Here is a 55,894-nt window from a genome sequence, read left to right as displayed (position 1 = left end):
GTCTTGCCACATTTCCTACTATTTTTACGTTTTCTGGTATGCCAAGTTCCTTTCTCAGTTTTCCTTTAGGTGCAGGTGGTTGAGGAATTAAAGCGTTTGGGATGATGACGTATTGAGAATCTTTCCCTATTTTCCATTTTTTTGCTTTCAGAAGATCTCTGTGGCAAAGCAAAACAATTTTGTCAAAAAAAATTGCAGCGAACCTTTCGGCAAGGATGAGAAAGCTTCTTTTTAAACCGCTGTACTGTTCGATATGCCACCAACCATGGACTGTTGCGTATATTCCTTTAACCCCAGAAAGTTTTGCGGCCAGTCCTCCAAGGACCCGAACCTTCGACATGTGCAGGTGAACCACATCATATTTGCCTTCTTTTATTATTTTCAGCAGCTCAAAGAATGCCTTTAGGTCTTTTATTGGAGAAATTTCTCTCACAAGATCTGGAACAATATGGACAACTACTCCCAGTCTCTTCAATTCGTTAATTAGAAGACCATTTTCTTTTCCACAAGCAACTTCTACTTCTATGATATCACTGTATTTTTCTTTGATACCGTATATGAGATTATATACAACCTTTTGAGCACCAGCCCAATCCGAACGAGTTAAAACCTGAAGGCACCTTATCTTGCGATTTTTGCTCATGAAAGTCTCTCCTTATCTGAAAAGTTTCCTCAGGTTCTCTTTCGAAAACAATCCCAAAATATAATGAAGAACAGAGATTACCAGTAATCCATAATCTTTTGTGTCGAGTGCATAATAAGTCATGCGTTCGTCGAAGAACTTGAAAAAACTTGGCTGCAGTTTAAAACGATTCCTTGCTCTTATGAAATACAGTATATCGGCTGGAAAGAACCATCTCATGTATTTTCCTGTTTCATAAGAAAAATCGCACATTTCAATTTTTTCCCCTACAAGGCTTTCACAGAACCAGAGAGGAAAATTGACACCGCAGAATATCGGTAACGTGATCGATCCCCAGGTTCTCGGGTTTATTTCCAGAACTTTGTAATCACCTGTAGAAGGGTTGTACTTGTATTCAACCATCGCAAAACCTTCCCAGCCTATGGTATCCAGTATGGTTTTCCCAACTTTTCTCAGTCTTTCATTTCTCACGCTCTCACAAACCACACTTGGTCCACCCTCTGGGGGATACTCTCTGATTCTCCTATGTACAAACGAGGCTATGCACTTATTCTCCTCATTGTAAAGATAAGAAGCACCGTATCCGGAGTAACCTTCTGGAACAAATTCCTGAACAATGTAGTTCTCAGTGTTGTTCTCCTTTTTGATTTCTTCAATAACCTGTTCGAGTTCTAATTTTGATTTTACCCTTTTCAACCCTTCTGATCCTCTACCTTTCCTAGGTTTGATGACAAGTGGAGTAGGGAGTTCTTTCCAAGCTTTGTTTTCACAAACTTCTGAAAGCAGCCAGGTTCTTGGTACAGAAACGTTAATCTTCGTTAGAAATTGATACGTTTGATATTTGTCCCTGAAGATTTTGAATTTCTCATAATCAGGTATCAACGTTTTGACTTCCTCTTTTACGAGATCTTTTTTCGAACTCAAAATTTCTACACTTTCATCTTCTAGGGGAATTATTATCTCGATATTTTCCTTCTTCACAATTTCAAGAATTTTTGTGAGATAGTGATCAGATTCGTAAGGATCCATCTGGAAATATCCTGAGACGTATTTTGAATATCTAACTGGTATAAACTTTTTATGAGACGCAACAAATACCTCGTATTTACCATTCATACCGAGGGATTGAACAAACGGTATAGCTTTTCTACTGTGTGCATCGAGTATCAAAACTCTGACACCACTCATGCAAACACCTTCTTGATGACTGCTTTTACAAATCCTCTACTCTTACCGTGTAAACGATACTTCTTGTTGAACAGATCCAGCAAGTCCTTTTTGTTTCGTAGAAAGACTTTCGTTTTCACGTCAAATTCGACAAAACAGTTACCTACTTCTCCTGGTCTGTGTGCGTCTGATCCTGCGGCTTTCGGTTTTTTATATTTATCTGCGATTTTTGAAACCAGAAATCTTTCCATTTGGAAGAGGGATTTGTAATTCAGCACTTCCAACACATCTATCTGATCGATTATTTTTATTGTTTTCCTAAGGCCAATTGCTTTCCTGTAGACATCTAATGGATGAGGGATGTAAATTACTCCGTCCTGCTTTTTTATGGCCGTTATCGTCTCTTCCAACGATAGTCCAGGAGTCACCTTCTCTTTGAGAAAAAATCCTACGATCTCCCCTTCGGATGTTGCTATCTCTTCTCCTGGAATTATAAGAACACCACCAACTACCTCGGGTTTCGAAGAAAGAAGTTCGTTGTGATCACATAGAAACACGATATCTATTTGCTTTTGCCTGGCAGAGTAAGCAATATCTTCTAATTTTGAATCGCAGTCGTACGAGAGAAAACTATGGACATGGAAATCTATTTTCAAGTATTCGTCACCCCATCTGAGATATAATCCCTGAATCTAAGAAATTTCCAACCGTTTTTTTGACTCTCCTGGAGAAATTTCTCTAGTTTCAGATGAGTTCTTCTCAGACCCACGTAATGTCTGAATTTATTGAACCATGGAATGTTATTCACTTTCGGTTGGTCGGGATCAAATTCCCACGGGTGAAAATACATAACTAGAAGATCATGATCCTTCATGTATGATAAGACAAGTTTTCTGTAGAGACTGAACGGATAAAGTCGGAAATATCCTCCCCCTGCAATTGAGAGTTCTATCTTTCCTCTTTTCCAAACACTCAGGGGAATCTCAAGAAGTTTTTCCTTTAAAACAAATGGTTTTTGTGAGTTGATTCCCAATTGACCATATCTTTTGTTTTTCGAGAAAGGATGGTAACTTGAATCGTACAGGAATCCATTTTCGTTCAATGCATCTATTACTTCTTCTGTTATGGAAAAATTTGGTGCTCGATAACCAAGTATTTTTTCATCGATTATGCTCTCAAGAATCTCCTTGCTCTTTCTTATATCTTCAAAAATTTCTTCATGTGTAAGGTTATAGTTCAGAATGTGGCCGTATCCGTGCGAAGCGATCTCGTGCCCATCTGAGTGAATCATTTTGACAAGACCTGGAAATCTCTCTGCTATCCATCCAAGAACGAAGAAAGTCGCTTTTACTTTATACTTGTTGAGCAAGTTCAAAATTTTTTCTGTATTTTCCACCACCCTTGATTCACATTCTTCCCATTTTGAGGGTGGAAAGATAGCTCTCAAATTTTCAACTTGAAACCAGTCTTCAACATCGAAGGACAAAAGCACAACCTTTTTTGAGTGAGACACTACTTCGCCCCTCTCCTCCACAGCACAGCCTCCAGTGTTTGAAGGATTATTCTCAGGTCAAGAAAGATGTTTCTGTTTTTCACGTACCAGAGGTCGTAGCTGAGTTTCTTTTTGACTTCATCCAAACTGGAGGAATACTTGTACATGAGCTGAGCCCATCCTGTGATACCGGGTTTCACCTTGTGTCTCAGGTGGTAGAAAGGGATTTGTTTTTCGAATATTTGGACAAATTCCACCTGTTCCGGTCTTGGTCCTACAACGCTCATTTCTCCCCTGAGCACGTTCACAAATTGAAGCACCTCATCGAGTCTGAAGGGTCTGATGAACTTCCCGACTTTCAGTATCCTGTCTTTTTCCTGATCCACGAATTTTGGTGAGTCTTTTTTCTCGTTTCTCATGCTTCGAAACTTTATCATCGTGAAGATCTTTCCGTCTTTCCCCACCCTCTCCTGCTTGAAAACCACCGGCAGCCCATCTTCCAGATATATTATTATAGCAACGATCAGCATGATCGGTGAGAAGACAGCGAGAGCGACAAGCGAGACAACTACATCGAGGATTCTCTTCGCCGGTGAGTCGTCTTTCACACTGCTGAACGCGACTTCGTAGTACTCTCTGAACTTTTCCATGACCACGAGGGGGATTCTCTTGAGGGTCTTTTCCACCAGGTTTGGAAGGTATTCCAGGTTCTCAACGCGGACTTTCTCCAGGATGTGTTCGAACCGGGGGTCTGCGAGGAGAACTGCGTCGTAGAGTTTTTGCTTTGTTTTCAACGTCTCGACGGAGGGATTGATGTACTCAACGAACCTGTATCTTCCAAGAGATTTCTCCTCGACTTCTTTCAGAACGGGTTCGATCTCTTCTCTTCTTCCCAGAACGAGATATCTCTTCACGGGTAGTTTCTTTGTGAACAGTCTGTGCACCAGAACGTTCAAAACGGGAACCCCTGCCACGGAGAACAGGAAGTTCCCGAAGAAATGGTATCTGTTTATTTCGTTTTCGAACAAGGGGTAGAATATCAAAACGATGATGAAGCCCGCTGTTGTTCCCACTACGGTTCTTATCAGCTGTTCGTTGTAACTTTGAAGGCTTTCCGCGTCGTATAGCCTGAAGGCAAAAAAAGAGAGGGTCAAACTTGCGGTGAACAGAAGTCCCAGGTACCAGTTAAAAAAGAGGAGGTTGAATGAGAAAACCACCAGAAAATCTATGAGGATTAACCCGTTCAATCTGCCCCCTCCTCAGTTCGTTTTTAGAGACACCTGTACACTCCTATGCACTTTTCCGCGTACAATGGATCTGTCGCGTACCCATGTCTTTGAAGAAGCCTGAAGTATTTCTCTGGCTCTTTTCTACACTCCCAGGCCTTATTATAACACTCTTTTATAAGAATCAGGTAAGCGATCATACTGTTTTCTGGACTGACAAAAGTTTGAAACATATCGATCGTTTTCACTCCGTCGAACTCTTTCGTTTCCGCTTCAACTCCTCCCTCGAGCCAGGAAAGTTTCTTTATACCAAAAAGGTTGTTTCCCACCGTGTGTCTTCCCCAGCCGGTTTCGAGGGCGGACTGGGCAAGGAGTATCTTCGGATCCATCCCGGTGAGCTTTCCAAGAAGAAAGGCAGTTTCGCCGAATCTTTCGAGAAACTTCTCTTTCATTTTATCACCTCCAGAAAAGAGAAAGCGGGGATGACCCCGCTTTCAGTTTTCGATCTTTTCATCGTCGAGATCTTCTGGATGATACGGCTCTTTGAGGTACTCAGGCTTGAGCACGTTGAAGGGATAATCACAACAGCGAGGAGGTGTTTTCCCTGCTACGATGTCGTTCATCTTTCTGTTTACGATGCACTTGAAGTAGGGTTCGAACTCCCCTTTGTCTTTGTTCCACAGTTTGTGGGCGTAGCAAAACAGGTAACAGATCGTCTGGTAGAGGTCTTCGTAGGAGAGGAACTTGTAGCCGTGTTTCTTGAAGAAATGTCCTGCTTTCTTCTTCAAAGCTGGTTCGTACTTTTGAAGGAGCAAATCGATGGAAAGGTCTTCGTCCTTTATGTTCTCGAGTTTTCTCCTGGTGTGATTAAGCATTGTTCCACACCCGATCGTTGAAGAAGTTCACCACGAAGTCTATGGCGTAGTCCAGGATGTGATCCAGAATATCGTCGTCGAAGGGAAGGTCGATTCCGAAGCTGTCGAAGAGGCTGAAAACGATCTCTTTCACTTCCTCCTTCTTGGACTCACCGTCCCCCGGTCTTTCAACCAGGGAGACGGCGAGCGGGAGGACGTCCTTGAGAAATGGAAGTATTGTCATCATACAGACGCCCTCCCTTCGTTACTGAATGAGATCAAAGAATTCGTTTGAGTTCGTTTCGACTATCACTGCTCTGTCGATCGCGTAGCCTTCCAGGACTTTTGAGTCCAGAAGCGTCTGCATGGCTGTCTGAACCTGATCCGCTGTGAGTCCGTCAGCTGGGCTGTTGACTATGATTCTTCTTCTCTTCCCCTCTGCCTCGTTGTAAAAATCCATGTACAGTCTCTTCATACCACTTCACCTCCTCATATGGTTTCGTACGTGACGAGCTGGGCGGAAACGTAGGTGTAGCTCGAGAGAGAGTCGAGGGTGTTCACCGCGTTCGCAAGATCCTGTGCTGTCGCATTTGGACTGACGGAGATGGTCTGTCTTCTCGTCACGGGGTTTCCGTTTTCGTCCACTTCACCTGTTGCCCACACGATCCTGAGGGCCTTTTCCATGGTAACACCTCCTGTGAAATTTTTTGTGGACTGCGCAGTCCCTCCATTTATTATAGTCCGTGTTTTTGATCCAGATTGTGTAACGGTTGTGTTAGAATGAAAAATCTATTTGATGTATTCAACATATTAGTGAATAAAAATCGCTAAGCGAATTATTTCTGGTTCGGTCTTTTTTCAGACATAAGGTATAATCTTCAACAGAAAAGATGAAGAGGAGGGTTCGAGATGAAAAGAGTGCTGATCTTTCTGTTTCTTCTGGTAGCGGTGTTTTCTCTGCCCTACACCATAAGAAAGGGAGATGTTCTGAGAATCGAAGTGGTGGGATACCCGGATCTGACGAGGGATTGCGCGGTGGACATAGAAGGTGCGATCACGTTTCCGTACGTGGGACGTGTGAAGGTGGAAGGCCTCAGCGTGGATCAGGTAACAGAGCTTCTCAAAGAGAGGCTCTCCAGGAGTTTTTCTGAGCCCGAGGTGATCGTGTCGCTTCAGCAGATCGCACCGAGGAACGTCTACGTCTCCGGCGTTGTGAACAGAGTGGTGGACATGGGAATGGAGGATCTCACAGTTTCAAAGCTTCTTTCTCTTCTTTCGGGGGATATTGACACTTCTCTTGATCTCTCCTCCGTTGATCTTTCGAAGGTGAAGGTTTTGAGAGATGGAAGGGTCTTTGAACTGGATCTCTCTTCGCTTCTCTGGGGTGAGGCTCCCGAGAAAGACGTGGTGCTCCAGGAAAACGATCAGGTGATACTCCCGGAAAAGAGCTACACGGAGTTCGTGAAGGTCGTTGGAGCCGTGGCAAAGCCGGGCATCTATCCCTACAGAAAGGAGATGACTCTGCTCGACGCCATCGCGGAAGCGGGCGGCACCACGCAGGAGAGCTCAGGAAAGATAATCGTCCTCTCGAAAGACAAAACGGTTGAGATATCAGAGAAGGATCTCTATCAAAAGAACCTCCTTTTGAAACCAGGAGACACGGTCCACGTTCAAAAAATCGACGAAAGGTTCGCCTACGTTGTGGGAGCGGTGGCAAGACCCGGAATGTACACCTTCTCCAGAGAAGAGTCTCTCACGCTCAAGAACCTCGTGGCGAAGGCCGGCGGGATCTCTGTTGAGAACAGATATGTAGAGAAGGTTCTGATCACAAGAGATGGAAAGACCACAGAGTACACACCGGAAGTGCTGGACGAGAACGTTCAGCTGAATGTCGGAGATGTCGTTGAGATAAAGAAGTACGAAGAGACAAGAGTATATGTATCAGGATACGTGACACGACCCGGTGTTTACGAGATCTCCCCGAAGGAATCGGTGACCCTGGAAAAGCTCCTCTCGATGGCAGGAGGGTTCAGAGGAAGTGTTGAAGAAATCGATTCGATCGTCATCACAAGAGACGGAAGCGTTGTGGAGATCTCACCAGACAAGCTGGACTTTCCTGTGAAACCCGGCGACATAGTGAACGTGAAGGAGTTCATCCCGAAGAAGGCTTACATCCTCGGGTACGTGAGAAGTCCCGGGCTCTACGCCTTTGGAAAGAGCGAAGCGTTCACGCTGAGAAACCTCATAGCGAAGGCCGGTGGGTTCATCGATGAAAGCCAGGTTGTCTCCGTGAAACTGTCTGGAAAGGAATACTCCCCGGAGGAGATAGTGGAAAAAGACATTCCCCTCGAAGACGGTGTGTTTGTCTACGTGGAGAAGTACACGGACAGGTTCGTTTACATAGTGGGAGACAACGCTGTCAGGAACGGAAGGATGAGCTTTGCTAAGGACGAACCGTTCACACTCTCGACGGCACTGAAGAAGTACGGGGTCGAGGATTTCTCTCTTGTGAAAAGCCTTTCACTCTTGAGAGACGGTGAAGAAAAGAGCTTCGATCCAGAGAAGATATTGACGGAGGATGTTCCTCTCAGGACCGGTGACACGATTCTTGTGAAGACGATACAGACGAAGAGGGTCTATTTCACCGGAGACGTGTACGGATACGTCGATTTTGCGAAAGACGAAGACATCACACTCGAGAAAGCCCTCGCGAGGTTCGGAAAAATACAGAAGAAGTACATAGCGGGATTGAAAGTTCACTCAAACGGAAAGGTGCAGGAGCTGGCGGAAATTACCGATCTTCCGCTCGAAGACGGCGCAGTTGTCGAGGTGGATGTGAAAGAAGCCGTCAGAGTGTACGTGGACGGCTTTGTGAAAGTACCTCAGATGGTTGTCTTCGAGCCCGATGAGTCGGCTCTCTTAGACAGAGCCATTGTGAAGGCGGGAGGGTACAAAGAAGACGCTCTCTTCGAAGCGGGCAATGTGGTCGTTCTGAGAAACGGCAGTGAGATCACCGTTTCTCAAAACCAGCTCAGCTTTTTCGAGCTGAAGGACGGCGACCTTGTGTACGTGAAATACACCGAAAGACCTCACGTTTACGTCTTCGGAGAAGGCATCACGAACACGCTCGTGACCTTCAAAGACGAGGAAACACCAACGCTCAGGAACGTCCTGGGCAAGGTGGGCGGTATAAAGAGCACGGGATCGAGCAGAATCGTTGTTGTGAGTCCAGACGGAGAAAAGAAAGAAGTGGATTATGAAGACGTGATCAACACGGGTGGGCCTGTTCTTGAGAGCGGAAGCGTGGTCTTCGTGCCTCTTGAGACGGAGAACTTCGCCTACGTCGTGGGAGAGGTGGTGAGACCCGGTGCGTACGAACTCAAAGGAGACGTGACACTTCTGAAACTCATCGCACAGGCCGGTGGTCTGAGCAACTGGGCACTAAAGACGAAGGTGATCCTGAGAAGGGGAGAAAACGAGATAGCCTACGACTTCACGAACATAGACGAGGTGCAGAAAGTGAAGATAGAGCCGGGAGACGTGGTGTATGTGCCACCTGTTGAGACGAACTATGTGTACGTGCTCGGTAACGTGAAGACACCGGGTATCGTGAAGGTGGACAGGTATTCAACGGTGTTCGATGTGGTGATGAGGGCCGGTGGGTTCACGGATAGAGCTGCCACGAACAGGATATTCCTCTTCAAAGGAGGACCTCAGGGAGAGGTCACCGTTTGCGATCTCTCGGGAGTTCTTTCTGGAAAGGGTGGAGGTGTGAATCCGAATGTTGCACCGGGTGATGTGGTCTTCGTTCCCGACAACCCGCTTATACAGGTGACAGAGGCGCTCTCCATAGTAAACACCGTGATAAACACGATCAGCAACGTCAAAGACTTCATGGGGTGGTAGTGTGAGGAAAGCCGTTTTATTTTTGAGTGTTCTGCCGTTTTTTGTTTTTGCTGGTACGAATATATCTTTTGATCTCTTCTATGAGAGCAGTTTCAAATGGATGGGGGAGCTGTCTGGGAGTGTCTGGCTCGACGAGAACTGGCAGTTTAACTACAGAGCCGGTGTGGGCAAGGGATTCGATATAGTTCACACTGGGATCATCGATGAACTGAAAAAATTCGTGGAGTTCTACTACTTCCCGGAAGCGAACCTTTCTGGAAAGATAGGCCCCTTCGGACTGAAGGCAGGGATCCTGAACGAAGAGAGAGGTCCAGGGATCGACAAGCTCTTTCTGGACGACAACTCACGTTTTTACGGCTTTCCCGGGTTTTCTCTGAACTACTCCCAAAACAACTGGCACGTTGAATCCCTCTGGCTTCGCATAAACGACGAGAAGAGCTTCAACTACAGAACGGTGGTGTTCGATCTTGGGCTTTTGAAGATCGCATACGAAGACGCTGTGGTTTATCTGAACGAGGTGTTCAACCCTTACTACTTCCTTGTTCCCATACCGACAATCGCCATACAGGAGATCTGGCAGTATCAGGAGGGGTCTCCCTGGAGAGATCCTTCAGAGAACGCAAACGCTCTTATGGGTGGATGGGTTGAGTGGAACTTCGGGGTGGGAAGGGTCTATTTCGAAGCGTTGATAGACGACATGAGCCTGAACAGACTTCTCGGGACGGGAGGTTATCTGAACCCGGACAAGATAGCGCTCCTCCTCGGCGGTGAGTACAGAATGGGTCCCTGGAAGTTCTACGGGGAAGTCTCCGGTGCGAGCGCGTACACCTTCGAAAGGACAAGCTCAAACGTTCCCTACGAGTACACTTACTTTTCCGAAGGAGCTATCGAAGATAGGATGATCGGATACAAATACGGCGAAAATTCCTTCTCTTTGAAGCTCGGCCTTGAACGCACCTTTGGCTGGTACTCTCTCGGTGTGATGTACCACTACCTCGTCTATGGAGACAGAACTCCGGAGGAGCCCTGGCACGGTGAGGAGATGCCGCCGGACACGAAGTGGCTCATCGGCGATCTCACAAAAGAGCACACGGTGAAGGTGTCCCTGAACGCCTTCTTTGGAGAGTACGGAGGAAACGTGGGTGTCTGGTGGAACAGTCTCGACGGACTCGGTCTGGAGGTGAAGCTCGAAGTTGGCTTTTGAAGTGAAGAACATCGTTTTCGATCTTGGAGGGGTCCTGATCGACTGGAGACCGTGTGAGTACCTGATCGAGTCTTTCCCAAAAGAGGTGGCGAGGGTTCTCGAGAAAGAGATCTTCAAGCACGAGGACTGGAAGTTGATGGACAGAGGTGTTCTTCCTGAGAACAAGATGTGGGAAAAGAAGAAGAGAGAGCTTTCTGGGTTCAGAGAGTACGTGGAAAGACTCGAAAGGGAAGTTCCAGAACTTTTGAGACCCATCGAAGAGAACGTGAAACTTCTTCCAGTGCTGAAAAAAAGCTTCAAGCTCTACGCTCTTTCCAACTACGGAAGGATCTACTTCGAGATGGTGAGGAAGAATTACGATTTCTTCGAACTCTTCGACGGCATGGTGATTTCCTCTCATGTGGGCTACCTGAAGCCTGAGAAAGAAATATACCTCGAGCTGATCAGAAGATACAAGATTGTACCTGAAGAGAGCCTCTTCATAGACGACACACCGGAAAACGTCGAGGCCGCAAGAGAACTTGGCTTTCGGGCTGTTCATCTCGAAGAGCCGTTGAGATTGAAAGAGATTCTGATCAGAGAGCTGAAGATTGAACTGTGAGGAGATGATCATGAAAAAGTGGTGGGTTTTCTTTGCTGTGATTGTCTCTTCTGTTTTGTTTTCAGAGCCGATGATCACAGAGCTTGCACCTCAGATGGTTTACGAGTACGTTCTCGAAGGAAAAGCGCTTCCCGGTGTTCTTCCCATGCCTTCTGGTGAGAGAGAAAATAGAGTTTCTCTTGAGGTCTCACCGTTTTTTTATTTCGGGAATTTCGGGGGAAAGACAAAAACGGGATGGTTCGTCCTCTCTGATCCTCCCTGGGAGAACTTCTACCTGTACGAGAACACTCCTTACTTTTTGAACGTTTCTTTCGAGGGCTTTGTGGGAAGGATTTCGTTTTACACAGAGATTCCCTTCACAAACAACTACAGCGACTTTTATCTGGACCTCCACAGCAATGTTCCACCACTGTGGAAAGAACTTTCGAGCGCCGATTCGACTTTTCCGTACACCGCTTACGGTGTTTACGATGGTGAGAATTTCTACGTAGCCGTTGGAAGATCGAAGATCAGATGGGGAAGCGCCGAGTTTCCCACTGCGATCTCGGATGTGAGTCCTTACTTCAGTCATTTCACGTTCTCGACGAAGGCCCAGGTACAGTACACGTTTCACCTGATCTCGATAAATCCCGTTTTGACAACTGAAGAGTGGGAAAAACAGAGCACTCTCAGGCCTGTGAACGCAGATCCTCTCTCTCCGTACACCGAGAAGGTGAAAACCTTGGTAGCCCACAGGTTCGATTTTCACCTTCTTGAGAACTTCAGGTTTGGTGTGGGAGAGCTCACGATGATCGGCGGAAAGTACCCCGACCTTTTCTCAGCGAGTCCCTTCGCAATCTGGCACAACAACTACAACGAGGGCTACACGAACTCTATGGCGGTGTTCGATTTCTCTTACGTTCCTGTGAAGGGCTGGGAGATCCACGGAGAGTTCGCTCTCGACGATCTTGTGGGAACAACTGAGAACGAATCGAAACCAACAGCCTACGCTTTCAACGTGGGAGCAAGAAAGGTGTTTTCTGTGGGAGACTTGAAAGGAGTTCTGGGTGTCGAGTACGCTCTGGCGACGAAGTTCGTCTACAACACGTTCCTACCTTACTTGAAGTTCAACAACAGATTCGTCTACCTTACAAACTTTCCTTCTTCCAGAACGATCGTTGACTATCCGGTGGGGTTTGCCTTCGGACCGGACGCAAGGATCTTCAACGCCTCGCTCGATCTGTTCGGAAAAGATCTGAACCTTGGAGTGGATGCTTTCTACCTGGTGAAAGGGCCGAACACGCTGCAGTCGGAATATCCAAAGGAAGAGGAGGGAGAAACAAAAAAAGTACCCGGTTTGAGCATAAGAGGGAGTGTGAAGAATTTTCTCTTTTCTTTAGAGCTGTTTGAAGGAAGTGCGAGTGTGGGACTCGGCATGAAATGGAAATTCTGAAGGAGGCGAAGAGATGAGGTGGTTTCTTCTTGTGGCAGGTGTGGTAATTCTTGCTGTTGGATGTACGCCACTTGATTTGACAAGTGGTTTGCAGACCCCCGATTCTCTTGTGGTGAAAACGAGAGGGGAACCCGTTGCGGGAAGGTACGCGCTGATCGATGTTCAGGTGCTCGATAAGAGTGGAAATCCTGTTTCTGGCGTGACGGTGGAACTCTACAGGAAGATAAAAAATTCCTACGGTTCTTACTACGTGAAAGAAGATGAAGCGAAAACGGATTCCTTCGGATGGGCTGAACTTTCGTTCTTTTCTCCGAAAGAAGGTAAGTACGATCTTTACGTTCAGGTGAAGGGAAATCCTTTCATCATGGAGAGCTTTTCCCTCGATTTCACCTCTCCTGAATGGCTCTTTGTGGTGTGGATGTGCGGAGACAACAATCTGTGGGGATACGGTGATCAAGACCTTGAAGAGATGGAGAACACCAACAAAAGCGTCTCTGTGGTGGTGTTTTACGATGGAGGAGGTACGAGCGATGGAATTCTGGTTCTCGACGATGATGGTAACTGGAAGGCGATCATGGGAATAACGGGGGTAGACTTCAACAGCGGTTCTTACGAAGATCTCGAGTACTGGTTGAAATATGTCTTTGAAAACTTCTCTTCAACCTACAGAGCTCTGATCATGTGGGATCACGGAAGCGCGTGGATATACGATTCGATATATGCTTCTTCGAAAGCGATCAGTTTTGATGAGACTTCTGAGAGCGCAATAGCGGTGAGAGATCTGAGAGTGGCGCTTGAAAACGTGATCAACAGCGTTCCTGGTGGTCAGACGCTCGACATCCTCGGGTTCGACGCGTGCCTCATGGGTTCTCTGGAGGTGATATACGAGCTCAGAAACACGGCTCAGTACATCGTGGCTTCCAGTTTCAACGAACCAGCGGATGGATGGGACTACTCTTTTCTTGGTAAGATAGCACCAGATAGCACTCCACTGGATGTCTCAAAGATGATAGTTGACAGCTACAGAGAGTACTATTCCTCCTATGATACTTATCAGAACGGGCTGAGTCTTGCGGTGTACGACACTTCACAAGTGGAGAAGTTTGTTCATGATTTAGATTCATTCACTTATGATCTGAAAGCAAACCTAAACGAAGTTAATTCGATCTACAGCGACGTCGTGAAGAGTTACGTTGTTGGTTATTACAATAAAAAAACTGTTCTTGTTGATCTTGGGGATCTTATAGATAAGTTGAGGACAAAACTCTCTACAGTTCCCGATCCATCCTCGTTTGTTGTTTATTCCTACGGTAAAAAAGGTGATCAAGAACTCTCCGCTCCTGTCAGTATCTTTATGCCTGAGAATCTAGCTATTTATCAAACTTATGAGGATGACTACATGACTCTCTCCTTTCCCAGCGACACATGGTGGGATGAGTTTTTAGAATACTGGCTATCGCAATCGTGAGAAAAACAAGAGGAGGGGATTCCCCTCCTCATTTTTCTTCCACGTACGCTGAGTTTCTCTTCGTCAGACCGTTCAGAATGAAGCCGTCTATCTTCTTCAGAGAGTGAAGCATCTTCAAATCCTCCGAGTAGGTGTGTTCGAGCCTGATCACGATGTAGACAGTATCGCTTTTTTCAGCTACCGGAAGGAACTCCGGTGTTCTCTTCAGCGAGGGCGCATCGATGATGATTCTGTCGTAGCTTTGTTTGAGATTCTCTAAGATCTCTGGATCCTTCAAGAGTTCGAACACGTCCCTTTTATCGAAAGAGCCTTCCACATCTTCTTCGGTAAAGAGAAGCACTCTTTCTTTCTTCGAAACAAGATCTGCCATGTGTTTTGCTGTGGTGCTCACACCCGATCCGTCTTCGATAGCGGTGATGAACACCACCTTTCCGGCTTTCACCGCGGGAATTCCGAGGGCTTTTTCTATCACTTCTCTTTTGTTTGTCAGAGGAACTCTTGACACGATCTTTTCCACACCGAGGAGGTACTCCGCCTCACTTTCTGATTTGATTCTTCTGTCTGAGAACTCCGCAAGGAAGACGGCGAGGATGCCAAGAAAGATTCCAAGCACTCCCCCGACCGCGAGGGTGAGCTTTTTGTTCGGCTTCGACGGTGAGAGCGGCGGAACTGCCCAGTCTATGACGTTGACGTTTGCCGTGATCGCCGCTTCAGATATGAGCGACTCGTACTTTGCCTGAAGAAGCGTGGTGTAAATTGTTTCTTTCACTTTGTAATCCCTTTCGAGTTCGATGAGCTGTTGTTCGAGTTCTGGAAGCTTTGAGAGTTCCTTTTCGAGGTCTTCGTAGATCCTTTTGAAGGCTTCGTACTGCGTCTGGTAGAGGATTCTCTCGGACTCGGCTTTTATGAGACTGCTGAGCGCCTCTCCGTAGATGGTGTACCCTGTTTTCTTCACCTGGGATGTGAGGAGTCTTTCGAGTTCCGCTTTGAGCTGTTTCTGGGTTTCTTCGAGTTCCGCTTTCTTCTGGACTACAGCGGGGTTCGATTCGGTGTAGCGCTCCATGAGGCCTGCGAGTTCTATCTGGATGTTGATCAATCTGCTTTTGAGCTGGGAGATGATCGGGTCGAATGTGATGCTGTCTCTGATCTGTTCTATCTCAACATCGAGATCTTTGAGTTCGTTTGAGAAGAATTCAGATTGCTTCTGAGCCGCTTCCATGGCGATTTGAGATTCTTCCATCTTTTGAAGAAGAGAAGCGTAACGTTCTATAAGTGTTTGATACTGTGCTTCAACGGAGTAGATTTTGTTCTGCTCTTTGAATACCTTGAGTTTGTTCTCCGCTTCTTTGAGCTCCTGCTCCACCTTCGGTATCTGTTCTTCGAGGAACTCTTTTTTCGCTCCAAGCTGGGTTTTGGCGATGCTCTCGCTGATCTTCACGTAGTTTTCTACGATCTTGTTTGCCACCTCGGCGGCGAGTTTTGGATCCCGCCAGGTGAATTTAACTTCCAGTATGTTCGAATTTTTCACCGGTTCAACGGTTATGAGCTTTTCTACCATGTAGCTGTAAAGGGAGAGTTTCAAATCGTCTTCTGTGAGACCGTTTTCCATAGCTTTTTTTATATCTTTCTCGTCGAGGAGTTTGTGAACGAGATCGAGCTCGTCTATCACAGCTATGATGTTTCTTCGAGAGAGCATGATCTGTATTTCGTCCTCGAGACTTCCTCCCCCAAAAAGTCCGGAAAGACCTCCGAGAAGACCTTCAACCGAAAGTCCAAGACTCATGCCTTTTTGTGTGGAGACCTTCACTTTTGCAGAGGCTTCGTATTTTGGCGTGGCGAGAAGAAGATAGATCCCTGTCACAAAGACCGTCAGAACAAGAACGAGCCAGAAAAGTTTGGACCTTCTCTTGAACATCAAAAAGATGTCACCGAGTGTTAGTTCTCTTTCTTCCACGTCTTTCCCTCCCTGGTGTGTTCTGTATCATATTCTATCAAAAGTGATGGGAATTCCACGGCGGTGCTTTTCCGCGAGTTCGAGGATCTTCTTCACCCTCTCGACTTTTTTCGGGTCCTCGTCTTCCAGGCTTTCTCCTTTGTCGATCTTCATTAGTATGCGGTCGAGTTCCATGTAGCTCATGCCGAAGGCCATCTCATCCGTGACACCGGGAATGAGATCAGGAGACGGTGGCTTCTTCTGGAACTTTTCCGGGATGTTCAGCTCTCTTGCGAGTTCAAAAACCTGCGTCTTATAGAGGTGCATGATGGGTTCTATGTCGACTGCCTCGTCGCCCCACTTCACATAAAGGCCCGTCAGATACTCCGTTCTGTTTGTTGTTCCCACGACGGCGTATCCTCTCTTTTCTGCCTCGAAGTAGAGAAGGCACATTCTGATTCTGTGCTTTATCCTGTAGTACGCAAGACCTTTCAGGAACTCTTCAGGGCCGGTGTTTCTGAGATCGTCCAGGAAAGGATCCTTCGAAAGGGAGTTCCATTTGTTGAGGACGTATCTTTTCACGACCGATTCTGGAAGAAAGAGCCTTGGTGGAAAAAGTTTGTAGACACCTATCTTTCTCAATACGGAAGTGATAGATCTTACTCTGTACTCCACGTTCAGGCTTTCACAGAGTTCAACGGCGTCTTTCACCGAATCTTTTGAAGAGTCGCGCTCTGGAAGAATGAGACCAAACACCCGATCTTTTCCAAGCGCCTGAACACACAGAGAAAGAACTACGGCGGAGTCGATTCCACCGCTCACTCCAACGACCGCTCCTCTGTAGCCGTATTCTTCTATCTTTTCTTTTATGAAACTGATGAGACTTTCTTTCATTGTGATCACCCCGATGAATTTTACCATGGTAGAATTCTGGCGAGGGAAGAAAAGGAGAGTGATCTCATGTTCATCGGCTTTGGATACGACAGACACCCGCTCGTTGGGGGAAGAAAGCTTGTTCTGGCAGGTGTGGAGATAGAATCTTCTGTAGGAAGTCTCGGCCATTCGGATGGAGACGTTCTCTCACATGCGATCATAGACGCCCTGCTCGGAGCCGTTGGTCTTGGCGACATAGGAACGTGGTTTCCGGAGACGGAAGAGTACAGAAACGCGAACAGTCTTGAGCTTCTGAAAGAAACGGTGAAGATGTTGGAGGAAAAGGGATTCAGTGTGGTCAATGTGGATGCAACGGTTGTGACCTCCATTGTGAAACTTTTCCCCTACAGGGAAAGGATCGTGGAAAATCTCAAGAGTGCACTTAAAACATCCCGTGTGAACGTGAAGTTCAAGAGCGGAAACACGTTGGGGTTCGAAGGGGAGGGTAGAGGCATTTCAGCTTATGCGGTGTGTCTTGTGGAGAAGAAAAAATGTACGAAGAGTACATAAGGGCCTGGGTAGAGAGAAAAAAGAAATGAAGAAGAAAAGATGAAATTACTAGCTCAGAAGGTTCTCAAAGAGGCAAAAAGGGTCGCAGAAGTGTTGAGGGAAAGGTACAGTGTGAGGAGAGTAGTTCTTTTTGATTCACTCGCAAAGTACCTGAGAAGAACAGGTAAGTTCACAAAAAGGTCCGACATCGATCTCGCGGTGGAAGGGCTTCCGAAAGAAGAATATTTCAAGGTGCTCTCTGAGATCAACAGACTTTCCGAGTTCGAGATAGATCTGATCGATCTTGAAGGATGTCCCGAGTTTCTCAAAAGATTGATCGAAAGAGAGGGGATAGAGATTTGAACTATGGTGCCCTTCCTGTGGGAGCCCTCTTTCCGTCGAGTACGTCCTGTGCGATCTTCAAAAGCCACTCTTCGTTCGAGAAAACGAGCACCCCACCGCTCCACGGATCGTTCACACTGATTTTTTTGACGTTTCTATCCAGAAGAACGATGGAATTTTCCAGTACTTCCCTTCTGAGAGATTCGAGGTCTATCTCCTTTTCATAGGCCCAGGAGAATCTCAAGGGTTTTCCAACAAGTACGTTTCCTTCCGTGTCGATGACGAGCGTTGTTGTGTAGCCGAGTCTTTTCAGCCGTTCGTACTTTTCCGCGCTTTCCACCATCACTGGATAGGTGGCTTTTCTCATCACAAGAGCGCTGATCACCTGCTCGTTCACCTCTCCAGCTGCGTTGAACACGGGCACAACTCCCGCTGTGGAGAGCCCCTCCGCGAGAAGAGATAGCACCTGAGCGGTGATGTATGGAGAAGTTGAAACCTTCGCGAGGGGATCTGTGTCGGTTGTTCTCAAAACGTCGAAACTGCCGAAGATGTAGTAGGTCACACCCTTTTCTTTCAGGATCTTTCCCACAGCGATTCCAACGTCTTTTGCGAGGGTCAAATTTCCAGAACTTCCAAGGCACAGAAGAGAGACGTCTTTCAAAACGTTCTGAAGAGGAACTTTCACCGCCACCAGACCCGTGGAGTTCTCCGGTATCTCACTCATCAAGACAATCTGTGGAAATGCGCTCAAGAACATAAGACACACCAGAATCGTTGTTAGTGAGCGTGACAATGTCCGATGCCTCCTTCACCTTCTCTATGGCGTTTCCCATTGCCACGCGAAGGCCTGCCTCTTCGAACATGAACAGGTCGTTCTCGTTGTCGCCGAAGACGACGATCTCTTCTTTCTTCCATCCCATTCTTTCCCTGAGAAATCTCAGTGCCTTCCCCTTGTCCACGCTCTTCGGGACGATCTCTAAGTACGTTGGAAAAGATTTGAAGACCTTCACCACATTGTTGAACTTCTCCGAGAGGATCTTCTTCAGTTCGTCGAGTTTTTCCGGAGTATCGATGAGAAGGATCTTGGTCGTCCCCACCTTTGAGACGAGTTCCAGAAGGTTCGGTTCAACGCGGTATTCCACACTCGAGTGTTTCGCGTAGCCCCTTATCTCTTCGTTGTCTCTCTCGGAATACAACACATCGTCGATGTATGCCTGCCAGTGAACGTTGAAAGGTTTTATGTATTCCACGATGTCTTTTGCGACTTCGGGTGAAATTTTTTCGTTCAAAATCACACCTTCTTCTGGAATGTACACCATCGCGCCGTTGTATGCGATTGTGGGAAAAGTCCTGCCGAAGTACTTTTTCTCCACGTTCAACGTCGAGACGAGCATCCTGCCGCTTGCAAAAACGACGTGGCACTTTCTCGAGAGCCTTTCGATCACTTTTCTGTCCTTTTCTGATATCTCCAGGTTGTCGTTGAGGAGCGTTCCGTCCAGATCAAAAACGAACACCCTGTACAAAGTATCCCCTCCAGATCCTTTCGAACTCTTCCACGAAAGATTCTACGTACTCTCTGTTACTCGTTTTGAACACAACCTCCACATTTCTGTGAAACCCGCTCTCTGTGAAATTGGCAGATCCCGTGATCAGAACCTTCCCATCAACGATCAGAAACTTGTGGTGCATGAGGGGCTCTTTCACCTCGAGAACGTGAAAGGTTCCAAGTGGAAGTTCTCTGAGCCTTGAAGACTCGAACCATTCGTCCGTGATGATGTACACCTCCACACCCTGAGATGAGAGGAATTTCAGCGTGGCAAAGACGTCTTCATCTGTGAAAGCGTAGCTGCAGAGAAGAACGTACCTTTTCGCTTTCCAGAGCGAATCCAAGACGATCTCTTCGACATCCACCGCGGGAATCAAAAAGAACTCACCTTCTTCGGTCTTGAGCCGAACCTGTGGCCTTTTCCCGTGAACGAGCCAGTCGTAAATTCCCTCGAAAAAGTCCGCTATCTCTCTGGAGTGAAAGACGATGAGGTTGTTCAGATGTTCTTCTAAGCTGGAGCGGTTGAAGTTCGCAGAGCCGAAGATCACCGTTTCGCGGTCGAGAACGATGAATTTCGAGTGAAGAAGACCCTCTGAAACGTGAACGAAAGCGCCCTGAACGGGCACCTCGGAAGCCATTTTCGCTGTTTTCAATCCGAGATACTCCGGGTCGATCGAGTAGGCAACGACGGTGATGTCGCTTGCGGAGTTTAGGTGTGAGAGAACCAGCTGGGAAAGATCGTCCACCGTGCTGAAATAGACCTGCGAGAAAATTATCTCATTTATCAGTAGAAACAGGAGAAGGAGTTTCTTCAACCCATACCACCTTTCCATAGAGCGGACCGGCCGTGATCTTTTCGATCTTCACGTCGGCGAATCGGCCGATCATCCACTCCTCACCCTCGAAGGCGATGATCTTGTTTCTGATGTCCCTGCCGTAGAAGAGGCCGTTCTTTGCCTGAGCCTCCACGATGACGCGCACCGTCTTTCCTCTGTAGCGCTCATTCAGCTTTCTGTTGATCCTCTTCTGGAGGTTCATGAGAAACTGCATGCGCCTCACTTTCTCTTCGTGGGGCACGTCGTCTTTGTAGTGTTTCCACGCCACCGTACCTTCGCGTGGAGAGTAGATCGCGAGGTTGAGGCGTTCGAACTGCGCCTTCTCCACAAGATCGACCGTCTCCATGAAGTCTTCTTCCGTCTCCGTTGGAAAACCGACGATGATGTCGCTGCTTATGGCAACGTCCGGCACCTTCGATCTGATCTTCTCAAGAAGGGCGAGGTACTCTTCCTTCGTGTACCTTCTGTTCATGAGCTTCAGTATCCTGTTGCTTCCGGACTGCACGGGGAGGTGGACGGACTTTGCCACCTTCGGATTTCTGGCGATCACCTCTATGAGTTCGTTGGAGAAGTCCGTCGGATAGGAGGTGAGAAACCAGATCCTTTCAATTCCCTCGATCTTTGAGGCTTCTTCGAGGAGTTTGGCAAGGGAAGAGCCGTCCTTCAGGTCTTTTCCGTAGGCGTCTACGTTCTGACCGAGGAAGGTCACCTCGCGGTAGCCCTGTTTCGCGAGCTCTCTCACCTCTTCCAGAATATCCTCCATCGGTCTGCTCTTTTCCCTGCCGCGCGTGTACGGGACGATGCAGTAGGTGCAGAATCTGTCACAGCCGAATATGATCGTGACCCAGGCGTGATGCTTGCTGGATCTGATACGTGGAAGCTCGTGTGTGTACTCGTCGAGATGATCTTCGAAGAGCGCCACCTTCTCTCCCTGAAGCGCCCTTTTCACCGCTTCTGTCACTTTCGGGACGGCGCGGGTTCCAAGGACGAAGTCGGCTCCTCTTTCCAGGAGTTTTTCTCTTTCCTTTTCGGCGACACAACCCGCAACTCCCACAACGAGCTTTCTTTTCCTTTTGATCTTCAGCATCTGACCGAGCTCGCTGTAGGCCTTCTCCTCAGACTTTCTTCTCACTGCACAGGTGTTTATGATGACCACATCCGCCTCTTCGGGAGCCGAGGCGGGGGTGAACCCTTCCTTCATTAGAAGACCGGCCATCGTTTCCGAGTCGTTCTCGTTCATCTGACAGCCAAAGGTCTTGATGTAAAATCTCATGTTCGACCTCCCAGTTCGCTCAGGCTAATTAGATTATACCAGAAAGGAAAAACCCCGCCGGAGCGGGGTCGATTCACATCAGTCCGAGTTCTTTCTTCACGAAGTTCGGAAGGGCGAAGGACGCGACGTGGACCTCTTCGTTGTAGTACTTCAGCTCTTTGTTGAAGTTTTTCACCTTTTCCGGGTTGAAGTCTTTTATCGGGTCTATTCCCTTGGAGGCGAAGGTGTAGGACCACATACCGGAGGGATAGGTGGTCATGAATCCGAGGTAAACCTTGGCTATTGGAAAGACCTTGCTGATCCTCTTGTAAGCGAGCTTGAACCAGCCGATGTCGTAGAACGGGTCTTCCGTCTCGGCGGAGAAGACTCCGTCTTCCTTGAGGGCATCGTAACAGGCCTGGTAGAACTCTTCGGTGAAGAGGTGCCCGCCCTGGCCCGCCGTCGGGTCTGTGGAGTCTATGATGATGACATCGAACTCGTTCTTGAACTTCCTCACGTATTCGGCACCGTTTGCGATCACGATCTCTGCTCTGGGATCGTCGAAACTGCAGGAGGTCTGCTTCAAATACTTCCTTGCGGCTTCTATGACGAGTCCGTCCACTTCGCAGAGGATGGCCTTCTCCACGCTGTCGTGTTTCAGGACTTCTCTGAGCGTTCCGCCGTCTCCACCGCCGATGATGAGCACCTTCTTCGGGTTCGGATGGAGGAACATGGGAACGTGTGCGAGCATTTCGTGGTACATGAACTCGTCCTTTTCCGTGGTCATCGTGATGCCGTCGAGTGCGAAGACCACGCCAAGATCGGGATTCTCGAAGATATCTATCCTCTGAATGTCGCTCTGTCCGGAGTAGATCATGCGGTTTATCTTCATAAAGAGTCCCACGTTGTTTCCTGTATAGTACTCGAAGTACCACAGGTGCTGTCTTGGCTGGAGATCTCTTTCGAGTTCTTTCAACTTTCACACCTCCTCAAACAGTGACTTTGTGCGGCGAGTCCTCGGGTATTCCTATCTCGTCGTACCTGCCTCTTTCATGCTCCACCACGTGGACCCTCTTCGCCTTCAGCGCTTTTTTCAAATGTTCGAAAGCTTTCCAGGGATCGACATCCTCTCCGCAGGTGAAGAGATCGATAGCAGCGTACCCGTACTCTGGCCAGGTGTGAATGGTTAGGTGGGATTCGGATATCACCACCACACCACTCACCCCGTAGGGGAGGAACCTGTGAAACGTTGACGTGACTATTGTTGCTCCACTTTCATAGGCTGCCTGCTTCATCTCCTGTTCTATCAACTGCACGTTGTCGAGGGCCTCTCTGTCACATTCGTAGAATTCCGCCACCAGGTGCCTTCCCAGACTCTTCATGTTAATCCCTCCCCTCTGAAATTTTTAGTCAATCATGATCCAGAGTAACACCGCCTTCTTCTTTCCCGGATTCTTCACGTAATGCTTTTTGTCCGCTTTGTAGTAGAAACAGTCTCCCTCTTTCAATCTGTAGCGTTTGCCGTCGAGGTAAAGATCTATCCTTCCCTGGATCACAAAGCCAAATTCTGAACCTTCGTGGTACGATTCTTCCTCTGTCTGTGCGCCGGGTTCCAGTGTCACGAGAATCGGATCGATCTCTTTGTCTTCCACACCGCTCATCAGGATTTCACTCTTCACACCCTCTGGCTCGTCGTAGACCGGAACCCTCTCTTCTTTTTTGAACACGACTCTTTCTTCTTCCACGTCGGAGAAAAAGTGTTTCAAATCTGTGCCCAGCGCCTCTAAGATTCTCTCGAGTGTGTCTATGGATGGAGACGTTTTGTCCGATTCGAGCTGTGAAATGAAACTTCTTGAAAGATCTGTGCGCTCTGCGAGTTCTTCTTGTGTGAGTCCCCTTGAGAGCCTTAATTTCCTGATTTTTTCTCCGATCTTCACAAAGTTCCCAACCCCTTTGTCCACTATAGTTGACAAACTTGTTCAGTATCACAGACATTATTATACCCACCCCCCCTTCGTTGTCAAGGTTAATTTTGTGTTACTTAAGTTACATTAAGGTAACTTATCTTGGAGGAATGATCTAAAAGCAGATCGCAATCTTTTCTCAGTTCAATTAGAACAGCCTCATCGGTTAAGGTAACTATTCAAAATCATTACAGTTTATAATTATGTGGTAAAATAAAAATGAGAAATATCATAGAAGTAGGGAGGTGTAGAGCATGAGAGAGATGACTAAGAAATTCCTCGAAGACGCTTTCGCGGGAGAGAGCATGGCGCACATGAAGTATCTGATCTTCGCGGATGAGGCGGAACAGAGGGGATTGAAGAAACTCGCGAATCTCTTCAGGGCGATCGCGTACGCGGAGTACGTCCACGCGAGGAACCACTACAGAGAACTCGGAAAGATCTACAAAGAAATGGCTGAGAACGTCCAGCAGTGCATCGACGGTGAAACCTTCGAAATCGACGAGATGTACCCGGTTTACAACACGGTCGCACAGTTCCAGGGAGAAAAAGGAGCGGAAAGAAGCACCAAGTTCGCCTGGGAAGCCGAGAAGATCCACGCAGAAATGTACAAAAAAGCCAAAGAACTCGTGGAAAAGGGAGAAGACTACACGGCGGAGAAGATCTACATCTGTCCCGTCTGCGGTCACACCGTTGAGGGAGAGCCGCCAGAGAAGTGTCCGGTCTGCGGTGCACCGAGGAGCTCTTACAGAGAATTTTCAATTTAAAGGAGGGATAGCATGAAAATTTCTGATTTCATTAAGACGGAAGACTTCAAAAAGGAAAAGCACGTTCCGGTCATAGAGGCACCCGAGAAGGTGAAAAAAGACGACAAAGTTCAGATCACGGTCACCGTGGGAAAGGAGATCCCGCACCCGAACACAACGGAGCACCACATCAGGTGGATCAAGGTCTTCTTCCAGCCCGACGGTGATCCATACGTTTACGAGGTGGGAAGGTACGAGTTCAACGCGCACGGAGAGTCCGTTCAGGGGCCAAACACCGGCGCCGTTTACACAGAACCTGCCGTCACAACCGTGGTAAAATTGAACAGATCGGGAACGATCATAGCCCTCTCCTACTGTAACATACACGGCCTCTGGGAAAGCAGTAAAAAGATCACCGTTGAAGAGTGAGGTGAGTTCTGTGAAGAAGTACAGGTGCAAACTCTGTGGTTACATCTACGATCCTGAGAAAGGAGATCCCGACAGCGGAATCGAACCGGGGACACCCTTTGAGGATCTTCCAGACGACTGGGTCTGTCCGCTCTGTGGAGCTTCGAAAGAGGATTTTGAACCGGTTGAGTGATCTGGAAGTCCTATCGTTAGAGAAAGGGGAGGGCCAACCTCCCCTTTCTCTTTCCCCACGACCCGGCGGGCTCGGGCGGGATACGAAAAGAAAATGGTAACTCTCGTTATAATAATACCATAAAGTAGATAAACAAACAAAAAATCTGGGGGGAGAAAGATGATCGGATTTCTCACAGACTGGGGCTTGAAGAGTCACTACGTGGGAGTCGCAAAGGCGGTGATCAAGAGGATAAACCCCTCCGCCGAGATCATCGACATCACGCACGAAGTAGAGCCCTTCAACGTGAGAAAGGCGAGTCACGTTCTCTACAGAGCCTCCCTCGACTTTCCTCCTTCCACCGTCTTTCTTGTGGTTGTCGACTACGGCGTTGGAACCTCAAGGAAGGCGATCGTGATGAAGACCAAGAACGACCAGTACTTCGTGGCACCCGACAACGGAGTTCTCACGGTCGTCGCTGAAGAATACGGAGTTGCCGAGATCAGAGAGATAGAGAACAGAGAGCTCTTCTACAAGAAGAATCCTTCCTTCACTTTCCACGGAAGGGACATCTTCGCACCGGTTGCCGCCCACCTCGACATGGGACTTCCGCTGGAGAAAGTGGGGGACAGACTGCTCTCGTACGAGGTTCTCAAGATGAGAAGGCCTGTTGTCGAAAATGATAAAGTCATCGGAGAAGTGGCGATAGTTGACACCTTTGGAAACGTGTCGACGAACATTCCCTTTGAACTCTTTTTGAAGCTCGGTGTGGATTTCGACGACGTGGTGAAAGTAAAGGTGGGAAGAAAAGAGTTCAAAGCGGCTGTCGCGAAGGCCTTCGGAGATGTGGACACGGGAGAACTGCTCGTTCATCCAGACAGCGCGGGCTTTCTCGAGATCGCCGTGAATCTGGGAGACGCGAGTCAGGTGCTTTCGGTTAAAGAAGGAGACGAGATCGAGATATGCAGATGAAACAGGTTCTTCTCGAGGCAAGGCAGGATTTTCTGAGTCTTCTCAAAAGAAGAGGCTGGAAGGAGAAAGACCTGAATATACTGAGAGGAATCTTTCTTGGAGAGCTTTCCAGGGTGGACGTGCCGGCTGACATCTTCGAGCTTGCCGTCAAGGAGGCCGTGAAGGGGAACTTGAAGCTTTCTTCGAAACTCCTTGGAGTGAGCGAGATAGACGCTCTCGAGATCCTCTTCTGGCACCTGCCGAAAAAGTACCCCTTTCCTTCAGAGAGGCTCAAAAAGAGGCTGAAAGCCAGAAGCGTAAAAGAGTTCATCGAAGAAGCCAACAGACTTAGGGTGAAACTCGGAAAGAAGGATTTCATGGAGCTCTACCTTCATCTCGAAGAAGCGGAAGAAGAGGAAGAAAAAAGAGAGAACGTGGATCTTCTCGAGAGAGTTCGAAACCTTTCGATTGAGAAACTATCAGAGAATGATATCGAGGAGTTGAAATACTTCTACTCTCTGCTCGATCTTCGAGGAAAGGAATCCGTGAGAACGCTGAACGTTCATCCGTACATTCTTTCTGCCATCATCAGAAATCCTTCCGCGCCGATCGTCATCGATGGAAGCAACCTGCTCTGGCGCGGAGGACTCTCCATCTCTTACATCTACGAGGTGTTTGAAAGGCTCGCTGTTTTCAGGGAGTTCTTCTTTCCTTACAGGATCGTTTTCGACAGGAACGCGGAGTTCGTGCTGCCAGTTCACGAGAGGAAGAAATTCGAAAGGTGGAAAAACTCTCCGAACGTTCTCTTCGAATCTCCAGCGGATGGACTCATCATCTCTCTTGCGAGCACCATGAACGCGGTGATTCTGAGCGGTGACAGATTCAGGGATCACGGTCTTCCCAGGAGGGTCAGGGTTCTAAAACCGGAGGAGATAGAAAAGGGGTGAGCGAGCTCACCCCAATTTCTTTTCAATGTAGCTGACGATGTCGCCAACCGTTGAGATCTTTTCGAGATCAGCGTCGTCCACCTTCACACCGAACTCGCTTTCGAAATCCATCACGAGATCGACAAGGTCGAGGGAATCCGCACCGAGATCGTCTATGAGTTTCGCCTCTTCTGTGACCTGGGATTCGTCCACTCCGAGTTTTTCAGAGATTATGCTCTTCACCTTTGAAAAGATCTCCTCTCTGCTCGCCACTTTTCCACCTCCTCTTAGAAGTGTCGAAAAAAATTATAACACAATCACATTCTCGAGTAAGACCTTTTCATCACAGCGCTCGACGAACCAGCCCGGATTCAGGGTGTGAACGGGAACTATGTAGTCCGGATTCAGTTCGTTCAAAATCTTCTCCAGACCCTGAGGAGAGACGTGGCCCGAGGCGTGGAACTCTTTTGTGAAGACGATGTTTCCGTTCATTTCTCTTATGCCGAAAGGAATTATGTTGAAGTACCTGAGCCAGTTCATGAAGCGCTTCGCATCGATCTCCTGCTCTTCCGTATAGGCTTCGCTCGTCGAATGGATATAGACGGCGCCGTTCAGAACTCTTTCGTCGAGATCGAGGATGTGCGGGAAGTCCCAGTATCCCGCGACCATGGTGTATTTCTCTGGATGCAGGTTTATCTCCTCTGGTGAGAGAAGGATCCCTTCCTCTCTGGCTCGAAGCAGTGCGTCTTTTTCGAGGTTTATGTAGGTGACCTTCCCGGGGTGGTAGACACGAACGAAGGACCTTTCCTCATCCGTCAGCTTCCAGAGTGGTTCCACTCGTTCCATCTCGAGAAGATAGGCGTAGTCTTTTGGCATGAGAACGAGTCTTCTGTCGTTTTCCATGCAGACCTTAAGGAAAGTGAAAAGCCTCTCCAGGTGTCTGATGGGAAAATCCACGAGTATCAGATTCTTTGTCCCCCTGAAAACTCTCATCGCGTTTTCGAAGACGTCCTTTTCCGTGTTCTCCACGTTCTCTTCCCTCGTGACTCTGGTTCCCTCAACGATGAGAACGAGCGGGCGCTTGTCCTTCAGATTCTCAAAAAATCTCGAGGTCCTGAGGGAAAGTGCGAGCCTCTTTTCACCGAGTGTGTCCAGCCAGTAGCGCTCTTCTTCTGCCGTTTCGGGACCCGTTCTGAAGTCTCCGGTGTAGGCTAGCCAGAGGTCGTCCACCCTTGCCGCAAGGCCAGCGGCTCCTATGACGGAGTGGTACACAGGTTCAACGAACAGCTCGTTCTTCCACAGGGAGTTCATATCGACGACTGTTAAGTCATCGTTGAACTCTATATTCTTGGGAAAAGAAATGCGTCTTGTCAATCTTTCCGCGTTTTTCGAATTTCCCGGACTCACCGTGAGGTCTTCGCGGATTCCGTTTTCCAGATCTTTATCTGAGACCCTTCTTCTTTTCTTTCCGCCGAGCTGAGTCAGAACGTTCGAGTTGCTCGTGTACACACTGGCTCTCATCACCGCAAAGGTTTCACCGGTCATGAGGAGGGGGATCTTTTCGTCTATGAGGCCCACCATTCCGGTGTGATCCGCGTGCGCGTGGCTCAAAAAGAGAAAGGCGTGGTTCACAGGATCTTCGAACTTTCCATCGAAGAGGTCGTCCCTGTAAATATTGAGCCGGGGAACCATTTTGAGCTTCAGCAGGTCATGAAGGATCTTACCTGTCCTGGGGTTCAAAAACTCCTCGAAGAACTCTCCCCATCTGGAAAAGTTCAACCCGAAGTCCAGAAGAAAACCGTCGTTCTCAGAATCAACCACTCTGATTTTGTTTCCCCCTATGTTTCTGTGCCCGTCGAGTATCTCTATTCTCACGGAACCCCCCCAGAAGAGAAAAGAGTTTATCGGGATCAACGCGGTAGAGGTTGGTCTTCACCCTGAGATCGCTCGCACCGAAGCCCTCTATTCCTTCAAAATGATATGATAGCACATTCGAGATCCCTTCTTCGATCTTTTTTTCGCTGAACATTATCAATCCAGCGATCTGTGCGTGATCCAGCAGGTAGTCGATGTGCCAGTGTTTCTTTCGAGAGCCGAGAAAATAACGGGGGATCCTCTTGAAGAATCCCCCCATTGCAGATCCAACGTAGGCGTAGTAGCCCGGCTCTAAATGAGATGCTTTCTTTCCATACCTCAAAGCAACACTCTCTTCGAGTTTCAAAAGCAAAACGTAAGTTCCCCTCATAGGATACTCAGGTATCTTTCCGCGTGGTCCGGTGCAACGGTCACGACCCTCGCGTCTGGCCCGAGTTTCTGGGCTACTTTCAAAGCGGCTGCGACGTTGGCACCGGAGGAGATCCCTACGAGAAGTCCCTCTTTCTTTGCGAGGTACCTTGCCATCTCGTAAGCCTCTTCGTCCTCCACGGTGATCACTTCGTCAATCACGGATCTGTCCAGGATCTTCGGAACAAAGCCCGCTCCTATGCCCTGGATGGCGTGTTTTCCCGGCTGGCCTCCAGAGAGAACGGGAGATTTCGCGGGCTCTACCGCTACTATCTTCACTTCGTTTCCAAAGAAGCCTTTCAAAACCCTTCCCACTCCGCTGATCGTACCTCCCGTTCCCACTCCCGCGACGAAGGCGTCTATCCGATAGTCCATCTGTTTGAGGATCTCCGGACCTGTGGTGAACTGGTGAGAGTAGACATTGTAGGGGTTTTCGAACTGGTTGAGCATGTGCGCGCCGGTTTCTCTGGATATCTCTATCGCTTTTTCCACCGCGCCTTTCATTCCCAACTCTCCTGGTGTGAGAACGAGTTCTGCTCCGAGCATTTTCAGGACCTTTCTTCTCTCAACACTCATGGTCTCGGGCATCGTGAGGATCACCCTGTGTCCTCTCTTTGCTCCGATCATCGCTATGGCGATTCCCATGTTGCCGCTCGTTGGCTCCACGATGCCGTTCTTGAGGAGTCCTCTTTTCTCCGCATCGAGAATCATGAAGAGGGCGGGTCTGTCCTTTACACTACCACCGGGATTATTCTTTTCCAGTTTCAAGAAGATTCTCGAGTCTATCGAATCGAGCCTCACTATAGGAGTGCTCCCTATCAGTCTTTCCATCATCGCAGAAATCCCTCCTCCACTTGACTATTCTCGCAGGAACACCTACGACAACGGCTCCGTCTGGAACGTCTTCGAGGACGACCGCGTTCGCACCCACAACGGCGTTGTTTCCCACCTTTATCGGGCCGAGGATCTTCGCTCCCGTTCCAATCATCACGTTCTCACCTACGTCGGGGTGCCTCTTTCCGGAGCACGGCTTTCTCGTTCCAAGAGTGACTCCGTGGTAGATGAGTGTTCCTCTTCCCACCGTGGCGGTGCTTCCGATGACCACACCGATACCGTGGTCTATCACCACTCCCGGAGCGATTCTTGCCGCTGGATGGATGTCCATGGAGAACACAACCCGCACGAAGTAATAAATGAGGTAGGCGAGAACTTTCAGTTTCCACTTGTAGAAGAAATGGGCGAATCTGTACCACATAAGACCCTGGAAGGAAGCGTAGAAGAAAAACACCTGAAGCTTACTCTCTGCGGCGGGATCGAGCTTGAGGTACATCTCAAGATCCTCTGATATGTGCTTGAAAATACTCACGAAATCCCTGAAAAACTCACCAGCCTTTCTGAACAACAGCCGCATCCCGATACCATATCCACCACCTCCAGATCGTTTGGTTCATTAGAATTATATCAGCCTAATTGTTAAAACTAAAGAAACCTCTTCATCACAGAAAGGTGAACCTCTTCACTTTTTTCACAAAAGCCTTTGTGTAGTATATTAACACAGGAGGAGGGATATTTCAATGGTGGACACACACACGCATCTTCATTTTCACCAGTTCGACGGCGACAGAAACGCTGTCATTTCCAGCTTTGAAGAGAACAGCATCGAATTCGTGGTGAACGTGGGTGTGAACCTCGAAGATTCGAAGAAATCACTCGATCTTTCAAAGACAAGTGATCGCATCTTCTGCTCTGTGGGTGTGCATCCGCACGACGCGAAGGAAGTTCCCGAGGATTTCATAGAACAGCTCGAAAAATTCGCGAAAGATGAAAAGGTGGTCGCCATAGGTGAGACCGGACTCGATTTCTTCAGGAACATCTCTCCAGCTGAAGTCCAGAAAAGGGTCTTCGTTGAACAGATCGAACTCGCAAGAAAGTTGAACCTTCCCCTCGTTGTTCACATCAGGGACGCGTACAGCGAGGCGTACGAGATACTCAGAACAGAATCACTTCCGGAGAAGCGGGGTGTGATTCACGCTTTTTCTTCGAGCTACGAGTGGGCGAAGAAGTTCATAGATCTTGGCTTTCTGCTTGGAATAGGAGGTCCTGTGACGTATCCGAAGAACGAGGCTCTGAGGGAAGTGGTTAAAAGAGTGGGCCTTGAATACATCGTTCTGGAAACGGACTGTCCTTTTCTTCCACCACAGCCGTTCAGAGGAAAAAGAAACGAACCGAAGTACTTGAAGTACGTCGTGGAAACAATTTCGCAGGTACTGGGTGTGCCTGAAGCGAAAGTGGATGAGGCGACCACAGAGAACGCCAGAAGGATCTTTCTGGAGGTGAAGAAATGATCCCCCTTTTTGATCTCACGAGGCAGTACGAGAGAATCAGGGGAGAAATCTTGAACGCGATAGACAAGGTGATCTCTTTGGGAAGGGTGATTCTCGGAGAGAACGTGAGAAGACTCGAGGAAGAAATCGCCAGTTTTACTGGCGTGAAGCACGGTGTTGGTGTTGCGAGCGGGAGCGACGCGCTTCTCATAGCGCTGAGGGCGATGGGAGTGGAAAAGGGAGATACGGTGGTTACAACACCCTACACCTTCTTTGCCACGGCGAGCGCACCCTACAGACTCGGTGCCAGGGTAATCTTCGTCGACGTGGACGAAAGCACCTTCAACATGGATCTGAACCAGCTTGAACACGTTCTGAAAAAAGAGAAAGTGAAGGCTGTCATTCCCGTTCATCTCTTCGGTAGAACCGTGGATCTCGAGGCGCTGAGCTTTTTGAGGGAGAAATACGGAGTGATGATCCTCGAAGACTGCGCTCAGTCGATGGGATCGGAGTGGAAGTTCTCGAGCGGCGAGATTAGAAAAAGTGGGTCTGTGGGGGATGCGGCGATTTTCTCTTTCTTTCCCACGAAGAACCTGGGGACTTACGGCGACGGTGGGATGATCGTGACGAACAGCGATGAGATAGCGGAAGAAAGCAGGATCCTGAGAGTGCACGGTGCAAGAAAGAAATACTTTCACGAAAAGGTGGGATACAACTCGAGGCTCGACGAGATACACGCCGCGATTTTGAGGGTGAAACTCAGGTATCTGGAAAAGTGGACAGAAGAGAGAATACGGGTGGCGAGGACGTACCAAAAACTGTTCGAGGAGAAAAAACTGCCGGTGGTCCATCCCCGCGTGGAGGAGAAAGGCTTCAGGTACCACGTTTTCCACCAGTATGTGGTGCTCTTCGAAAATGAAGAGGTGAGGGAGAGAGTCAGAGAAGGATTGAAAGAGAGAGGTATTCAGACAGCAATTTATTACCCCCTGCCTCTCCACCTTCAAAAGTGCTTCAGGGATCTGGGATATCAGGAAGGAGATTTCCCGGTGGCCGAATCTCTTTCGAAGAGAAGTCTTGCGCTTCCCATGTTCCCAGAACTGAGAGACGACGAGATAAAAGAAGTCGTCGACACGATAGCGCTCTTTCTTTAGGTGAGATCTTTCACCACCTTGAGTGTGGCCGTGGCCACTGATTTCAAAAAGTCTCCTTCGAGGGGTGCAACCCCCACTTCTGTTCTTTCTCGATCTTCATCCTGGATCGTGAGGTGGACGAGCACGAACTCTCTTCCAGCCAGAAAGACCTTCTGAACGTCGTCCACCGAGACGGGATAATCAGGATTGAAAGCCTCTATCACCGCTTCTCCAACGAGCCTTGGAAGGTTCGTGGATGTTCCAGGACCCGCGCTCTCACCCACCATGTCTTCGTCTTCGAGAGGGTTGTGTATCGTGACCTTCACCTGTTTTTTCCTGTCGAGGTTTTTCACCTCTATGGAGGTGATCTCATAAGTTTGAGAAGAAGGGAATCTTCCCTGACTCAGCTGGGCGACACTGATGATCCTTCTGTCTATCTTCATTCCAAGAGACGCGAGAGCAACAGTTTCGATATCGCGAACGATCTGTTTTGGATTTCTGGAAGGATCTGCTATGACGTGGATCTCTCTGGGCTGACCGTCTTCCTCTATCACCTTGGCGGAGATGACCCCGGATATCTTCGATATGACTTCTTCCAGTGTCTTTGCGCTGCTCATCCAAATACCCCCCACGCACTGTTTTTTACTATTTTACCAGAGCATCTATCACCGCGAAAACAACGCTCTGGAGAAGATCTTTTTCCAGAAGAGCCGCACCGATTCGCCAGTTTTCCTTTCCGTTCTTCAAAAACGTGAGATGAGCAAAAACGAACCTTCTTCCTGCGAGAGCGACTTCTTTGATGTCGTCTAATGAAAGCTTCTGTTGCCGCTTCTCCGATGAGTTTGAGAAGGTTCCGGGATGTTCTGGGCCCTTCACTCTCACCAGAAAAGATCTTACCATGAGGATCTTTCAAAACGATCTCCACGCGGTATCTCTTTCCAGAAGAAGAGATTTTCAAATCGGATACATAAAAATATTGTTCATCACTTTGTGAAGATAGAAATCTGTCCACATAAGATTTGATCGATTTTCTATCGATATACAATACTTCCCCGCTTCGTTTTATCACGGGTATTCTATCCATATTTGTTCCCCTCTTTTGTTTTACCATACTTTACCATCCTTTAGGAAAAGATAGATCTCCCGTAGAAGTATGAAACCGAGGGAGGTAGATGGACCTTGCCTGGAAAACGAAGAGGTTTTTTCGTTGTTTTTTTAATAACGTTTCTGATACTCGTGATTCTGTTCATGTACGGCTACATCTCCTTTGAAATAAACAGGCTGTACGGTGGAAGAATGTCTCCTTTTGAAGATTGGAGGAGTTATATCGCTTTTCTTGCCTCCAAAGTGCCGTTTTTGAAAGACAGAATCAGCTATCAACCTCTCAAAGCGGAAAGTCCCGCTGAGTACTACTCGAGAATCTACCAGAAGTACATCGAGATATACAACCAGAAGATAGACGAATTGATCAGCAAAGAAAAAGAACTCGAAGAGCAGGCGAAGGTGCTGGAAGCGCAAAGAAACGTTGTTGAGAAGATGATCGAAGAGATTCAATCCCTAAAGAATCAATTGCTCGAGGAGAAAAACAGGCTGGAATCTTACAAGAAGCAGGTGGACGAACTCGTCAACGTACTTTTGAACACTGATCCAAGAAATCTCGCAAGCGCGCTCAACGAAGTGGACGATGAGACACTCGCTGTGATCTTTAAAAGAACCGATCCAGAGTACGCTGGGGAGTTTCTCGAGGCGCTCTCCGGTGTCAACCCACAGAAAGCCGCACGGGTGATGGAACTCATGGTGGGTGTGGAAAGCACCATTGAAAGGCTCGAAATGCTGGTTAAACAAGCTCAGGAAGCGGTGAAACAGATGACGGAAAAAGAATCACAGCTTTTCCAAAAAGAAGCGTACTTGAAAGCGGTGGCAGACGCTCTGAACAACATCACACCTGAGATAGCCATTGATTTCCTGAGAAGAGAGAAGATGGATCCAGAAACCTTGAGAACGGTTCTTTCGATGATGGATCGGGAACACGCTTCTGTTCTGGTCCAGTACATAGTTCAGAACGCTCCGGATCTTCTGGAGGAGAGAAAGTGAAGGTAGGACAATTTTCTCTTTTTGCGATGATCAAGACGGCAGAGAAAAAGGGTGAATTGAAAAAGAAATCAGTGACAGGTTTGTTCTCTCAATCTGTGAAGGACCTGATGAAATCGCTGGGGAGCAAAGGAAAGGTGCTTGGCACTACACCTGGGAAGAAAAATGTACATCGAGCCGAATCGTCTGAAAATCGTGCTGATGGACTTAAGAAAACAAAAAGAAACGTGTTAGACAATCTCGATGGTACCAGCGCTCAGCACATTTCGATGTCGGCTGAGGAAAATGTGAAGCTGGAAGAGATACTGGACGGACAGCTTTCGAAGAGATCTCAAGATGCTTCTGAGGATCGGAAAGAACTGAAAGAAGAAGCTGTGCGCTCATCTTCGAGTAAGCTGATTAAAGAGATCAAAACAACCGATGATAAATCCAGTGAGAAACATGTTTTGGAAGAAGTATCTAAAAGAGATGAAAATCATGCTGAGTACCGAAAAAGTGAGCAAGGGATTTTCAAATCCAGAACACATGATATTTCAACTGAAAAGCTTTTGACTTCCACTGAACATGAAGAAAAGAAAGAAAACGGTTTTCTGGTGAAAGATTCAGAGAATAAAGAAAATGCAAGTCAGATTTCGTTCGAAAAGAAACACCGTTCTGTTTTGCATTTGGAATCAGAGACTTCTCGGAGTGAATCGAACAAGAATCTTTCGAGTTCTTTTAGAACACCTGTTGAAGTTTCTCAGACAAGTTCTGAGTCTTCTTTGAAATCAGATGATCGGAAGACAAGTCACACAGCAAAACGAACGATTTTCGGCGAGATAGGATCTCTTCTTAAGAATTCCGATACGGCGAAGCTATCAAGAGACTTTGAAAAGACAACGGGTATCGAAAACGAACTCTTTGAAGAAAGGATCACGGGAAATATCAGGGATGAAATAAAAATGTCTAAGCTCAGTTTTGTTCCGCTTCTCCCTGCAGACGAAAAGCAACAATCATCGAACGGTGATGGAGAAAAGGTCTGGAAGGTTAACAATCAAAGAATTTCACAGGCGAGCTTTGACAGTTCTGGTTCGAAAGAGTCGCTTCTCGTAAATGAAAATTCCGAGAATTCAAAAGAAAATCAGAAAATCAACTCTTTCACAAAGAGAGGAGATACTCACACAGAAAAACAATCAGAGAAAACCTCTTCCGGTTTGAGAGAAACCGTCCTGTCATTCGGGAATGATGGTTCCTCTCCAGAAAAGAATACCAGAAACGTACTGAACAGCCGTAATGAAGCTCCTTCGGTGAGGAGAGAAACACCCGCAAACAGCTTCTATGATCAAAAGACTGCTGAGAGCAATACCAAAACATCTTCAGAGAAGTCTTCTGAAAAACCACTCTCCCAAAACCGAGAGAAGAATCAGCCAATGGAAATGAAAATGAGGTACGAAGAAAAAGGAAAAATCGAAAGTTACAGAGAAATAACAAACAGAGAGGCGCTGGAGTTTCTGTCTCAGGAAAGGGCGAAGCAGGTTTACTCACTCCCCGAATTGAAAAGAACAGAGACCGTTCATCTACCAAGGTTTGTGGAACAGATGTACTTCCACAAAACAGAAAGGGCCGTCATAGACCTCGAGCCACCGGAGTTGGGAAAATTGGAGATCACCATAACAAAGGAAGAGAACCAGCTGAAAATAGTGTTCAAAGTCCAGACAGAAGAAGCCAAGCACGTTTTAGAACACGACATACCGCGGTTGATCGAGAGATTCAACGAAAAGGGATTCGATGTGCAGGTCTACGTCGAAAAACAGGAGGAAGACTACCTGTATCAGGAGAATCAGAACAAAGAGGGAAATCAAAGACAGCAAAGAGAAAGCAAAAGTCACAAACGTGAAACTTCGGGCAGTCTATTTGAGGAGTTCATCCAGGAGGTGAAAACGTGATCTACGACATGAGCGGTATATACCTCTCTTCTCTTACAGGAATCAGAAATAATTCCAGCTCTTCGAGTAATTCTCTCGACAAAGAAGCTTTTCTCAGACTCCTTCTCCAAGAACTGGAAATGCAGGATCCACTGGAACCCATGGAAACGAAAGACATGATTTCTCAGCTTTCTCAGCTCACGAGCCTTGAACAGATCACAAACCTCACCAGTGCGGTGAAGGACTTCGTCGAAGCTCAGACGAGTGTGAGCCCAGCCCAGCTCGCTTCTCTGATAGGAAAGTACGTCGTGGTGAAAAACAACACGGTGAATCTTGTAGACGGTCAGTCGGACAGCATCATATTCAACGTGGATGAAGATGCACATGTTGTGGTTCAAATACTTGACGAAAACGGGAAAGTGGTGAAAACAGAAGATCTTGGAACTGTTCAGGCGGGAGTTCACGCCTGGCAGTGGGATGGAAGGGATGACAACGGGATCAGTGTTGAAGATGGCAGTTACACTTACCACGTTTATAAGCTTACATCGAGCGGATTGGAGGAAATAGGAGGAATAGAAGGTGGAATGGTGGAAGCTGTTCAGATAAAGGATGGAGAGGGATTCGTTCTTGTGAACGGTTCGCTCTATCCTGTCGATTCCATCCTGGAGATTTCTCAGGAGGGTGATGCGTGATGATGAGGTCACTCTACAGCGGCATAACGGGTCTTAAAAACTTCCAGGTAGCGATGGATGTTGTAGGAAACAACATCTCCAACGTGAACACAGTTGGGTTCAAAGCGTCGAGGGTGAACTTCGAGACGATGATCGCTCAGATGATCAAGGCAGGACGACCTCCTCAGGGAAATGTGGGCGGTACAAATCCCATGCAGATAGGTCTTGGTTCTCAGGTGTCCAGTATCGACAAAATCATGACGCAGGGCTCGTTCCAGAACACGGGTGTGAAGACCGATCTTGCCATCCAGGGAGATGGGTTCTTCATCGTCTCGGATGGAAGCTCCTATTATTACACAAGAGCCGGTGCGTTCACTCTGGACAGCAACGGAAACTTGATTCAGACCTCTACGGGTTACAAGGTTCAGGGATGGACAGCCGTTCAGGATCCTGAGACTGGTGAAAGGTACATCGACACCAACAGACCCATCGGGGATCTGGTGATCAGTGCGGGTATGACGATGTCTGCGAAGAAAACTTCTAACGTGAGGTTCGAAGGAAACCTGAACTCCAGTGTTGGTCCCGAGCCTTTCTACATAACGCTCGTCGATAACAACGGTGAAAATCACGAGGTGAGGATATGGTTTGAAAAGACATCTCAGGATCTTGGAAGTGATCCTTTTGGAGACAATCAAAGATACACGATGAAGATCGACACGGATGGTGACGGTGTGGAGAACGTGACGGGTTACATAGTGTTCGACAAATTCGGGAATGTAACAGACGCCGGCATATACTTTTACTCCAGTTTAGTGACGGCAGAGGAAGACGGTATCATACAGGGTACTACTCCGTTGTCCGATGGAACTTACGATGTCGAAGTGAAAGATTCAAATGGCAATATCATCTATAGTGGTCAGATTGATGTTTCAGGCGGAGTGTACAAGATAGAGGATCCAAATATCAAGTCGGGTGAAACGTACGCGGTTGAGTTCAAAAGAGTAGAAAGTATGTCAGAAACAGCAGATGCCACCGGATTGTCTGGAACTGTGGATGCAAGTGCCGTGGAACCGGGAAGCTACAAGGCACTGATCATTGATAGTAACGGTCAGAGAGCAGCGGATGGTGTGGATGCCATCGTATCTTCAGACGGAAGTTTTGTATTGACAACTAATCTTACAGCTGGAAACTCGTACAGTGTGGTTCTCTACAAGGACGGATGGGTCCTCACCGGGAAACAACCGGATGCCAATGGAGACATCTCTGATACCGTATCAGATCCTGATCTTTACGGTAAGACTGTCAAGGCAGCCATCGTTGATTCTCAGGGAAATGTTACTTACCAGGATGTTTCTATAGATTCGGACGGGAATTTCACAGTAAGTGGTCTAGATAGCAATGAGACATACACCATTTACTTCTATCCTTCAGACGAGTACAAAGCAGACAACCTAACGGCTGAATACGCTATCGTAGGAAATGCACCCGCTGGTTTCAATGATGGAGAGTACAGCGCGGTTGTTCTGGATTCCAATAGCAACGTTGTTTACAATGGAGCAGTGAGTATCGTCAACGGTGAGTACAAGATAGTAGATTCTGATTTTCAATCCGGTGGCAACTATACAGTAATTCTCTCTCCACTTCCTGATATCGTCACAGGGGAAGGTGTCATCACAGGAACGGTTGATACAAGCAAGGTGAGCCCCGGTGATCAGAACGTTATGGTTCTGGATTCTTCAGGAAATGTAGTGTTCGAGGGAACGGTCACCGTTAACGATGATGGAAGCTTTACTATCACAGACCCTGATATAAAGAACGGAGGAGATTATACCGTAGTGTTCACTTCCACAAATGCTGTGATGAACAAGTTGTTCGTAGCGCCAGGTGCAGAGCTTGTCATCCCCACCTATGGAACTCCAAGGTTCTATGAAGCAGACAATCCGAACAACTTTGTTCAGACTGATTTCACGTCTCCTCACTACACCACCGCCGTTCAGGTGTACGACTCTCTTGGAAACGCGTACACGGTTTACTATGAATTTGTACGGCTTGGAAGAACCGTTATCGATGGCCAAGAATACCAGAACGCCTGGATCTGGAGAGCGTACACAGACAATGGTGAACCCGTTGAATTCGTTGATAAAAACGGCAACAGCGCTTACAACGGTCATAAATACATCGCCGGTATTCTGGATTTTGATGAAAACGGTTCAATTTCTCTATCCGATCTAAAGGGACTTTACTACGATGAGACAACAGGAACCTACAGATTGGGTGATGAAATGAAGACAATACAGTTCGATACTTCAAAAGAAGGTGATGGAACAGTAAAAATAGATGCCGATTTTTCCAACATCACCCAGTTCTCCGGTGACAGCACCGTGAACATCCCGTGGCAGGATGGAAATCCGATGGGTGTTCTGGAATCCTTCGCCATAAACGAGCAGGGAGAGATCATAGGAACCTTCAGCAACGGACTCACCGACGTTCTTGGACAGATCGCCCTCGCGGTGTTTAACAATCCTTCGGGACTCTCAGAGGTTGGTAATTCGCTCTACGTCGTGTCTGCCAACAGCGGCGTTCCAAAGATAGGAGCTCCTGGCAGTGGAGGAAGGGGTGTTTTGATCCCTGGTGCCCTTGAAATGTCCAACGTGGATCTTGCGGAAGAGTTCACCAAGATGATCGTCGCACAGAGAGGTTTCCAAGCAAACGCGCGTGTCATCACGACGGCCGATCAGATTCTGAACGAACTTGTGAACATCAAGAGATGATGAAAGATGATCAGACTGACCAGAATAGATGGTAGATGGTTTTTCCTGAACGCCGATTTGATAGAAACCGTAGAAGCACTGCCCGACACAACGATCACCCTCATAAACGGTAAAAAATACATCGTGAAGGAATCCGCAGAGGAGGTCGTTCAAAGGGTGATAGAATACAAGAGAAAGATCTTCAACTGGTGGAAAGAACAGGGAAGGTGATCCTATGGATCTTGCAACCCTGATGGGAATGGCTCTGGTGATAGCGGCTCTTTTCATAGGAATCCTGACGGGTGGAGGAGACTTTGCGGCGTTCATAAACATACCGTCGCTGTTCATAACCGTCGTTGGTTCCATCGCGGCAACCATGGTGGCTCATCCGAAGGACAAAGCCTTCAAGATCGTGAACATCATGCTTTCAACGCTGAGGGAACCAAAGCTCGATCACGTTTCCCTGATTCAAACGATGGTTTCTTTTTCTGAAAAGGCACGAAGGGAAGGTTTGCTTTCTCTGGAGGAGAATCTGGAGAGTATAGAAGATCCGTTCATGAAAAAGGCGCTCCAGCTCGTGGTTGACGGAACGGATCCGGATCTTTTGAGGAACATGATGGAAACGGAAATGGAACTCTTTGAAGAGGAACTCGACGGAGAAAGGGCGGTTCTGGAATCCGCAGGGGCGTACGCTCCTGCGTTTGGTATGATTGGAACTCTGATCGGGCTCATTCAAATGCTCAAATCCTTGAACGATCCAGAAACACTGGGACCCTCTATGGCGGTTGCTCTGATAACGACACTCTATGGAGCCATACTGGCTAACGGTGTCTTTCTTCCCATGGCTGAAAAGATCAAAAAGAGAAGAGATATTCTGGTTTTGGAAAAAAGAATGATACTGGAGGCTGTTCTTTCTATCCAGGCAGGAGAGAACCCGAGGATCCTCGAAGAAAAGCTCAAATCGTTCCTCCCTGAGAAAGAAAGGCAAGCCTACGAGGCGGCTTCTCAGGAGGCAACTGCGTGATGGCTAAGAAAAAAGAAGAACAGAGGGGTACTCCTCAATGGATGACGACCTATTCGGACATGGTGACACTGCTTCTCACGTTCTTTGTGGCTCTGATCTCGATGTCCACTATCAGTCCCGGAAAGTTCCAGCAGGTGGCGGTGGGGCTCAGGATCGCACTGAGTGGAAGACCACCGAGCGTTCTCATGGGGGGAAAGAGCATAAACGAAGAACCTCTGATCACGTCAAAGAGGGGAATATATCAAGAACTCATGAGATTGTCCGAAGAATATAAGGGAAAGATCACAGTTGAGGAAAGAGACGAAGGGACATTGATAGTGTTGAAAGACATGGTGTTTTTTGAGCCGGGAAGCGCCAAGCTCACAGCGGAAGCCAAAAAACTGCTGGCCAAAGTGGGACAGATAGTTATAGAGCACACCACGAACGTACTTGAGGTTTACGGTTACGCAGATGACAGACCTCCTCTTCCAAATTCAATATATATTTCCAACTGGCATCTTTCGAGCGCCCGAGCGGCGAGTGTAGTGAATTTCTTCCTCACCGAGTTGAAGGAAAAAAGAATGATCGAAAGGGCTGCAGACATAAAGCTCGGACGTTTCAACATCGATCTTTTCTACAATCCAGACAGATTCTACCCAATAGGACTTGGAGACAGGGAGATAAAGAAAAAGATCCAGGATCTTGAAAACCAGATCAACGTCGAGAAAGCTCTTCTCAATGAGAAGTTCAGAAACGGGGAGATTTCTCAAGCGGAATACGAATTGGAACTGAGAAAACTGGAGGAAAAGTATCAGCAGGAATTGGATAGGTTGAGAAGGGAATTCAGGAGAATAGATATCCTCATAAAACGGGAGAAAATGTGAGGTGAAAGAATGGCAGAAGAAGAAAGAAGAGAAGAAGAACAACCAAAACGTCGAATGGGTGCATCTTTGATCACGAGCATCGTTGTTCCGCTTGTGGTTTCCGTAGCAGTGTATTTTTTGCTGCCCATGTTCCTCGGCTCGAATCAGGGCAAGCAGGGTGAGAACGTACCTTCGACCCCCGTTAGGATAAAGGCGGTTCTCATTCAGCAAGGAGAGAATCAGACCTTTCTCCTCAAAGGTGGAAGGGATGTGGTTGTAATAGATTCTTTGTCTTTCAGTGTGGGGAGCGATGCCTGCAGAGCAGCTATAGCCGAAAGGAAAGATGAGATCATGGATGCGCTTATGATGATCTTTCTGAGTAAAGATAAGAGTGAACTGAGCACCGTTCCTGGTCTGGAACTGTTGAAACGTCAAATAAGAGACGCGGTGAACACGATCACTGGATTCGTTGGTGATAAAGAGAAATACGGTGTCCTTGATGTGTACTTGTACATCAAAGCGTTCGCGACCACCGAGTGAGGTGGTAACGTGTCGGATGTCCTCAGCCAGGAAGAAATAAACCAGTTGATCGAAGCATTGATGAAAGGTGAATTGAAGGAAGAAGACCTCCTGAAGGAAGAAGAGGAGAAAAAGGTTAAGCCTTACGATTTCAAGAGGCCGAGCAAATTTTCCAAAGAACAACTTCGAACCTTTCAGATGATACACGAAAACTTCGGGAGGGCCCTCTCTACGTATCTCTCAGGAAGGCTGAGAACTTTTGTGGATGTCGAAATCAGCATAGATCAGCTTACTTATGAGGAATTCATAAGATCCGTGATGATACCTTCGTTCATTGTTATCTTCACCGGCGATGTTTTTGAGGGAAGCGCCATCTTCGAAATGAGACTGGATCTCTTTTATACCATGCTCGACATCATAATGGGAGGTCCCGGCGAAAACCCTCCAAACAGACCTCCCACGGAGATAGAAACCTCCATAATGAGAAAAGAAGTGACAAACATTCTCACGCTTCTTGCTCAGGCCTGGAGTGATTTTCAGTACTTCATTCCTTCGATAGAAAACGTGGAGACGAATCCTCAATTCGTTCAGATTGTACCTCCCAACGAGATAGTGCTTCTTGTGACCGCCTCTGTTTCCTGGGGGGAGTTCACGAGTTTCATCAACGTGTGCTGGCCGTTTTCGCTTCTTGAGCCTTTGCTCGAAAAGCTTTCGGATCGCTTCTGGATGATGGGAAGAAAACCCGAAAAAGTTGAAGAGAGAATGGAAGAGCTCAGAAAAGCTTCCCAAAAGATACCTGTTACTGTCCAGGCGGTGATTGGAGAAGCTGAGTTGAGATTGAAGGAAATTCTGGATCTGGAAGTGGGAGACGTCATAAGGCTTGGGACTCACTACAAGGATGAAATAAGAATAGACGTTGAGGGGAGACCCAAGTTCAGGGGAATTCCCGGAGTGTTCAAAGGAAAGTACGCGGTGAAGGTGACCGGTGAATTCACCAACGGAGGTGAATACGAATGACGGAAAATGAATTCCTCTCTCAGGAAGAGATAGACAAGCTTCTCAGCGGTTCTGATACCGGTGGTGTCCTCACTCCCGAAGAAAAGGACATGATAGGCGAGATAGGAAACATCGCAATGGGGAGTGCTGCAACGACGCTCTCGATGATCCTCGGAAGGGATATTCACATCACCGTTCCAACTGTTCGGGAAGAAAAGATGAAGAACGTCAAGAGTGACTTCAGTGGTGAACAGGTAGTGGTGAGTGTGGAATACACGGAGGGGCTCGAAGGTTTGAACGTTCTTGTCCTCGATAAAAAACTCGTGGCGGTTATAGCTGACCTCATGATGGGGGGAAGTGGAGAGGTAGAAACCGAGGAACTGGACGAGATCAAACTCAGCGCGGTTGGAGAAGCGATGAATCAGATGATGGGAAGCGCTGCAACGTCGCTTTCTGAACTTCTAGGAATAACCATCAATATATCTCCCCCGAAGGTGGAGATATTGAATTTCGATGATCCTAACACACAGTTTCCACCGGTAACCGACAATCCGGAGAAAGATGTTGCCGTTGTCGAATTCGAAATGGAGATAGAGGGACTTCCGAAGTCGAAGTTCTACCAGGTGATAAGTGCCGACCTGGTGAAGAAGATGTACGAGTACTTCACAAAGAAACAATCCGAAACTAAAGGTGGTGAGAAAAAAGAAGAAAAGAAAGAGGAGAAAAAGGTGAAGGTCGAACCGGTAGAATTCGCCGAGCTGAAACCTTCTGAAACCAGAAAAACCGAAGTGCCGAGTGACAAGCTGGAACTGCTTCTCGATATTCCTCTCAAAGTCACAGTGGAACTTGGAAGAACGCGAATGACTCTGAAACGGGTTCTGGAAATGATCCCTGGCTCCATAATAGAGCTGGACAAACTCACGGGAGAGCCTGTGGACATCCTCGTGAACGGAAAGCTCATCGCCCGCGGAGAAGTTGTCGTGATAGATGAAAACTTTGGGGTGAGGATAACAGAGATCGTGAGTCCAAAAGAAAGGCTCGAGCTTCTCAACGAATGATGTTTTCCAGTCCCCAGGTCAGAAGTTCCGGGTGCTCCCTGTTGATGAAATTCGGGTCTTCCAGGAGTTCTGAGTGTTTCACACTGCCTTCTCTGAAGCGCAGGACTTTTGAGATGTAGTCTTTCATGTTCCTGACATCTTCGATGGTGCCCACTTTTCCGTGCCCCGGTACGAAGTAATCTGCCCGTATTTTTTCGATTTCGCTGAGCGCTTCTATCCATCCGAAGAGGTCACTGTCCGTGACTATTTCGGCATGGATGCCGGTTGTCAGAAGGTCCCCGCAGATGACTATTTTTTCGTTCTTCAAAACGAAGATCGAAGAATCCGGAGTGTGTCCTCCCAGGTGAACCGCTTCCACCACGATGTCTCCAAATCTGTAATTTTCTCTTTCGGAGAAGGTCTCATCTGGAAACTTCAGGGAAACCTCCACTCCTATCTTTCTTATGTACTCTTCATCCATTTCTTCCAGGGATTTTCTGGTGAGACTGTGGGATATGATCCTGTCAAAAACCTCGTTTCCGAAGGTGTGGTCGGGATGGTAATGCGTGTTGAAAACAACGGCAATTTCTTTACCCAGAATTTCTGCGGCGAATTCTTTGATCTTCCTCGCCTTTTCAGGAAAAAGCGTTGAATCGAAGAGCACACAAAATTTCTTTCCACAGACGAGCACACTGTTCGCTGATGTTCCTGTTCCTATCACGAATACTCTGTCAGAAAGATTCGTGATCATCTTTTCACCTCGTGTAGTATAATTCTCCAAGAGTATTCTTCTACACAATGAGGTGGTTTTCCTTGGCAACGGCCTTTCTCTGGGGATACTACGGCTTCGACAACTTCGGAGATGAACTGATGTTCAAAGCGTGTGTGAATCTTCTGAGGGAGCTGGGATTCGGGACCATATACACACCCCTGCCGAAGGGGAAAAAATCCATGGGGGTTACCTCTGTCGATAGATATTCGATCAAGCTACTCTCTCTTTTGAAGAAATCTCAGGTTTCCATAGCGGGTGGAGGAGGATTGTTCCAGGACGTTACCAGTCTCCGGAGCCTTCTCTATTACTACTCGATTTCAAAAGCTTCACTTCTCATGGACAAACCTCTCATATTCTTTGGAAACAGCGTGGGACCGTTGAGAAGAAGACTTTCAAAAAAGCTCGTGTGGGACGTCTTCAAAGATAAAAGGACTGTCTTCATAGCGCGCGATCCCGCTTCTTACAGGTATGTCAAAATGGTTGGTGGAAATGCGGTGCTCGGAACAGATCCGGCTATAATCCACCTCATGGAGTCTGATATGGAAAAGAAAACCGAAAAGAAAGCTGTGTTCTTCCTGAAATCTCCGATGGATGTGTCGTATATCTTGAAGAGCCTCAGGGATCAGGGAATCAACGACTTTGTCATATCGACGGCTTTTCCAGGGGATCACTCCTATCTTCCACCTCTCAGAAATGGAGAGAACTTGCTCGAAGAGATAGTGAGTTCGTCCATTGTGATAACGGAGAGGTTCCACCCGGCGCTTGTGGCGGCGTATTTTGAAATACCGTTCATTATCGTCGATTGTCAGAAAGCGAGAAGATTTTTCGCAAGATACACAAAAGAGGATCATTTCTTTTCAAAGAGAGATCCTCTGGAAATCTCTTTGAAGGTTCCCGTTGTGTTGAAGAAAGAATTGAAACTGAAAGAGAAAATGAAAAACGACGCGATTGAGATGAAGGAGATGCTGAAAGGAGTCCTGAAAGGATGGTGAACATGAGGATAATCGTTCCCACACTGGGCAACATACTCACAGGGTTCCTCGCGGTGCTCATAGTCGCCACTCCCAGAGAGTACATCAAAGGCTTTGTAGCCTACAAACTCGGCGATACCACACCGAAGCAGGCCGGAAGGCTTTCTCTGAACCCCTTCGTTCATCTCGATCCACTGGGAACGATTTCTTTCATCCTCTTCGAGTTCGGGTGGACAAGGTCCGTGCCCATTCGCTATTGGAAGCTCAAAAACAAGAAGAAGGATCTTTTGAAAATCTCACTGCTCGGTCCTGCCGTTAGCTTCATCCTCTTCTTTCTTTGTGGATTGATCGCTTCGCATCTTCCCGAAGAGGATTTCTGGTGGTTTCTCATGGTGAAAGCCGCAAAGTACAACCTCACGTACGCGCTCTTTTCTCTTTTTCCCATACCACCTCTCGATGGAAGCAAGATTCTCGCCTCTCTTCTTCCCGACAGGTATATGGAGTGGCTGGTAAAATACGAGGTGTACGGGGTTCTCTTCATGATCGCTCTGCTCGTGCTCTGGATAATACCACTCGTTATGAATCCCTTTGTGAGGTTCATCGATGGTTTTGTTTGGATGATCGTGAGGTGATTTTTTTGATCGTACTCAAATATCCTGTGTCTCTGAACGTCATAAGAAAGTTGAAGACAGGAGATGTGGTTTACTACACGGGAAAGATCGTTGTTATGGACAGAAGCGTTGTGGACATCCTTGAAAAATACGAAAGATACGAAGGAACAAAGCTCTACGACCTGACGGGAGAAATAGTGGTATTGGGAACGTTCAGGAAGAACAAGCTTCAGTTTCAAGAGATGACTGAAGAGCTCCTGGAAAGACTCTTTCTTCTGGGAGTGAACGGTGTGATTCTGGAGAGAGTGCGTCCTTTTTCTGCCACGAAGAGGTTTTCCAGAGTGTTGTTCGAGCCCCTTGAAGAAATCAGGGGAACGAGGAGGGTGATTTATAAAACTCCGGACAGCAAGAAACTCGAAGAACTGGAAGTGGAGAAGTTGGTTCTCCGTGTGGTCCAGGACTCTTCCGGCAAGGTATACTCGAAGGTCTAGATTCCCAGTTCTTTCTTGAACTCTTCGTACGTTTCCAGTATTTTCTGGGCGTAGGACTTTCTGCTGTTTCCACCGTTGTAGTACTCGAGTGCCAGTCTCAAGTTGTTGAATTTGTCGAAGAGATATTTCAAGTAATGGGCTCCGTACTTTATGTTCAACCGGTAGTTCCACACGAGCTCTGTCCAGCCTGACTCTGGGATTTCCAGACCGTACAGATTCGCCACCATCTCCGCCGTCTCTTTCTTTATCTGCATCATGCCGAGTTCTCCGTACAAGCCCACAACATTTCTGAAGTCGCTTTCCACATCTATGACGGATATTATGAGAATAGGATCGAAATTCGTCTCTTTTGCCACGTTGTTTATCGTTTTCCACAGGTCTTCGAGGAATTCTTCATCGCTTTTCAGTTTGTAGGAGGCTCTTCTTGATCTGACCAGTTCTTTGAACCATTCCTTCACCGCGATGGAGTTGATCTCGCGAAAGGAAATATTGTTTTCAGAAGGAACGGTGCTCAAAAAAACAGGAATCACCATGAGCACCAGGATCAGGATAGTTATTTTTTTCACGATTTTCCTCCTCTGTTCAATCATTCTTAATGTCTCCTCTGGTATAATAAAGGCTGGATGCAATTCGATTATAACATGGGGGGATTCTGTGGAAGTTCTTTACAGGAAGTACAGGCCAAAGACTTTTTCTGAGGTTGTCAATCAGGATCATGTGAAGAAGGCAATAATCGGTGCTATTCAGAAGAACAGCGTGGCCCACGGATACATATTCGCCGGTCCGAGGGGAACGGGGAAGACTACTCTTGCCAGAATTCTCGCAAAATCCCTGAACTGTGAGAACAGAAAGGGAGTTGAACCCTGCAATTCCTGCAGAGCCTGCAGAGAGATAGACGAGGGAACCTTCATGGACGTGATAGAGCTCGACGCGGCCTCCAACAGAGGAATAGACGAGATCAGAAGAATCAGAGACGCCGTTGGATACAGGCCGATGGAAGGTAAATACAAAGTCTACATAATAGACGAAGTTCACATGCTCACGAAAGAAGCCTTCAACGCGCTCCTCAAAACACTCGAAGAACCTCCTTCCCACGTCGTGTTCGTGCTGGCAACGACAAACCTTGAGAAGGTTCCTCCCACGATTATCTCGAGATGTCAGGTTTTCGAGTTCAGAAACATTCCCGACGAGCTCATCGAAAAGAGGCTCCAGGAAGTTGCGGAGGCTGAAGGAATAGAGATAGACAGGGAAGCTCTGAGCTTCATCGCAAAAAGAGCCTCTGGAGGCTTGAGAGACGCGCTCACCATGCTCGAGCAGGTGTGGAAGTTCTCGGAAGGAAAGATAGATCTCGAGACGGTACACAGGGCGCTCGGGTTGATACCGATACAGGTTGTTCGCGATTACGTGAACGCTATCTTTTCTGGTGATGTGAAAAGGGTCTTCACCGTTCTCGACGACGTCTATTACAGCGGGAAGGACTACGAGGTGCTCATTCAGGAAGCAGTCGAGGATCTGGTCGAAGACCTGGAAAGGGAGAGAGGGGTTTACCAGGTTTCAGCGAACGATATAGTTCAGGTTTCGAGACAACTTCTGAATCTTCTGAGAGAGATAAAGTTCGCCGAAGAAAAACGACTCGTCTGTAAAGTGGGTTCGGCTTACATAGCGACGAGGTTCTCCACCACAAACGTTCAGGAAAACGATGTCAGAGAAAAAAACGATAATTCAAATGTACAGCAGAAAGAAGAGAAGAAAGAAACGGTGAAGGCAAAAGAAGAAAAACAGGAAGACAGCGAGTTCGAGAAACGCTTCAAAGAACTCATGGAAGAACTGAAAGAAAAGGGCGATCTCTCTATCTTTGTCGCTCTCAGCCTCTCAGAGGTGCAGTTTGACGGAGAAAAGGTGATTATTTCTTTTGATTCATCGAAAGCTATGCATTACGAGTTGATGAAGAAAAAACTGCCTGAGCTGGAAAACATTTTTTCTAGAAAACTCGGGAAAAAAGTAGAAGTTGAACTTCGACTGATGGGAAAAGAAGAAACAATCGAGAAGGTTTCTCAGAAGATCCTGAGATTGTTTGAACAGGAGGGATAATTTGAAAAAGATCAAGAGTTTTGGTGGAAAGAGTCTGGGTGGGGGAAAGCAGGAAAAGATTTTGAAGGACTTCGCCAGAATGCAGGAGGAGCTCCAGAAAAAAATCCAGGAACTCGAAGAGAGCTTTTCACAGATAGAAGTAGAGGCTTCCGTTGGTGGAGGGGCCGTCAGAATCGTTGCAACCTGTGATAGGAGAGTCAAGGATATAGAAATAGACGAAGATTTGAAAGAAGACTTCGATACGCTGAAGGATCTTCTGATAGCGGGAATGAACGAAGTCATGGAAAAGATCGAAAAACGCCGTGAAGAGGAGATGAGCAAAATAACTCAGCAATTTGGAATACCAGGATTGATGTGAGAAGGAGGGAAAGAGCATGGCAAGAGTGGCTATTAACGGTTTCGGTAGGATAGGAAGGCTCGTCTACAGGATCATCTACGAAAGAAAGAATCCCGACATCGAAGTAGTGGCTATTAACGATTTGACAGACACCAAGACCCTTGCACACCTTCTGAAGTACGACTCCGTTCACAAGAAGTTCCCCGGTAAAGTCGAGTACACCGAGAACTCTCTAATCGTCGATGGAAAAGAGATCAAGGTCTTCGCGGAACCCGATCCTTCGAAACTGCCCTGGAAGGACCTCGGTGTTGACTTCGTGATCGAATCCACCGGTGTCTTCAGAAACAGAGAAAAGGCAGAACTTCACCTGCAGGCTGGAGCGAAGAAAGTCATCATCACAGCGCCCGCCAAGGGAGAAGACATCACCGTTGTTATCGGTTGTAACGAAGACCAGCTGAAACCCGAACACACCATCATTTCCTGTGCGTCCTGTACAACCAACTCCATTGCACCCATCGTGAAGGTGCTCCATGAGAAGTTTGGAATCGTCAGCGGAATGCTCACGACTGTTCACTCTTACACGAACGACCAGAGAGTTCTCGACCTGCCTCACAAAGATCTGAGAAGGGCAAGAGCAGCTGCGGTGAACATCATTCCGACAACCACGGGTGCCGCAAAAGCAGTTGCGCTCGTTGTTCCTGAAGTGAAGGGCAAACTCGATGGTATGGCTATCAGGGTACCTACTCCCGATGGATCCATCACCGATCTTACAGTTCTGGTCGAGAAAGAAACCACGGTCGAGGAAGTCAACGCTGTCATGAAAGAAGCCACAGAGGGAAGACTCAAGGGAATCATCGGATACAACGATGAACCCATTGTGAGCAGCGACATCATTGGAACGACGTTCTCCGGTATCTTCGATGCCACAATCACCAACGTTATCGGTGGAAAGCTCGTGAAGGTGGCTTCCTGGTACGACAACGAGTACGGATACAGCAACAGAGTTGTCGATACACTCGAATTGCTCCTCAAGATGTGAAGAACGGGCGGGTTTTCCCGCCCTTCTCAGACTCAAAAAGGGGGTGCGAACATGGAAAAAATGACCATAAGAGATGTTGATCTGAAAGGCAAGAGAGTCATAATGAGAGTGGACTTCAACGTTCCAGTGAAGGATGGGGTCGTTCAGGACGACACGAGAATAAGAGCCGCCCTTCCAACGATAAAGTACGCTCTTGAACAGGGTGCAAAGGTGATACTCCTGTCCCATCTTGGAAGGCCCAAGGGAGAACCTTCACCAGAGTTCAGCCTCGCACCTGTCGCCAAAAGACTCTCTGAGCTTCTTGGAAAAGAAGTGAAGTTTGTTCCCGCTGTTGTCGGTGATGAGGTGAAAAAGGCCGTTGAGGAGCTCAAAGAGGGAGAGGTTCTCCTCCTTGAAAACACCAGATTCCACCCGGGAGAGACCAAGAACGATCCTGAACTCGCGAAGTTCTGGGCTAGCCTCGCCGATATTCACGTGAACGATGCCTTCGGAACGGCGCACAGGGCACACGCTTCCAACGTTGGAATCGCACAGTTTATTCCCAGCGTAGCGGGATTCCTCATGGAAAAAGAGATAAAGTTCCTTTCCAAGGTGACTTATAATCCAGAAAAACCGTACGTTGTGGTTCTTGGAGGAGCAAAGGTATCTGACAAAATCGGCGTCATCACGAACCTCATGGAGAAAGCCGACAGAATTCTCATAGGTGGAGCCATGATGTTCACCTTCCTGAAGGCTCTTGGCAAAGAGGTTGGATCGTCCAGGGTTGAAGAAGACAAGATCGACCTCGCAAAAGAACTCCTCGAAAAAGCGAAAGAAAAGGGTGTTGAGATCGTTCTTCCCGTTGATGCCGTTATCGCTCAGAAGATCGAACCCGGTGTGGAAAAGAAGGTTGTCAGAATCGACGACGGGATACCCGAAGGATGGATGGGCCTCGACATAGGACCCGAGACAATTGAGCTCTTCAAGCAGAAGCTCTCCGATGCAAAAACCGTTGTCTGGAACGGGCCAATGGGAGTCTTCGAAATAGACGATTTCGCTGAAGGCACGAAGCAGGTCGCACTTGCGATCGCAGCGCTCACGGAAAAGGGAGCGATCACCGTTGTGGGTGGAGGAGACAGCGCCGCGGCGGTGAACAAGTTCGGTCTGGAAGACAAATTCTCCCACGTTTCAACGGGCGGAGGGGCTTCTCTCGAATTCCTTGAAGGAAAAGAACTTCCTGGTATTGCCAGCATCGCGGATAAAAAAAAAATAACTCGTAAACTGATCCTCGCTGGGAACTGGAAGATGCATAAAACGATCTCGGAAGCGAAAAAGTTTGTGTCGCTGCTCGTGAACGAACTTCACGACGTGAAAGAGTTCGAAATAGTGGTCTGTCCTCCGTTCACAGCTCTATCTGAAGTGGGGGAAATACTCTCTGGTAGAAACATCAAATTGGGAGCTCAAAACGTTTTCTACGAAGACCAGGGAGCGTTCACCGGGGAGATTTCTCCTCTCATGCTGCAAGAGATCGGCGTTGAATACGTGATCGTGGGACATTCCGAGAGAAGGCGTATTTTCAAAGAAGACGACGAGTTCATAAACAGGAAAGTGAAAGCGGTGCTTGAAAAAGGTATGACTCCTATTCTCTGCGTTGGAGAAACACTCGAGGAAAGAGAGAAAGGACTCACTTTCTGTGTTGTGGAAAAACAGGTGAGAGAAGGTTTCTACGGTCTCGACAAAGAGGAAGCAAAGAAAGTGGTAATAGCTTACGAGCCAGTCTGGGCAATCGGGACAGGAAGGGTGGCGACACCACAGCAGGCACAGGAAGTACACGCGTTCATAAGAAAGCTGCTCTCGGAGATGTACGACGAGGAAACAGCGGAATCGATAAGGATTCTCTACGGTGGAAGCATAAAGCCGGACAATTTCCTCGGTCTCATCGTTCAGAAGGATATAGATGGTGGTCTCGTTGGAGGAGCGAGTCTCAAAGAGTCTTTCATAGAACTTGCACGAATAATGAGAGGTGTGATTTCCTGAGGCCCCGCCCCGCGGGGTCTCGATTTTTGGGAGGAGGTATTCGGACATGTCCCTGAAGGAGAAACTAATGTCAGATCTGAAAGAAGCCATGAAAAACAAAGACATGGTAAGGGTGAACACCCTTCGTATGATACTCACAACCTTGAAGAACTTGGAAGTGGAGAAGATGAAGGAAGCCACGGATGAAGAAGTAACGGAAGCATTGATGAGGGAAGCCAAGAAAAGAAGAGAAGCTATAGAGGAGTACGAAAAACACGGCAGAGAAGAACTCGCGGAGAAGGAAAGGAAGGAACTGGAAATCATAGAGTCGTACCTTCCAAAACAGCTTTCGGAGGACGAGATAAGAAAGATCGTCATGGAAGCGATAAACGAGGTGGGTGCTTCTTCCCCAAAGGATCTGGGGAAGGTCATGAAGGTAGTGATGCCAAAGGTGAAGGGAAGAGCAGACGGGAAACTCGTGAACAAGATGGTCAGAGAGATTCTGGAATCGTTATGAAGTTCGATCCCGATATCATCAGGTGTGTCGAGATAGTGGACGCGGGACCTCAGCACAGACCCACTCACGCTTCTTCTCTTCTTGTGTGGTACGCGAGGCCGTCTAAGAACGTCAAAAGCGTTCTGGAGCTTGGAAGCGGTGTGGGAACGGTGAGTTTTGCCCTCGCAAAGCTCTACAACGTGAAAGTGGTCGGAGTGGAAAAAGAAAAGGAGCTGTACGAAAAAGCCCTCGAAGGTATCTCGTTGAACGAACTCGAAGGAAGAGTCTTTTTCGTGAACTCCTCGGTGGAAGAGCTTTCCTTTCCTCCGGAGTCTTTCGACATGGTTGTTTCGAATCCTCCTCATCACACAAAGGTTAAGAGTCCCAACCGTTTGAGAGCCTCTACCCGGAGCATCGAAAGGAGAGACATAGAAGGATTCGTCCAGGCAACGTTTCGTTTTTTGAAGAATGGAGGAACGGCCGTCTACGTTCTTTCACCGGAGAACCTCATGGAGTGGCTGGAAATGTTTGTGTCTTTCAGACTGGAGCCCAAGAGAATGTGTTTTGTCCATGGTAAAATTGAAAAGGCTGCAACTCTTGTTCTTTTGAGATTGAGGAAAAACGGAAAAAGGGGATTGATTGTAGATCCTCCGGTGATTCTTTCATGATAGTCGGTGTGGGTGTTGATGTCCTGGAGATAGGAAGAGTTCCGGAAAAACTCGCAGAAAGGATCCTTGGTGAATCGGAGAAGAGACTGTTCCTGACGAGAAAGCGCAGGAGGGAATTCATTGCAGGGAGATTCGCTCTAAAGGAAGCTTTTTTCAAGGCTCTGGGAACGGGTTTGAATGGACACAGCTTCACAGATGTGGAATTTCTGGAAAGCAACGGAAAACCAGTTGTGTGTGTTCACAAGGATTTTGGCTTCTTCAACTACGCTCATGTTTCACTTTCTCACGATAGATTTGTTGTGGCTCTTGTTGTTCTCGAAAAAAGAAAAGGTGATATCATTGTAGAAGGTGACGAGAGCTTTTTGAGGAAAAGGTTCGAAGTCCTTGAAAGGTCAGTCGAAGGGTGGGAGATAGAGACTTCACTCCCACCGTTTACTTTGAAGAAACTGCTGGAAAGCTCGGGTTGCAGGCTTGTGAGGTATGGTAACATCCTCATCGGAGAGTGAGAGAAATGAACATCGATGAGATAGAAAGAAAAATAGACGAAGCGATTGAGAAGGAAGACTATGAAACGCTTCTTTCTCTTTTGAATAAAAGGAAAGAGTTGATGGAAGGACTCCCAAAGGACAAACTGTCTGAGATCCTTGAAAAGGACAGAAAAAGATTGGAAATCATCGAAAAGAGAAAAACAGCGCTTTTTCAGGAGATCAATGTTATCAGAGAAGCCAAATCGTCTCTTCAAAAGAATATATGGACCAGAGGAGATACCTTAGGAAGAGGATAAAAACACGACAGGAGGGATGAACAGTAATGGAAGTGAAGGAGCTTGAAAGAGACAAAAACCGTGTTGTGCTGGAGTACGTTTTTGGAGCAGAAGAGATCGCGCAGGCTGAGGACAAAGCGGTCAGATACTTGAACCAGAGAGTGGAGATTCCGGGCTTTAGAAAGGGACGAATCCCAAAGAATGTCCTGAAGATGAAGCTCGGTGAAGAATTTCAGGAGTACACGCTCGACTTTCTCATGGACCTCATACCAGACACGCTCAAAGACAGAAAGCTCATTTTGTCTCCTATAGTGACCGAAAGAGAACTGAAGGACGTCACTGCCAGAGTGGTGGTGGAGGTTCATGAAGAACCGGAAGTGAGAATAGGTGACATTTCGAAGATAGAAGTGGAAAAAGTGGACGAGGAAAAGGTCCTGGAAAAATACGTGGAAAGGAGAATAGAGGATCTCAGAGAAAGTCACGCTCTCCTCGAGCCCAAAGAAGGACCCGCTGAAGCGGGAGATCTCGTGAGAGTGAACATGGAAGTGTACAACGAGGAGGGAAAAAAACTCACCTCTCGTGAATACGAATACGTGATAAGTGAGGACGAAGACAGACCCTTTGTGAAAGACCTCGTGGGAAAGAAGAAAGGCGACGTTGTGGAAATTGAGAGGGAGTACGAGGGAAAGAAGTACACATACAAGCTCGAAGTGGAAGAAGTGTACAAACGCACCCTTCCAGAGATCGGTGATGAACTTGCAAAGTCAGTGAACAACGAATTCGAAACACTGGAACAGCTGAAAGAATCTCTGAAGAAAGAGGGAAAAGAGATCTACGATGTGGAAATGAAAGAGAGCATGAGAGAGCAACTTCTTGAGAAACTCCCTGAAATTGTGGAGATCGAGATATCTGATAGGACTCTGGAGATACTCGTTAACGAAGCGATCAACAGGTTGAAGAGAGAAGGAAGGTACGAACAGATCGTGAGTTCGTATGAGAGCGAGGAGAAATTCAGAGAAGAACTGAAGGAGAGAATTCTGGATGACATAAAGAGAGACAGGGTGATAGAGGTTCTCGCACAGGAGAAGGGTATCAGTGTGAGCGATGAGGAACTCGAGAAAGAAGCGGAGGAACTCGCTCCTTTCTGGGGAATCTCTCCTGATCGTGCTAAGAGCCTTGTCAAAGCACGGCAAGACCTCAGAGAAGAATTGAGATGGGCCATTTTGAAGAGAAAAGTGCTTGATCTGTTACTTCAGGAAGTCAAGGTGAAGGTGGTTGAACCAAAAGGAGAGGGTGATGACGGTGAAGGAAAAGAAGATAATTGATCAATACGTTCCCATAGTCGTTGAGTCTACTGGAAGGTACGAAAGAGCCTACGACATTTTCTCGAGGCTTTTAAAGGACAGAATTGTTTTTCTTGGTTCCCCCATAGACGATCATGTGGCGAACCTGGTTATAGCTCAGCTTCTGTTTCTGGAGGCGGAGGACCCGGATAAAGACGTCTACCTCTACATAAACTCCCCCGGAGGTTCTGTGACGGCGGGGCTCGCTATCTACGATACGATGCAGTATATAAAGTGCGATGTCTCAACCATATG

The 55,894-nt window shown here is 47.5% G+C and carries 65 protein-coding genes (2 of these 65 cut by a window edge); 37 read left to right on the top strand and 28 right to left on the bottom strand.

The window, feature by feature from the left end:
• The 10 genes in view from T2812B_RS01530 to T2812B_RS01485 are tightly spaced (at most 42 nt apart) and all read right to left on the bottom strand, a layout consistent with a single transcriptional unit that may run on beyond the window.
• Positions 1-643, bottom strand: partial view of a glycosyltransferase gene (locus T2812B_RS01530; RefSeq protein WP_008192531.1) — the 5' portion only. Its footprint begins 515 nt before the window's first position; the window shows 643 of its 1,158 coding nt (coding positions 1-643); it begins with the start codon at positions 641-643; its stop codon lies beyond the left edge, outside the window.
• Between the two features lie 12 nt (positions 644-655).
• Positions 656-1,831: an ATP-grasp domain-containing protein gene (locus T2812B_RS01525; protein WP_008192533.1), complete on the bottom strand. Its 1,176-nt coding sequence runs from the start codon at positions 1,829-1,831 to the stop codon at positions 656-658.
• Positions 1,828-2,466: a PHP-associated domain-containing protein gene (locus T2812B_RS01520; RefSeq protein ID WP_008192536.1), complete on the bottom strand. Its 639-nt coding sequence runs from the start codon at positions 2,464-2,466 to the stop codon at positions 1,828-1,830. Before T2812B_RS01520 ends, T2812B_RS01525 begins: the two co-directional genes overlap by 4 nt.
• Positions 2,463-3,344: an XrtA system polysaccharide deacetylase gene (locus T2812B_RS01515; RefSeq protein ID WP_231556589.1), complete on the bottom strand. Its 882-nt coding sequence runs from the start codon at positions 3,342-3,344 to the stop codon at positions 2,463-2,465. Before T2812B_RS01515 ends, T2812B_RS01520 begins: the two co-directional genes overlap by 4 nt.
• Positions 3,323-4,549: a sugar transferase gene (locus T2812B_RS01510; RefSeq protein ID WP_008192540.1), complete on the bottom strand. Its 1,227-nt coding sequence runs from the start codon at positions 4,547-4,549 to the stop codon at positions 3,323-3,325. The genes T2812B_RS01515 and T2812B_RS01510 overlap by 22 nt, the downstream gene beginning before the upstream one ends.
• Before the next feature lie 23 nt (positions 4,550-4,572).
• On the bottom strand, positions 4,573-4,980 hold the full coding sequence (locus T2812B_RS01505; RefSeq protein WP_008192542.1) for a glycoside hydrolase family 73 protein: 408 nt from the start codon (positions 4,978-4,980) through the stop codon (positions 4,573-4,575).
• A 42-nt stretch (positions 4,981-5,022) separates the two neighbouring features.
• Positions 5,023-5,403 carry a sigma factor gene (locus T2812B_RS01500; RefSeq protein ID WP_008192544.1) on the bottom strand — a complete coding sequence of 127 codons (381 nt, stop codon included), beginning with the start codon at positions 5,401-5,403 and terminating at the stop codon, positions 5,023-5,025.
• On the bottom strand, positions 5,396-5,629 hold the full coding sequence (locus T2812B_RS01495; protein WP_008192545.1) for a hypothetical protein: 234 nt from the start codon (positions 5,627-5,629) through the stop codon (positions 5,396-5,398). Before T2812B_RS01495 ends, T2812B_RS01500 begins: the two co-directional genes overlap by 8 nt.
• A gap of 18 nt (positions 5,630-5,647) precedes the next feature.
• Positions 5,648-5,857: a DUF2922 domain-containing protein gene (locus T2812B_RS01490; RefSeq protein WP_008192552.1), complete on the bottom strand. Its 210-nt coding sequence runs from the start codon at positions 5,855-5,857 to the stop codon at positions 5,648-5,650.
• A 14-nt stretch (positions 5,858-5,871) separates the two neighbouring features.
• Positions 5,872-6,066 carry a DUF1659 domain-containing protein gene (locus T2812B_RS01485; RefSeq protein ID WP_004081160.1) on the bottom strand — a complete coding sequence of 65 codons (195 nt, stop codon included), beginning with the start codon at positions 6,064-6,066 and terminating at the stop codon, positions 5,872-5,874.
• Between the two features lie 225 nt (positions 6,067-6,291).
• Between T2812B_RS01485 and T2812B_RS01480 the strand changes: the two genes are divergently transcribed.
• From T2812B_RS01480 to T2812B_RS01460, 5 genes are read left to right on the top strand one after another with little or no spacing between them, the layout of a single operon-like run.
• Positions 6,292-9,288: an SLBB domain-containing protein gene (locus T2812B_RS01480; protein WP_008192556.1), complete on the top strand. Its 2,997-nt coding sequence runs from the start codon at positions 6,292-6,294 to the stop codon at positions 9,286-9,288.
• 1 nt (position 9,289) lies between these two features.
• Positions 9,290-10,492: a hypothetical protein gene (locus T2812B_RS01475; protein ID WP_008192558.1), complete on the top strand. Its 1,203-nt coding sequence runs from the start codon at positions 9,290-9,292 to the stop codon at positions 10,490-10,492.
• Positions 10,482-11,093 (top strand): HAD family phosphatase, encoded by a 612-nt coding sequence (locus T2812B_RS01470; RefSeq protein WP_008192560.1) that lies wholly within the window; start codon positions 10,482-10,484, stop codon positions 11,091-11,093. Before T2812B_RS01475 ends, T2812B_RS01470 begins: the two co-directional genes overlap by 11 nt.
• Positions 11,094-11,103: 10 nt before the next feature.
• Positions 11,104-12,525, top strand: a complete 1,422-nt coding sequence (locus tag T2812B_RS01465) for a hypothetical protein (RefSeq protein ID WP_039454729.1) — start codon at positions 11,104-11,106, stop codon at positions 12,523-12,525.
• Between the two features lie 13 nt (positions 12,526-12,538).
• Positions 12,539-13,993 carry a clostripain-related cysteine peptidase gene (locus tag T2812B_RS01460; protein WP_008192562.1) on the top strand — a complete coding sequence of 485 codons (1,455 nt, stop codon included), beginning with the start codon at positions 12,539-12,541 and terminating at the stop codon, positions 13,991-13,993.
• A 28-nt stretch (positions 13,994-14,021) separates the two neighbouring features.
• Here the strand turns inward: T2812B_RS01460 and T2812B_RS01455 are convergent, their stop codons facing one another.
• Together T2812B_RS01455 and nadE are read right to left on the bottom strand one after the other, a co-directional pair.
• On the bottom strand, positions 14,022-15,947 hold the full coding sequence (locus T2812B_RS01455) for an exopolysaccharide transport family protein (RefSeq protein ID WP_008192564.1): 1,926 nt from the start codon (positions 15,945-15,947) through the stop codon (positions 14,022-14,024).
• A gap of 27 nt (positions 15,948-15,974) precedes the next feature.
• Entirely contained in the window at positions 15,975-16,820 is an 846-nt protein-coding gene (gene nadE / locus T2812B_RS01450) for an NAD(+) synthase (protein ID WP_008192566.1), read from the bottom strand.
• A gap of 66 nt (positions 16,821-16,886) precedes the next feature.
• Between nadE and ispF the strand changes: the two genes are divergently transcribed.
• Together ispF and T2812B_RS01440 are read left to right on the top strand one after the other, a co-directional pair.
• Positions 16,887-17,369 carry a 2-C-methyl-D-erythritol 2,4-cyclodiphosphate synthase gene (gene ispF / locus T2812B_RS01445; protein WP_008192568.1) on the top strand — a complete coding sequence of 161 codons (483 nt, stop codon included), beginning with the start codon at positions 16,887-16,889 and terminating at the stop codon, positions 17,367-17,369.
• A gap of 39 nt (positions 17,370-17,408) precedes the next feature.
• Complete coding sequence (locus T2812B_RS01440; protein ID WP_008192571.1) at positions 17,409-17,711, top strand: nucleotidyltransferase family protein; 303 nt, start codon at positions 17,409-17,411, stop codon at positions 17,709-17,711.
• A 1-nt stretch (position 17,712) separates the two neighbouring features.
• Here T2812B_RS01440 and T2812B_RS01435 read toward each other — a convergent pair whose 3' ends face one another.
• The 7 genes from T2812B_RS01435 to T2812B_RS01405 all read right to left on the bottom strand — a co-directional run bounded on the left by T2812B_RS01435 (position 17,713) and on the right by T2812B_RS01405 (position 23,261).
• Positions 17,713-18,414: a hypothetical protein gene (locus tag T2812B_RS01435; protein WP_008192573.1), complete on the bottom strand. Its 702-nt coding sequence runs from the start codon at positions 18,412-18,414 to the stop codon at positions 17,713-17,715.
• Positions 18,407-19,213 carry a Cof-type HAD-IIB family hydrolase gene (locus T2812B_RS01430; protein WP_008192576.1) on the bottom strand — a complete coding sequence of 269 codons (807 nt, stop codon included), beginning with the start codon at positions 19,211-19,213 and terminating at the stop codon, positions 18,407-18,409. The genes T2812B_RS01435 and T2812B_RS01430 overlap by 8 nt, the downstream gene beginning before the upstream one ends.
• Positions 19,191-20,051, bottom strand: a complete 861-nt coding sequence (locus T2812B_RS01425) for a phospholipase D-like domain-containing protein (RefSeq protein ID WP_008192578.1) — start codon at positions 20,049-20,051, stop codon at positions 19,191-19,193. Before T2812B_RS01425 ends, T2812B_RS01430 begins: the two co-directional genes overlap by 23 nt.
• Positions 20,014-21,345, bottom strand: a complete 1,332-nt coding sequence (gene miaB / locus T2812B_RS01420; RefSeq protein ID WP_008192580.1) for a tRNA (N6-isopentenyl adenosine(37)-C2)-methylthiotransferase MiaB — start codon at positions 21,343-21,345, stop codon at positions 20,014-20,016. The genes T2812B_RS01425 and miaB overlap by 38 nt, the downstream gene beginning before the upstream one ends.
• 73 nt (positions 21,346-21,418) lie before the next feature.
• Positions 21,419-22,300: a polyamine aminopropyltransferase gene (gene speE, locus T2812B_RS01415; protein ID WP_008192584.1), complete on the bottom strand. Its 882-nt coding sequence runs from the start codon at positions 22,298-22,300 to the stop codon at positions 21,419-21,421.
• A 13-nt stretch (positions 22,301-22,313) separates the two neighbouring features.
• Positions 22,314-22,706: an adenosylmethionine decarboxylase gene (speD, locus tag T2812B_RS01410; protein WP_008192586.1), complete on the bottom strand. Its 393-nt coding sequence runs from the start codon at positions 22,704-22,706 to the stop codon at positions 22,314-22,316.
• Positions 22,707-22,730: 24 nt separating this feature from the next.
• Positions 22,731-23,261 (bottom strand): cupin domain-containing protein, encoded by a 531-nt coding sequence (locus T2812B_RS01405; protein ID WP_008192587.1) that lies wholly within the window; start codon positions 23,259-23,261, stop codon positions 22,731-22,733.
• A gap of 281 nt (positions 23,262-23,542) precedes the next feature.
• On the opposite strand from T2812B_RS01405, the gene T2812B_RS01400 reads away from it, so the two are divergent.
• From T2812B_RS01400 to T2812B_RS01380, 5 genes are all read left to right on the top strand, one after another.
• A complete protein-coding gene (locus T2812B_RS01400) occupies positions 23,543-24,055 on the top strand; it encodes a rubrerythrin family protein (RefSeq protein WP_008192590.1) in 513 nt (170 codons plus the stop codon).
• A 12-nt stretch (positions 24,056-24,067) separates the two neighbouring features.
• A complete protein-coding gene (locus T2812B_RS01395; protein ID WP_008192592.1) occupies positions 24,068-24,463 on the top strand; it encodes a class II SORL domain-containing protein in 396 nt (131 codons plus the stop codon).
• A 10-nt stretch (positions 24,464-24,473) separates the two neighbouring features.
• Positions 24,474-24,635: a rubredoxin gene (rd, locus tag T2812B_RS01390; RefSeq protein ID WP_008192594.1), complete on the top strand. Its 162-nt coding sequence runs from the start codon at positions 24,474-24,476 to the stop codon at positions 24,633-24,635.
• A gap of 159 nt (positions 24,636-24,794) precedes the next feature.
• A complete protein-coding gene (locus T2812B_RS01385; RefSeq protein WP_008192596.1) occupies positions 24,795-25,586 on the top strand; it encodes an S-adenosyl-l-methionine hydroxide adenosyltransferase family protein in 792 nt (263 codons plus the stop codon).
• Positions 25,583-26,512 (top strand): hypothetical protein, encoded by a 930-nt coding sequence (locus T2812B_RS01380; protein ID WP_231556588.1) that lies wholly within the window; start codon positions 25,583-25,585, stop codon positions 26,510-26,512. Before T2812B_RS01385 ends, T2812B_RS01380 begins: the two co-directional genes overlap by 4 nt.
• Before the next feature lie 6 nt (positions 26,513-26,518).
• On the opposite strand, the gene T2812B_RS01375 is transcribed toward T2812B_RS01380, so the two are convergent.
• The 5 genes from T2812B_RS01375 to cysE are packed head-to-tail and all read right to left on the bottom strand — an operon-like array spanning position 26,519 to position 30,185.
• The gene (locus tag T2812B_RS01375) at positions 26,519-26,764 is read right to left on the bottom strand and encodes an acyl carrier protein (RefSeq protein ID WP_004081111.1); all 246 of its coding nucleotides are present in this window, start codon (positions 26,762-26,764) and stop codon (positions 26,519-26,521) included.
• A gap of 33 nt (positions 26,765-26,797) precedes the next feature.
• On the bottom strand, positions 26,798-28,366 hold the full coding sequence (locus T2812B_RS01370; protein ID WP_008192604.1) for a ribonuclease J: 1,569 nt from the start codon (positions 28,364-28,366) through the stop codon (positions 26,798-26,800).
• Positions 28,305-28,736: a DUF123 domain-containing protein gene (locus T2812B_RS01365; RefSeq protein ID WP_008192607.1), complete on the bottom strand. Its 432-nt coding sequence runs from the start codon at positions 28,734-28,736 to the stop codon at positions 28,305-28,307. Before T2812B_RS01365 ends, T2812B_RS01370 begins: the two co-directional genes overlap by 62 nt.
• The gene (cysK, locus tag T2812B_RS01360) at positions 28,733-29,608 is read right to left on the bottom strand and encodes a cysteine synthase A (protein ID WP_008192609.1); all 876 of its coding nucleotides are present in this window, start codon (positions 29,606-29,608) and stop codon (positions 28,733-28,735) included. Before cysK ends, T2812B_RS01365 begins: the two co-directional genes overlap by 4 nt.
• Positions 29,523-30,185: a serine O-acetyltransferase gene (cysE, locus tag T2812B_RS01355; RefSeq protein WP_008192611.1), complete on the bottom strand. Its 663-nt coding sequence runs from the start codon at positions 30,183-30,185 to the stop codon at positions 29,523-29,525. The genes cysK and cysE overlap by 86 nt, the downstream gene beginning before the upstream one ends.
• A 163-nt stretch (positions 30,186-30,348) precedes the next feature.
• On the opposite strand from cysE, the gene T2812B_RS01350 reads away from it, so the two are divergent.
• Together T2812B_RS01350 and T2812B_RS01345 are read left to right on the top strand one after the other, a co-directional pair.
• A complete protein-coding gene (locus T2812B_RS01350) occupies positions 30,349-31,119 on the top strand; it encodes a TatD family hydrolase (protein WP_008192613.1) in 771 nt (256 codons plus the stop codon).
• On the top strand, positions 31,116-32,249 hold the full coding sequence (locus T2812B_RS01345; RefSeq protein WP_008192615.1) for a DegT/DnrJ/EryC1/StrS aminotransferase family protein: 1,134 nt from the start codon (positions 31,116-31,118) through the stop codon (positions 32,247-32,249). Before T2812B_RS01350 ends, T2812B_RS01345 begins: the two co-directional genes overlap by 4 nt.
• On the opposite strand, the gene T2812B_RS01340 is transcribed toward T2812B_RS01345, so the two are convergent.
• A complete protein-coding gene (locus tag T2812B_RS01340; RefSeq protein ID WP_008192618.1) occupies positions 32,246-32,845 on the bottom strand; it encodes a hypothetical protein in 600 nt (199 codons plus the stop codon). The two genes, T2812B_RS01345 and T2812B_RS01340, sit on opposite strands and share 4 nt — an antisense overlap.
• 28 nt (positions 32,846-32,873) lie before the next feature.
• Positions 32,874-33,128, bottom strand: coding sequence for a hypothetical protein (locus T2812B_RS09795; protein WP_008192621.1), 255 nt, complete (start codon positions 33,126-33,128; stop codon positions 32,874-32,876).
• A 279-nt stretch (positions 33,129-33,407) separates the two neighbouring features.
• Between T2812B_RS09795 and T2812B_RS01330 the strand changes: the two genes are divergently transcribed.
• The 10 genes from T2812B_RS01330 to fliY are packed head-to-tail and all read left to right on the top strand — an operon-like array spanning position 33,408 to position 44,083.
• Positions 33,408-34,322, top strand: coding sequence for a MotE family protein (locus tag T2812B_RS01330; RefSeq protein WP_008192623.1), 915 nt, complete (start codon positions 33,408-33,410; stop codon positions 34,320-34,322).
• Positions 34,319-36,244 carry a flagellar hook-length control protein FliK gene (locus T2812B_RS01325; RefSeq protein ID WP_039454422.1) on the top strand — a complete coding sequence of 642 codons (1,926 nt, stop codon included), beginning with the start codon at positions 34,319-34,321 and terminating at the stop codon, positions 36,242-36,244. Before T2812B_RS01330 ends, T2812B_RS01325 begins: the two co-directional genes overlap by 4 nt.
• Positions 36,241-36,915 carry a flagellar hook assembly protein FlgD gene (locus T2812B_RS01320; protein WP_008192627.1) on the top strand — a complete coding sequence of 225 codons (675 nt, stop codon included), beginning with the start codon at positions 36,241-36,243 and terminating at the stop codon, positions 36,913-36,915. The genes T2812B_RS01325 and T2812B_RS01320 overlap by 4 nt, the downstream gene beginning before the upstream one ends.
• Positions 36,915-39,665 carry a flagellar hook-basal body complex protein gene (locus T2812B_RS09790; RefSeq protein WP_008192630.1) on the top strand — a complete coding sequence of 917 codons (2,751 nt, stop codon included), beginning with the start codon at positions 36,915-36,917 and terminating at the stop codon, positions 39,663-39,665. The genes T2812B_RS01320 and T2812B_RS09790 overlap by 1 nt, the downstream gene beginning before the upstream one ends.
• Before the next feature lie 6 nt (positions 39,666-39,671).
• Positions 39,672-39,875 carry a flagellar FlbD family protein gene (locus tag T2812B_RS01305; RefSeq protein WP_008192632.1) on the top strand — a complete coding sequence of 68 codons (204 nt, stop codon included), beginning with the start codon at positions 39,672-39,674 and terminating at the stop codon, positions 39,873-39,875.
• A gap of 4 nt (positions 39,876-39,879) precedes the next feature.
• The gene (locus T2812B_RS01300) at positions 39,880-40,668 is read left to right on the top strand and encodes a motility protein A (RefSeq protein ID WP_008192634.1); all 789 of its coding nucleotides are present in this window, start codon (positions 39,880-39,882) and stop codon (positions 40,666-40,668) included.
• Positions 40,668-41,531 (top strand): flagellar motor protein MotB, encoded by an 864-nt coding sequence (locus tag T2812B_RS01295; protein WP_008192636.1) that lies wholly within the window; start codon positions 40,668-40,670, stop codon positions 41,529-41,531. Before T2812B_RS01300 ends, T2812B_RS01295 begins: the two co-directional genes overlap by 1 nt.
• 9 nt (positions 41,532-41,540) lie before the next feature.
• Positions 41,541-42,050 carry a flagellar basal body-associated protein FliL gene (gene fliL / locus T2812B_RS01290; RefSeq protein ID WP_004081086.1) on the top strand — a complete coding sequence of 170 codons (510 nt, stop codon included), beginning with the start codon at positions 41,541-41,543 and terminating at the stop codon, positions 42,048-42,050.
• Between the two features lie 9 nt (positions 42,051-42,059).
• On the top strand, positions 42,060-43,046 hold the full coding sequence (fliM, locus tag T2812B_RS01285; protein ID WP_008192640.1) for a flagellar motor switch protein FliM: 987 nt from the start codon (positions 42,060-42,062) through the stop codon (positions 43,044-43,046).
• Positions 43,043-44,083, top strand: a complete 1,041-nt coding sequence (gene fliY / locus T2812B_RS01280; RefSeq protein WP_008192642.1) for a flagellar motor switch phosphatase FliY — start codon at positions 43,043-43,045, stop codon at positions 44,081-44,083. The genes fliM and fliY overlap by 4 nt, the downstream gene beginning before the upstream one ends.
• Here fliY and T2812B_RS01275 read toward each other — a convergent pair.
• Positions 44,073-44,813, bottom strand: coding sequence for an MBL fold metallo-hydrolase (locus T2812B_RS01275; RefSeq protein ID WP_004081082.1), 741 nt, complete (start codon positions 44,811-44,813; stop codon positions 44,073-44,075). The two genes, fliY and T2812B_RS01275, sit on opposite strands and share 11 nt — an antisense overlap.
• A gap of 62 nt (positions 44,814-44,875) precedes the next feature.
• On the opposite strand from T2812B_RS01275, the gene csaB reads away from it, so the two are divergent.
• The 3 genes from csaB to T2812B_RS01260 are packed head-to-tail and all read left to right on the top strand — an operon-like array spanning position 44,876 to position 46,907.
• The gene (gene csaB / locus T2812B_RS01270; protein ID WP_004081081.1) at positions 44,876-45,826 is read left to right on the top strand and encodes a polysaccharide pyruvyl transferase CsaB; all 951 of its coding nucleotides are present in this window, start codon (positions 44,876-44,878) and stop codon (positions 45,824-45,826) included.
• Positions 45,820-46,437: a site-2 protease family protein gene (locus tag T2812B_RS01265; RefSeq protein WP_004081080.1), complete on the top strand. Its 618-nt coding sequence runs from the start codon at positions 45,820-45,822 to the stop codon at positions 46,435-46,437. The genes csaB and T2812B_RS01265 overlap by 7 nt, the downstream gene beginning before the upstream one ends.
• Positions 46,434-46,907 (top strand): hypothetical protein, encoded by a 474-nt coding sequence (locus T2812B_RS01260; RefSeq protein ID WP_008192645.1) that lies wholly within the window; start codon positions 46,434-46,436, stop codon positions 46,905-46,907. Before T2812B_RS01265 ends, T2812B_RS01260 begins: the two co-directional genes overlap by 4 nt.
• Here the strand turns inward: T2812B_RS01260 and T2812B_RS01255 are convergent.
• Entirely contained in the window at positions 46,904-47,473 is a 570-nt protein-coding gene (locus tag T2812B_RS01255) for a lytic transglycosylase domain-containing protein (protein WP_010865186.1), read from the bottom strand. The two genes, T2812B_RS01260 and T2812B_RS01255, sit on opposite strands and share 4 nt — an antisense overlap.
• A gap of 88 nt (positions 47,474-47,561) precedes the next feature.
• Here T2812B_RS01255 and dnaX point away from each other — a divergent pair, with 88 nt between their 5' ends.
• The 10 genes in view from dnaX to clpP are tightly spaced (at most 51 nt apart) and all read left to right on the top strand, a layout consistent with a single transcriptional unit that may run on beyond the window.
• Positions 47,562-48,998 (top strand): DNA polymerase III subunit gamma/tau, encoded by a 1,437-nt coding sequence (gene dnaX / locus T2812B_RS01250; protein ID WP_004081077.1) that lies wholly within the window; start codon positions 47,562-47,564, stop codon positions 48,996-48,998.
• Between the two features lies 1 nt (position 48,999).
• On the top strand, positions 49,000-49,356 hold the full coding sequence (locus tag T2812B_RS01245) for a YbaB/EbfC family nucleoid-associated protein (protein ID WP_004081076.1): 357 nt from the start codon (positions 49,000-49,002) through the stop codon (positions 49,354-49,356).
• Between the two features lie 16 nt (positions 49,357-49,372).
• Entirely contained in the window at positions 49,373-50,374 is a 1,002-nt protein-coding gene (gene gap / locus T2812B_RS01240; protein WP_004081074.1) for a type I glyceraldehyde-3-phosphate dehydrogenase, read from the top strand.
• A gap of 51 nt (positions 50,375-50,425) precedes the next feature.
• Entirely contained in the window at positions 50,426-52,390 is a 1,965-nt protein-coding gene (locus T2812B_RS01235; RefSeq protein ID WP_008192652.1) for a bifunctional phosphoglycerate kinase/triose-phosphate isomerase, read from the top strand.
• 46 nt (positions 52,391-52,436) lie between these two features.
• The gene (locus T2812B_RS01230; protein WP_008192654.1) at positions 52,437-52,886 is read left to right on the top strand and encodes a GatB/YqeY domain-containing protein; all 450 of its coding nucleotides are present in this window, start codon (positions 52,437-52,439) and stop codon (positions 52,884-52,886) included.
• Positions 52,883-53,533 (top strand): tRNA1(Val) (adenine(37)-N6)-methyltransferase, encoded by a 651-nt coding sequence (locus T2812B_RS01225; protein ID WP_008192656.1) that lies wholly within the window; start codon positions 52,883-52,885, stop codon positions 53,531-53,533. The genes T2812B_RS01230 and T2812B_RS01225 overlap by 4 nt, the downstream gene beginning before the upstream one ends.
• Positions 53,530-54,039, top strand: coding sequence for a holo-[acyl-carrier-protein] synthase (locus T2812B_RS01220; RefSeq protein WP_008192658.1), 510 nt, complete (start codon positions 53,530-53,532; stop codon positions 54,037-54,039). Before T2812B_RS01225 ends, T2812B_RS01220 begins: the two co-directional genes overlap by 4 nt.
• A gap of 5 nt (positions 54,040-54,044) precedes the next feature.
• Positions 54,045-54,317 carry a flagellar protein FliT gene (locus T2812B_RS01215; protein ID WP_008192659.1) on the top strand — a complete coding sequence of 91 codons (273 nt, stop codon included), beginning with the start codon at positions 54,045-54,047 and terminating at the stop codon, positions 54,315-54,317.
• A gap of 26 nt (positions 54,318-54,343) precedes the next feature.
• Positions 54,344-55,621 (top strand): trigger factor, encoded by a 1,278-nt coding sequence (tig, locus tag T2812B_RS01210; protein ID WP_008192661.1) that lies wholly within the window; start codon positions 54,344-54,346, stop codon positions 55,619-55,621.
• Positions 55,593-55,894, top strand: the 5' end (the start) of a protein-coding gene (gene clpP, locus T2812B_RS01205) for an ATP-dependent Clp endopeptidase proteolytic subunit ClpP (RefSeq protein ID WP_029683460.1). The gene runs 310 nt beyond the window's last position; the window shows 302 of its 612 coding nt (coding positions 1-302); its start codon is at positions 55,593-55,595; the stop codon falls past the right edge of the window. Before tig ends, clpP begins: the two co-directional genes overlap by 29 nt.

The organism is Thermotoga sp. 2812B (genome assembly GCF_000789335.1).
GTDB classification, from domain to species: Bacteria; Thermotogota; Thermotogae; order Thermotogales; family Thermotogaceae; genus Thermotoga; species Thermotoga maritima.
The sequence above is the reverse complement of the archived record's forward strand: the minus strand, read 5'-3'. Positions and strand labels throughout refer to the sequence as shown.

Coding starts and splice junctions, on each gene's coding strand:
- T2812B_RS01525 (WP_008192533.1), bottom strand. CDS start 1,831: ATGAGTGGTGTCAGAGTTTTGATACTCGATGCACACAGTAGAAAAGCT.
- T2812B_RS01505 (WP_008192542.1), bottom strand. CDS start 4,980: ATGAAAGAGAAGTTTCTCGAAAGATTCGGCGAAACTGCCTTTCTTCTT.
- T2812B_RS01500 (WP_008192544.1), bottom strand. CDS start 5,403: ATGCTTAATCACACCAGGAGAAAACTCGAGAACATAAAGGACGAAGAC.
- T2812B_RS01495 (WP_008192545.1), bottom strand. CDS start 5,629: ATGATGACAATACTTCCATTTCTCAAGGACGTCCTCCCGCTCGCCGTC.
- T2812B_RS01490 (WP_008192552.1), bottom strand. CDS start 5,857: ATGAAGAGACTGTACATGGATTTTTACAACGAGGCAGAGGGGAAGAGA.
- T2812B_RS01485 (WP_004081160.1), bottom strand. CDS start 6,066: ATGGAAAAGGCCCTCAGGATCGTGTGGGCAACAGGTGAAGTGGACGAA.
- T2812B_RS01480 (WP_008192556.1), top strand. CDS start 6,292: ATGAAAAGAGTGCTGATCTTTCTGTTTCTTCTGGTAGCGGTGTTTTCT.
- T2812B_RS01465 (WP_039454729.1), top strand. CDS start 11,104: ATGAAAAAGTGGTGGGTTTTCTTTGCTGTGATTGTCTCTTCTGTTTTG.
- T2812B_RS01460 (WP_008192562.1), top strand. CDS start 12,539: ATGAGGTGGTTTCTTCTTGTGGCAGGTGTGGTAATTCTTGCTGTTGGA.
- nadE (WP_008192566.1), bottom strand. CDS start 16,820: ATGAAAGAAAGTCTCATCAGTTTCATAAAAGAAAAGATAGAAGAATAC.
- ispF (WP_008192568.1), top strand. CDS start 16,887: ATGTTCATCGGCTTTGGATACGACAGACACCCGCTCGTTGGGGGAAGA.
- T2812B_RS01440 (WP_008192571.1), top strand. CDS start 17,409: ATGAAATTACTAGCTCAGAAGGTTCTCAAAGAGGCAAAAAGGGTCGCA.
- T2812B_RS01435 (WP_008192573.1), bottom strand. CDS start 18,414: ATGAGTGAGATACCGGAGAACTCCACGGGTCTGGTGGCGGTGAAAGTT.
- miaB (WP_008192580.1), bottom strand. CDS start 21,345: ATGAGATTTTACATCAAGACCTTTGGCTGTCAGATGAACGAGAACGAC.
- speD (WP_008192586.1), bottom strand. CDS start 22,706: ATGAAGAGTCTGGGAAGGCACCTGGTGGCGGAATTCTACGAATGTGAC.
- T2812B_RS01400 (WP_008192590.1), top strand. CDS start 23,543: ATGAGAGAGATGACTAAGAAATTCCTCGAAGACGCTTTCGCGGGAGAG.
- T2812B_RS01395 (WP_008192592.1), top strand. CDS start 24,068: ATGAAAATTTCTGATTTCATTAAGACGGAAGACTTCAAAAAGGAAAAG.
- T2812B_RS01385 (WP_008192596.1), top strand. CDS start 24,795: ATGATCGGATTTCTCACAGACTGGGGCTTGAAGAGTCACTACGTGGGA.
- T2812B_RS01380 (WP_231556588.1), top strand. CDS start 25,583: ATGAAACAGGTTCTTCTCGAGGCAAGGCAGGATTTTCTGAGTCTTCTC.
- T2812B_RS01365 (WP_008192607.1), bottom strand. CDS start 28,736: ATGAGGGGAACTTACGTTTTGCTTTTGAAACTCGAAGAGAGTGTTGCT.
- cysK (WP_008192609.1), bottom strand. CDS start 29,608: ATGATGGAAAGACTGATAGGGAGCACTCCTATAGTGAGGCTCGATTCG.
- cysE (WP_008192611.1), bottom strand. CDS start 30,185: ATGCGGCTGTTGTTCAGAAAGGCTGGTGAGTTTTTCAGGGATTTCGTG.
- T2812B_RS01350 (WP_008192613.1), top strand. CDS start 30,349: ATGGTGGACACACACACGCATCTTCATTTTCACCAGTTCGACGGCGAC.
- T2812B_RS01345 (WP_008192615.1), top strand. CDS start 31,116: ATGATCCCCCTTTTTGATCTCACGAGGCAGTACGAGAGAATCAGGGGA.
- T2812B_RS01340 (WP_008192618.1), bottom strand. CDS start 32,845: ATGAGCAGCGCAAAGACACTGGAAGAAGTCATATCGAAGATATCCGGG.
- T2812B_RS09795 (WP_008192621.1), bottom strand. CDS start 33,128: ATGGTAAGATCTTTTCTGGTGAGAGTGAAGGGCCCAGAACATCCCGGA.
- T2812B_RS09790 (WP_008192630.1), top strand. CDS start 36,915: ATGATGAGGTCACTCTACAGCGGCATAACGGGTCTTAAAAACTTCCAG.
- T2812B_RS01305 (WP_008192632.1), top strand. CDS start 39,672: ATGATCAGACTGACCAGAATAGATGGTAGATGGTTTTTCCTGAACGCC.
- T2812B_RS01300 (WP_008192634.1), top strand. CDS start 39,880: ATGGATCTTGCAACCCTGATGGGAATGGCTCTGGTGATAGCGGCTCTT.
- T2812B_RS01295 (WP_008192636.1), top strand. CDS start 40,668: ATGGCTAAGAAAAAAGAAGAACAGAGGGGTACTCCTCAATGGATGACG.
- fliL (WP_004081086.1), top strand. CDS start 41,541: ATGGCAGAAGAAGAAAGAAGAGAAGAAGAACAACCAAAACGTCGAATG.
- fliY (WP_008192642.1), top strand. CDS start 43,043: ATGACGGAAAATGAATTCCTCTCTCAGGAAGAGATAGACAAGCTTCTC.
- T2812B_RS01275 (WP_004081082.1), bottom strand. CDS start 44,813: ATGATCACGAATCTTTCTGACAGAGTATTCGTGATAGGAACAGGAACA.
- T2812B_RS01265 (WP_004081080.1), top strand. CDS start 45,820: ATGGTGAACATGAGGATAATCGTTCCCACACTGGGCAACATACTCACA.
- gap (WP_004081074.1), top strand. CDS start 49,373: ATGGCAAGAGTGGCTATTAACGGTTTCGGTAGGATAGGAAGGCTCGTC.
- T2812B_RS01235 (WP_008192652.1), top strand. CDS start 50,426: ATGGAAAAAATGACCATAAGAGATGTTGATCTGAAAGGCAAGAGAGTC.
- T2812B_RS01230 (WP_008192654.1), top strand. CDS start 52,437: ATGTCCCTGAAGGAGAAACTAATGTCAGATCTGAAAGAAGCCATGAAA.
- T2812B_RS01225 (WP_008192656.1), top strand. CDS start 52,883: ATGAAGTTCGATCCCGATATCATCAGGTGTGTCGAGATAGTGGACGCG.
- T2812B_RS01220 (WP_008192658.1), top strand. CDS start 53,530: ATGATAGTCGGTGTGGGTGTTGATGTCCTGGAGATAGGAAGAGTTCCG.
- T2812B_RS01215 (WP_008192659.1), top strand. CDS start 54,045: ATGAACATCGATGAGATAGAAAGAAAAATAGACGAAGCGATTGAGAAG.
- tig (WP_008192661.1), top strand. CDS start 54,344: ATGGAAGTGAAGGAGCTTGAAAGAGACAAAAACCGTGTTGTGCTGGAG.